This window comes from Luteibacter yeojuensis, assembly GCF_000964085.1.
GTDB classification, from domain to species: Bacteria; Pseudomonadota; Gammaproteobacteria; order Xanthomonadales; family Rhodanobacteraceae; genus Luteibacter; species Luteibacter yeojuensis_A.
This window is the reverse complement of sequence record NZ_JZRB01000030.1, coordinates 55730-112436: the sequence shown is the minus strand read 5'-3', so window position 1 is coordinate 112436 and position 56707 is coordinate 55730. Positions and strand designations below refer to the sequence as shown.

The window sequence follows — 56707 nt, the reverse complement described above, 5'->3', positions numbered from 1 at the left end:
GCCGATTGGAGGTCATGCCCATGCTTTCGTTCGTATCCATCAACTCATCCTCGTTACGGGGGTGAGTTTACGGGATACCGGCGCACAGGGCTAACCGACCGGGCTGAAGTCGAAATCCGGCCGCATGTTGCGCTCCTCGGCCGTCAGGCTGCGGGCAAAGCCCTGGCTGTGGAACAGCCGCTCACCGTAGTCGACGATAGGCTTGCCGGCCGCGCCCAGGTCGACCCCCAGCGACGGCAGCCGCCACACGATGGGGGCGACGAGGCAGTCGATGAGGCTCATCTCAGGGTTCAGGAAGAACCGCGAGGCCTTGAACAGCTCCACCGAGACCAGCAGGTGCTCGCGCAGGCGCTTGCGCGCGCCGGCCGCCTCGCGGCCACCGGCCTGGATGGTTTCAATCTCGGGCAGCCAGTCGTTCTCGATGCGCCAGGTGGCGAGCCGCAGGCGGGCCCGCGAGAGCGGATCGATGGGCATCAGCGGGGGGTGCGGGTAACGCTCGTCGAGGTACTCGACCACCGTGAGGGTGTCGTAGACCGTGAGGTCACGGTCCACCAGGGTGGGCAGCGTGCCGTAGGGGTTGAGCTCGAGCAGATCCGGGGTGGGCTCGTCGGGTTTGAGCAGGAGCCTGTCGTACGCCACGCCCTTGGCCGCCAGCACCAGGCGGGTACGGTGGCAGTGGATGTCGTCGGCGCTCGTGTAGAGCGTCAATGCCGTGCGCGAACGTGCGTTCTGGACCATGCTTTCGATCTCCCTCCCTGCAGCGCCGAAACGGAACGGGGCGGCCGCCAGGCCGCCCCGTGGGACATCAATCAGTGATGCTCGTGGACGTCCTTCCAGTACTCATGCTTCAGAAGGTACAGCAGGAAGGTAAGGCCGGCCAAGAACAGCAGCACCCACACGCCGATGGACTGGCGCTCGAGGGCCGCCGGCTCGGCGGTGTATTCCAGGAAGGCCGTGAGGTCGCGGGTGGCGGCCTGGAACTCTTCCGGGCTCATGCTGCCCTTGGTGTGCAACTCGAGCTTCTCGACCGGGGCATCGGCCCCCGCCTTGCCCTCGGGGTGCACCGCCACCTGCAGGCCCTGCAGCTCCCACAGGGGGTTGGGCATGGAGGCATTGGGGAACACCGTGTTGTTCCAGCCCACCGGGCGGCTGGGGTCGAGGTAGAACGAGTTGAGGTAGTTGTAGATGAAGTCGGAGCCCTTGGCGCGGGCCTCGAGGGTGAGATCCGGCGGCTCCTTGCCGAACCAGCCCTTGGCGTCTTCGGCCGGCATGTGCGAGACGACCGTCTCGCCGAACTTGGCGCCCGTGAAGTTGAGGTTCTTCATCACCTCGTCTTCGCTGAGCCCCAGGTCTGCCGCCAGGCGCGAGTAGCGCACGTACTTCAGCGAGTGGCAGCCCACGCAGTAGTTGAAGAACAGCCTGGCGCCACGCTGCAACGAGGCCTGGTCGTAGACGTTGGCACCCGACGGCGGCAGGTCCTCGCCATCCTCGGCGGCGAGTGCCGGGGCGGCGGCGACGGCAAGGCCCAGCGCGAGGGCGAGGGAAGAGAGATAGCGCTTAATCATGCATCGTCACCCGTTCCGGAACCGGCTTGGTCTTCTCGAAACCAAAGCGCGTGTAGATCCATACGAACACGAAGAAGCCGAAGTAGCCCAGCACCATGAGGCGCCCGAACGCGTTCTCCACCGTGGTGACATCCGCGCCGGGGAACCACGCGGGGATAAGCTCGGCGGTGACGCCCGCACCCACGAGGCCAAGGGCCAGGAACGAGACGACCAGCACGCCCAGGGCGATGCGGTAACCCATGCCACGGTAGCGCACCGAGCGCACCGCCCCCTGGTCGAGCCAGGGCAGCAGCGCCAGCAGCAGGATGGCGCCGAACATGCCGATGACGCCCCAGATGGCCGTGCCGAAGAAGGACGGGATCATGCGCAGGATGGCGTAGAACGGCGTGAAGTACCACGACGGCTTGATGTGGCTCGGCGTCACCAGGTTGTTGGCCGGGGTGAAGTTATCGTGCTCGAGGAACCAGCCGCCGAAGGTGGGCGCGAAGAAGATGATGAACGCCGCGATCATCAGGAAGAACCCAACGCCGAAGGAATCCTTCACCGTGTAGTACGGGTGGAACGGGATGGCGTCCTTGGGCTTGTCGGGCGACCAGCGGTTGCCCTTGGGGCCGTGCTTGACGTCGACGCCATCGGGGTTGTTCGAGCCCACCTCGTGCAGCGCGGCCAGGTGCAGCACCACCAGCAGCAACAGCACCAGCGGCAGCGCGATGACATGCAGCGCGAAGAAGCGGTTGAGGGTGGAATCGGCCGGCAGGTAATCGCCCATGATCCACTGCACCAGCGTATCGCCGATGAAGGGGATGGTGCCGAACAGCGAGATGATCACCTTCGCGCCCCAGAACGACATGTTGCCCCACGGCAGCACGTAGCCCATGAACGCCTCGGCCATGAGCACGAGGAAGATGAGCATGCCCAGGATCCACACCAGCTCGCGCGGCTTCTTGAACGAGCCGTACATGATGCCGCGGAACATGTGCAGGAACACCACCACGAAGAATAGCGAGGCGCCCGTGGAATGCATGTAGCGGATGAGCCAGCCCCACTCCACGTCGCGCATGATGTACTCGACCGAGTTGAAGGCTTCCGCCGCACTCGTCTTGTAGTTCATGGTGAGGAAGATGCCGGTGACGATCTGGTTGACCAGCACCAGCAGGGCGAGCGAACCGAAGTAGTACCAGAGGTTGAAGTTCTTCGGCGCGTAGTACTCGGTCATGTGCTTCCGGTACATCGGCATGAAGCCCGGGGCACGCTCGTTGAACCAGTTACCAAGGCGCGACAGTGTGCTGGCCATCAGCTCTTCCCCTCCGGATCCACGCCGATCTGGATGTGCGTGTCGTCAATGAAGTGGTACTTCGGCACCGCCAGGTTCTTGGGGGCCGGCACGCCACTGAACACGCGCCCGGAGAGGTCGTAGCGCGACTTGTGGCAGGGGCAGTAGAAGCCGCCCTTCCAGTTCGCGTCGAAGGGCTCGGGCTTGATATCGGGGACGAAATCGGGGACGCAGCCGAGGTGGGTGCACAGGCCGATGATGACCAGCCACTCGGGCTTGATCGAGCGGGTTTCGTTCTTGGCGAAATCCGGCTGCTGCGCGGTATCGGACGAATCCGGGTCGAGCAGGCGGGGCGCGAGGCCCTTCAGCTGCGCCAGCTGGGCCGGCGTGCGGTTGACCACGAAAACAGGAAGGCTACGCCAGGCGAAGGTGACCTTCTGCCCCGCGTCGATGGCGCTGATATCGACCGTGACCGGCGCGCCGGCCGCCTTGGCCCTCGCCGATGGCTCCCACGATTTGATGAAGGGCACGATCGCCGCGACCACTCCCACGCCACCGACAACAGCCGTCGTCGTGGTAAGGAAGCGACGGCGCCCGTGATCGACGACTTCTTCGTTCGCCATCAGGCTCTCCGGAACTTATGCCATTGAGGTTTGCGGGCCCCATCGCCGGTTCGTTCGGAAATCGGCTTCCGCAAAATTACGTCAGTGTAACGTCAGCACTTGCCACGTACAATAAAGTGAACAAACCCCTGCCCGATGTAAAGACACGGCAGCTAACTCCCCGCCAGGACGCGGAAAAATCGGCCACCCATGAACCAAGCCGCCCGCACGTTCGCCTTCATTGCCCGCTTCGTCGTGCTCGGCCTCGCGCTCGCCTTCGTCATCGGCCTGGCCTGGCCGGGCAGTGGCGCGTTCCTCCGCCAGCGCTTCACGGGCACCCCGCAGGCACCTGCCGCAGGTGCACAAGAGGGCCCCGTTTCCTATGCCGATGCCGTGGCCCGGGCGGCCCCCTCGGTGGTCAACATCTACGCGAACAAACTGGTCACCGAGCAGCCGCGGCAGCTTTATTCCGACCCCGTGCTGCAGCGCATCTTCAGCGTGCCCACGGGCCCGGTGCGCACGCGCCGCCAGCAGAACCTCGGCTCGGGCGTCATTGTCAGCGACGATGGCTACGTTTTGACCAACAACCACGTCATCGCCAACGCCGACGACATCCAGCTGCTGCTCTACGACGGCCGCGTGGCCAGCGCCAGGGTGGTGGGCTCGGATGACGAGACCGACCTGGCCGTGCTCAAGGTCGATGCCGGCAACCTGCCCGCCATCGAGATGACCGATGCCGAGAGCCGGCCCCGCGTGGGCGACGTGGTGCTCGCCATCGGCAACCCCTTCGGCATCGGGCAGACCGTGACCATGGGCATCGTCAGTGCCATCGGCCGCCAGCTCAACCTGTCCAGCCTCGAGAGCCTCATCCAGACCGATGCGGCCATCAACTTCGGCAACTCGGGCGGCGCCCTGGTCAATGCCCATGGCCAGCTCGTGGGCATCAATACCTCGCTCATCGGCCAGGCCGTGGGCGCCGAGGGCATCGGCTTCGCCATCCCGGTGCAGAGCGCGAAGGATGTGCTGGAACAGATCATCAAGACCGGCCACGTGGTGCGCGGCTGGATCGGCGCCGACTACGGCCCCGTGCCCGTGTCGGCCGAGAGCGGCCTGCCCTCCGCGGCCCGCGGCGTGGTGGTGAACGAGGTCTCGCCAGGTGGCCCCGCCGCCCTTGCGGGTGTCGAACAGCGTGACGTACTGCTCAAGATCGGCGACGAGGACATCCTCGATGCCTCCGACCTGCGCCGCCACGAGGCCTCCCTGAAACCCGGGGTGGCAGTCAACCTGTCGGGCTTGCGAAACGGCCAGCCGTTCTCGCTCTCGGTGGTACCCACCCAGCGCCCGCCCACCTCGCCGGTGCAGACCCAACAGCCCCAGTCGTAGGAGCCCACGCGGTGGGCGACATCTTTCCCCTCAAGGCAGCAGGCCCCGTTGCGTTGTCGCGAGAGGCGTCGCCCACGGGGTGGGCTCCTACAGGGCGACGTTTCGTTCGGCCAGCGGCACGGCCGCGCGCCGCAGGCCTTCGGTATAGCGCTTGCGCAGCACCCCTACCCGCTCGACGTACACCTGGGTCTCATCGTACGGCGGCACGCCGTTGTAGCGCTGCACGGCGCCGGGGCCGGCGTTGTACGCGGCGGCCGCGAGGCGCTCGTTGCCGTTGAATGTCTGTAGCAGCAGCGCCAGGTAACGCGCGCCGCCGCGGATGTTCTGCTCGGGGTTGAACACGTCCTGCACGCCCATGTCGCGGGCGGTGCCCGGGATGAGCTGCATGAGGCCTTGCGCGCCCGCCACGGAAAGCGCCCGCGGGTTGAAGGCGCTCTCGGCATGGATGACCGCCCGCAGCAGGGCTTCGTCCACGTGGTACTCGAGGCTGGCCGAGCGGATCGCGTCGCCGAAGGCCGTGAAATTCAGCGCGACGCTGTTGAAGTCGATCTTCGAATGGACGTCGCACGCCACGCAGGTGGCGATGTAGGTGAAGAGCATCTGCACGCTCTTGCCCTTCGCCCCGGCCTGGGGGATGTTCGTGTATTCCACGCCGCCGTCGGCCCGGGTAATGCGGTAAACCGCCCCGCGCAGCACGCGTGAGCCCGAGGGCGCCGCCGGCGCGGGCGCCGCGGCGAGGTCGGTGGATGCGGATTCCTTGTAGTCCCAGCTGCCCTTCGGCGCGGTGACCGCCGGCAGGGCCGCCTTCGCCGCCTCGGCCCGGGCCTCGGCATCGGTGACCACGCCGCCAGTGACACCCACCAGCGAGCTCACGGGCTCGTCCGGGCCCACCACGCCGCCCGATACGCCCGCGAACGATGGTGCCGCGGGCGGCGGCACGACCACCCCCGTCGCCACGGCCTGCGCGGGCAGCGACGGCGGCGCGGACGCGAGGGGAAGCTCCGGATGCTGCGGCAGGCCAGACGACCGGGGCGTGCCCGCGGCCCTGGCGGCCGGCCGCGAGGCCGGCGTGCTGCCGATGCGCTTGCAGTCCTTGTAGCCCGCCGTGCTGCCGGAGAAGACGGTTTCACCCGTGCTGCCGATGCAGCGGTAGAGGTTGCCCGCGGCGGCCGGGGTGGCCACGAAGGCCGACCACAGGACGCACGCGGCCGCGGCCCTTCGCAGGGCCGGCCCAAAGGTAAGGAAACGGCGGGCGGGATGGCCGGCGCTTTCCCCTGGCGTCGCGACGTCAACCATGGGCGCGATTGTCCACCAGCGCACCCCCGCCAGCAAGGGCGCGAGCGGCCCGCGACCTTCACGCAAGTCATTGATTGGCGTAAACTGCGGGGTTCGGTAATCGGCCAGGCAACACGGTACCCAGCCCCATGAGCGGCAAGCTTTTCATCAAGACCCACGGCTGCCAGATGAACGAGTACGACTCGGCCAAGATGGCCGACGTGCTGCGCGCGTCGCATGGGCTCGAACTCACCCACGACGAGGCCGAAGCCGACGTCATCCTGGTCAACACCTGCTCCATCCGCGAGAAGGCCCAGGAAAAGGTCTTCAGCCAGCTCGGCAAGTGGAAGGAGCACAAGAAGAACGGCAAGCCGGTGCTCATCGGCGTGGGCGGCTGCGTCGCCTCGCAGGAGGGCGATGCCATCCTCAAGCGCGCCCCGTACGTCGACCTGGTGTTCGGCCCGCAGACCCTGCACCGCCTGCCTGAGATGATCGAGGCCCAGCGCCACACCGGCAAATCGCAGGTGGACATCAGCTTCCCGGAGATCGAGAAGTTCGACCGCCTGCCCGAGCCGCGCGCCGAGGGCCCCACCGCCTTCGTCTCCATCATGGAAGGCTGCTCGAAGTACTGCTCGTATTGCGTGGTGCCCTATACCCGCGGCGAGGAGATCAGCCGCCCGTTCGACGATGTCATCGTCGAGGTGGCGCAGCTCGCCGAGCAGGGCGTGCGCGAAGTGAACCTGCTGGGCCAGAACGTCAACGCCTACCGTGGCCCCATGCACGACGGCGGCATCGCCGACCTGGCCGTGCTCATCCACGCCATCGCGCAGATCGAGGGCATCGGCCGCATCCGCTTCACCACCTCGCACCCGCTGGAGTTCTCCGATTCGCTGATCGAGGCCTACGCCAACGTGCCGCAGCTGTGCAACTTCCTGCACCTGCCCGTCCAGGCCGGCTCCGATCGCATCCTGGCGGCCATGAAGCGTGGCTACACGGCGCTGGAATTCAAGCAGAAGATCCGCAAGCTGCGTGCCGTGCGGCCGGATATCTGCATCTCGTCCGATTTCATCGTGGGCTTCCCCGGCGAGACCGAAGACGATTTTCTGAAGACCATGAAGCTCATCGACGACGTGGGCTTCGACCAGAGCTTCAGCTTCATCTTCTCCTCGCGCCCGGGTACCCCGGCGGCCAACCTCGCCGACGATACCCCCAGCGACGAAAAGCATGCCCGCCTCACCCGCCTGCAGGCCGCCATCAACGAGAACGCCCGCAAGATCAACGAGGCCATGGTGGGCACGGTGCAACGCGTGCTGGTCGAAAAGCCCAGCCGCAAGAACGCCAGCGAGATGACGGGCCGCACCGAAAACATGCGCTACGTGAACTTCCCCGGCCATGCGCGCATGATCGGCCAGTTCGTCGACGTGGTGATCACCGAGGCCATGAGCAACTCGTTGCGCGGGCGCGTGCGGCTCGACGATGAGGTCGCGCTCGCCTCGTGAGCCTCGTCCCTGTGGGAGCGCGCTTGCGCGCGATCGCGCGCAAGCGCGCTCCCACAAAACCACCCAGACCAGAGTCCCATGAACCAAGGCCTTAGCCAGCACGATTTCGCCCTCGATCCCGAGGACAACGCCCGCCTTGCCAACCTGTGCGGCCCGCTCGACGAGCACATCCGGCAGATCGAGCTGCGCCTTGGCATCGAGATCGACCACCGCGGCAACATCTTCCGTGTCATCGGCGACGAAGCCTCGGCCAAGGCCGGCGAGCAGGTGCTGCGCTCGCTGTACGACGCCACGGCCACCGAGACGCTCAACGGCCAGGTCATCAACCTGCGCCTGGCGGAATCCGGCATCGACGCCCTGAATGCGCAGGCCGCCGAGTCGGCGCAGGAAGTGGTCATCAAGGTGAAGCGTGGCGTCATCAAGGGCCGCGGCCCCAACCAAGCCCGCTACCTGCACGCCATCAACACGCACGACATCAACTTCGGCGTGGGCCCCGCGGGCACGGGCAAGACCTACCTCGCCGTGGCCAGCGCGGTCGAAGCGCTCGAGGCCAGCCGCGTGCAGCGCATCCTGCTGGTGCGCCCGGCCGTGGAGGCCGGCGAAAAGCTCGGCTTCCTGCCCGGCGACCTCAGCCAGAAGATCGACCCGTACCTGCGCCCGCTGTACGACGCCCTGTACGAGATGGTCGGCTTCGAAAAGGTGGCCAAGCTCATCGAGCGCAACGTGATCGAGATCGCGCCGCTCGCCTATATGCGCGGGCGCACCCTCAACGATTCGTACGTCATCCTCGACGAAGCGCAGAACACCACCGTCGAGCAGATGAAAATGTTCCTCACCCGCATCGGCTTCGGGTCGGTGGCGGTCATCACCGGTGACGTCTCGCAGGTCGACCTGCCCCGCAATGTCCGCTCGGGCTTGCGCCACGCCATCGAGGTGCTGCGCGGCGTCGACGGCATCAGCTTCACCTTCTTCACCAGCCGCGACGTGGTGCGCCACCCGCTGGTGGCGAAGATCGTCCGCGCGTACGAGGCGTTCGAGCAAAAGCAGGACGAAGGCCCGTGAGCCAGCTCGATGTCGCGGTGGGTTACGCCACCGCCTCGCGCAAGGGCATACCGGCCCCGGCAAGCTTCCGCCACTGGGTCGAGGCCGCGCTGAAGGGCGCCCGCCGGCGCAAGGCTACCGAGGTGGCCATCCGCATCGTCGACGCGGCCGAGGGCCAGGCCCTGAACCTGCAATACCGCGGGCGCGACTACGCCACCAACGTGCTCAGCTTCGAGGCCGACCTGCCCCCGGGCATCGCCCTGCCGCTCATCGGCGACCTGGTCATCTGCGCGCCTGTCGTGGCCCGCGAGGCCGCCGAGCAGGGCAAGAAGCCCAACGACCACTGGGCCCATCTCACCATCCACGGCACGCTGCATCTGCTCGGGTTCGACCACATCGAGGATGCGGAAGCGGAGGCCATGGAGGCGCTGGAGACGCGGATCCTGGCTGGCCTGGGCATCGCAGACCCCTACTGAACCCCTGCCTGTGGGAGCGCGCTTGCGCGCGATGGGGTTACGGCAAGTACATCGCGCGCAAGCGCGCTCCCACAAGATGGCGGCCGTGGCTCCCTGAATCGTCACGGTTTTTCCGCTAGACTGCCGGTTCCGCCCCTTGGGGCCGATCACCAAAGAGTAATGAACGAGGACCCTGGTAGTACCAACGGCCCGGCTCACCGATCGTGGTGGGACCGACTGGGCCATCTGTTTTCCGGCGAGCCGCGCAACCGCAGTGAACTGATCGAGGAACTGCGCACCGCCCAGGCCAACGGCCTGCTCTCCAACGACACCCTGACCATGGTCGAGGGTGCCATCAAGGTCACCGAGCTCAGCGTCGACGATGTCATGGTGCCGCGCGCCCAGATCGTCAGCCTCCCCATCGATGCGCCCCTGCCCGATATCCTCGCCGCCGTGGTCGAATCCGGCCACTCGCGCTTCCCCGTGCATGGCGAAGACAAGGACGAGGTACTGGGCATCCTGCTCGCGAAGGATCTGCTCAAATACTTCGGCCGCGCCGAATGCAGTGACATCCGTGGCCTGCTACGCCCCGCGGTGCTCATCCCCGAGTCCATGCGCCTCAACGTGCTGCTGGCGGAGTTCCGCCTCACGCGCAACCACATGGCGCTGGTGGTGGACGAATACGGCGGCGTCGCCGGCCTCATCACCATCGAGGACGTGCTCGAGCAGATCGTCGGCGAGATCGACGACGAGCACGATGACGAGGAAGAACCGGTGCTGGTGCAGCCGCTCGACAACGGCGCCCTCACGGTCAGCGCGCTCACGCCCATCGCCGATTTCAACGAAGAAACCGGTGCGCACTTCTCCGACGAGGAGTTCGACACCATCGGCGGCATGGTCACGTCCGAGTTCGGCCACCTGCCCGCCGTGGGCGAGGAGATCGCCGTGGGCGGCTTCCTGTTCCGCGTCACGGAAGCCGACGACCGCCGCGTGCAACAGTTCCACGTCAGCCGCACGGGCGGCTAACCGACGATGCCGCCCCTGTAGGAGCGCACCCCGTGCGCGACAGCTTCTCGCGACACCCTCGCAAAAAGCCATCGCCCACAGAGTGGGCTCCTACATGATCCACTGCAATCTGGAAGCACCATGCGCCACGCCCTGCTCCTCCTGCTCGCCCTGAGCCTCGCACCCTCGCTGGCCCGTGCCGGCATCGTCGACGCGCCGGCGGCGGATATCCAGGTGTCGCTGCTCACCTATGGCCCGGGCGATATCTACTGGGAGCGCTTCGGCCATGACGCACTGGAAGTGCGCGACCCGGCCAGCGGCGAAGCCATCGCCTTCAACTACGGCGTATTCGATTTCGACCAGAAGGGCTTCATCCTCAATTTCGCGCGCGGCATCATGGCCTACCGCATGGATGCCGAGACCACGGCATCGGATGTGCAGTTCTACAAGGGCGAGGGCCGCTACGTGCACCGCCAGGTGCTCGCCCTCGACGCGACGCAGAAAGAAACGCTGCGCCAGTTCCTGCTTTGGAACATCCGCCCCGAGAACGCGGGGTACAACTACGACTATTACCTCGACAACTGCACCACCCGCGTGCGCGATGCGCTCGACAGCGCGCTCGGTGGCGCACTGAGCGCGCAGTGGCGGGAGCAGCCGGGTGGCATGACCTACCGCGAGCAGACCGCTCGCCTGATGAGCAACCAGGCCTGGCTCATGCTGGCCATGGATCTCGGCCTCGGGCCCTTCGCCGACCAGCCCATGACGGCATGGCGCGATGCCTTCCTGCCCATGGAACTGGAGGCGCTGGTGCGCAAGACCAGCGTGGATGGCAAGCCGCTGGTGCTGCAGGAAGACAACCTGGCCGACGCCACGTTGCAGCCGCCGCCGGACAAGGCGCCCGACCTGCGCTGGCCGCTGCTCATCGCGGGCCTGGTGCTGGCCGTACCGCTGGCCTTGCCCGCCCTCACGCGCCACCGCGGTGCCCGCGGCGTGTTCGTCGCCGCGGGCACCCTGTTCACCGTGTTCGCCGGCGTGGCGGGCCTGTTCATGCTCGGCCTCTGGACGCTGACGCTGCACCGCTCCGCGTGGGGCAACTTCAACCTGCTGGCCTACCAGCCGTTCGCGCTGCTCATCATCCCGGGCATCTGGCGCCTGCGCCGCGCGGGGCGGCCGCTGAGCCGCCTGGCCTCGCGCGTCACTGGCATCAGCCTTGCCGCATGCGCCATCGGGCTGCTGCTGCACCTGTGGCCGGATTTCCCGCAGCGGAACCTGCCCTGGCTGCTGTTCGCCCTGCCCTGCTGGGCCGCGCTGTTCGCCAGCTTGTGCCGCCGGCACGATTGATCACACCTTCACGGGCGCCAGCGACGCCGCCACAAGCGGGTCCTTGCTGCTGAAGGCGTAGCCGCACTCGGCGAGGTAAGTGGCGCCCCACCCCTTGATGCGGTCGATGTAGGCCACGCCGTCGTCGAACGCTTTTTGCGTGATCACCTCGCCTTCGTTGGCGAACATGCACAGCATGCGCATCTTGTCGCCGCACAGCCCGCTGTTCAGTGCCAGCACGGGCACGGCCGGCACGCGCATGGCCGTGCGCCGGTACCATCGGTTGAATGCGTACGGCTGGCGGTGCAGCGATGTCGGCTTGTCGCGCTGCAACCACAGGGCCCGCGCTTCGCCGAGGAAGATGCGCATGCGATAGAAGTCGTGCACCTTCTTCACGAAGGCAACCAACGCCTCGACCGCCGAGAACGCCACGTCGGCAACGATGCCCGCGATGCCCGCCGTCAGGCCCTCGAGGGCAAGCGACGCACCCCCTTTCAGCACGTGGTAGCCATCACTGGCCAGCGCGATATCCATGCCGCGCTTGATGCCGTCGATGGTCGTGGTGGGCACGCCGGGCAGCAGTGCCACGCGCTTGCCCTTCGCATGCACCACGTAGCGTTCGCAGCCATGGCGGATCGCCGTAGCCAGGCCCTTGGTGACGGCGACGCCGTTGGCGAGGAACGGCGATATCTCGTCCATCACACGCTCGGCGATATGGTCGCACACCGTCCTGAGGCCACCCGGGATCGCCTCCCAGATGGCCTCGGCCTTCGTCGGCTCGCCGTCGTCCTCGCCGTTGGCGGCCTGGGTGAACACGGCCTGGGCGATGGACGCTGCCATGCCCTGCAGCGCGGTGGAGACGCTGTGGCGCGACGCTTGCCGCTCCGCGCTGCCCGCGGGGAACGGCATGAGGCAGGCAGCGGCCTCGGCCGTGCGCTTCACCGCCGTGCCGATGCTGCCGTTGCCCTTGCCTTTGAGATCGAGCAGCCCATGGGTGACGATGCGGTACTTGCCTTCATCGCATGCGAGGTTGCCGAACAGGTAAAGCACACCCAGCCGGGCATTCAGCATGCCCTCGCCCATGAAGTCGGGCATGCCCATGCCGGTGTCGGTATCGCCGTGACCCTCGAGCGCGGCGAACAGCGCCGTGATGGACAGCTTCTTGTTGCGCTCGCTCTTCTTCCATGCGCCGGCACCGCCGCTCTTGTCCTTATAGCTCGTCCAGTCGATGAGCGCGGCGTGCAAGGCTTTCAACGTGGCCTGCGACGGCGTCTTCGTGTAGGCCTCGACGGCCTTGTCGAGCACGCCGAACTTGGCGCGTCCGGTCGGGTCGGTGAGGGAGACGGCAATATAGGTGTCCTTCTTCCATGTGGCGTAGTCGAACGGCAGGCTCGGCAGGGCGGGGGTAGTGGCCATGGGTTTCGCTCCTTGAATGGGTTCCTTGGTGCGGTGGCCGGGCGGCCGTAAGTTCTTGCCCGTCACAAAACCACCGCGCCCCCAAGGTATAAAAAGAAGCTACTCGCCCACATCGGGCTGTCCCCCAGCCACTTCGTGGGGCTTCGCTCACTTCGCCTCAGGCACGGCCTGAGGCGGCGTTGCCCCGCGGACCCCGCCCACGGCATCATCCCGACCCATGGCTACCGTCCCGCTCATCCCCGAACCCGCCGCCGTTGGTGCCGCCAGCGGCATGGTCGTCAACTGCGTCGCGTACAAGACCGATGGCAAGCGCATCGGCGACATCACCATCGACGCCATCAGCGACATCCTGAAGGAGCCCGATACGTTCGTATGGGTGGGCCTGCACGAGCCCGACGAGGCGCTGCTGCTGAAACTGCAGGAAGAATTCGACCTGCACGACCTGGCCATCGAGGATGCCCAGCTCGCACACCAGCGCACCAAGATCGAAACCTACGGCGATTCGCTGTTCATCGTGGCGCAGACGGCACAACTGGTGGGCGGCAACATCGCCTTCGGCGAAACGCAGATCTTCCTCGGCCGCCGCTATTTCATGACCGTGCGCCACGGCGCCTCGCTGTCGTACGCGCCGGCGCGGCGCAGCTGCGAGCAGACGCCCGACCTGCTGGCCATGGGCCCCAGCTACGCCCTCTACGCCGTGCTCGACTTCATCGTCGACAACTTCCTGCCCATCGTGCGCGACTTCCGGCAGGAGCTGCACGAGCTGGAAAACGACATCTTCGCCGAGACCTACAACCGCCAGACCATCAAGCGCCTGTACGACATGCAGCGCGAGCTGATGACCCTGCGGCTTGCGGTCGCGCCGCTGCAGGATATCGTCGCCCAGCTGGTGCGCCTGCATCCGCACCTCATCCACGACGAGCTGCGCGCGTACTTCCGCGACATCTACGACCACGTGTTCCGCGTCAACGAGAGCATCTCGGCCATGCGCGAAATGCTGGGCGCGGCCATCGGCGTGAACCTGGCGCTGGTGACGTTCGGCCAGAACGAGGTGATGAAGAAGCTGGCAGGCTGGGCGGCCATGCTCGCCGCGCCGACGCTCATCACCAGCTGGTATGGCATGAACTTCGCGCACATGCCCGAGCTGGACAAGCCCTGGGCCTACCCCACCATCACCTGTGTCGTCGCCTGCATCGTCGGCGGCATCTTCATCATGCTGAAGAAGAATCGTTGGTTCTGATCCCATGAAGAAAATCATCAACGATCCGCGCCATGTCGTCCGCGAGATGCTGGAAGGCGCGGTGGCGCGTTCGCCCGGCCAGGCGCTTCTCTCGAACGAGAATGTGGTGGTACGCAAGCAGCATGACGGGAATACCACCGTGGCCATCCTTTCCGGCGGCGGTAGCGGCCACGAGCCGGCGCATGCCGGTTACGTCGGGGAAGGCCTGCTCGCGGCCGCCATCGCGGGTGATGTGTTCACCTCGCCCAGCGTGGATGCGGTGCTTGCCGCCATCCGCACCGTGGGTGGCAGCGCGGGCGCCGTGCTGGTGGTGAAGAACTACACGGGCGACCGGCTCAACTTCGGCCTCGCCGCCGAGATGGCGCGTAGCGAAGGGATTCCCGTTGAGATCGTGACCGTGGCCGACGACGTGGCCCTGCGCGACACGGTGGCCGCCGATCGGCGCCGCGGCATCGCCGGTACGGTGCTTATCCACAAAGTGGTGGGTGCCGCCGCTGCCGCAGGCAAGACGGTGGTCGAGGTCGCCGACATGGGGCGCCGGGCGGCCGGTGGGCTTGGCTCCATGGGCGTGGCGCTCGGTTCGTGCACCGTGCCGGCTGCGGGCCATCCCGGGTTCACGCTTGGCGACGACGAGATCGAATACGGCCTTGGCATCCATGGCGAACCCGGCGTGCGCAAAGGCCCCATCGCGCCCGCTGACAGCCTCGCCGAGACCGTGCTCTCCACCATCATCGACGACCTTGCGCTCGCTCGTGGTGCGCGGGTCGCCTTGCTCGTGAATGGGCTGGGCGCCACGCCGCCGATGGAACTCGACATCCTGTTGCGCGGTGCGCTCAACCATCTCCATGGCAAGGGCATCGACGTGGTACGCGCGTGGTGTGGCAACTACCTCACCGCGCTCGACATGCCCGGCGCGTCGCTCTCGCTGCTGAAGGTGGACGACGAGCTGCTAGGCCTGCTCGATGCGCCCACCCATGCGCCCGCATGGCATGGCGGTGGAAAGCTCAACGAGGCGCCCATCCGCGAGGTGCCCGCCGCGGCAAGCGATGCCCTTGCGGCCACCTCACCCACGCCTGGGGGCGATGCCGTGCGCCGCGCGGCGCATGCCGCCGCACACGCGTTGCTCGCTGCCGAAGATGAACTTACCGACCTCGACGCGAAGGCCGGCGATGGCGACCTTGGCGCGAGCATGCGCCGCGGTGCCGAAGCCGTGCTCGCCCTGCCCGACCACGCGTGGCACACGCCGGAGGGCGCATTGCGCTACATGGCCGATGCCATGCGCAAGGCCATTGGCGGCAGTTCGGGGCCTTTCTATGCCACCGGCTTGATGCGTGCCGCGCGCGAACTCACTGACGTCGCCGAGCCGACGCCGCTGCAATGGCACGCCGCCCTCGCCGCCGCCGCGGACGCCATCGCGGAGCTCGGCGGCGCGAAGGCCGGCGACCGCACGATGCTGGATGCACTCTACCCCGCCGCCGATGCGTACAAGGCCGCGCTGGATGCGGGCATGGCGCCGTTCGAGGCGCTCGAGGCACTGCACCTCGCCGCACGCCGTGGCGCCGAGGAAACCGCCACGCTGAAGGCGCGCGCCGGGCGCGCTGCCTACCTGGGTGACCGGGCCCTGGGCATTCCGGATGGTGGTGCGGTGGCGGTAGCCGTATGGATGGGCGCGTTGCGCTAGGTGCTCAATATTCCCGAGCGGCCATCAACCACGCGCCTTCGGGTCGTGGACGATACACACATAGAGACCGACGAGGCTCACCGTGAAGGTTACGCCCGCAGCAGCAAAGAAGAACCAACCGAACGCGAGGAGATCCGCGAGCGACGTACCAAACCGGATACCCCGGTAATCGCTGCCGTCCCAGAATGCCAGGCCGGCGACCGCCGCCGAGCCGAAGAAAAGTAACGCAACGACACCCTTGGCTCGCTTACCGAGCGTGAAGTCCGCTCCAAACTTGATCACGACGGGGAAGCAGAGGGCGGCGGTCGTGGCGCCAGCCGTGGTGAGGGCAATCGGCCAGACACACAAGAAGTACACCCCGGCAAGGACCGGATAGCTGGAGTGTCTTGCCCAGTGGCGCGTCGGGATCCACGTCGCCTGCGTGGCCCAGCCGGCGAGCGTGGTGCCGACCTCGGGATGGTCCCTGGCGACGAGGGTCACGGTCGCGGCGATGGCGGCAATCGCGCCAGATGCAACCAGCCATGGTGTCGGCGAATAGCGCTTCGCATTCATGAGTGTCCCTGCCTATCGCGGCCCCTGTGCCGCCTTGGTGCATCTTGCTGGCGAGCGGCAATCTACTGACCGTTCATCGCCGTTGCAAGCCTGGCTATAGTGCGGCGATGCACTCCCAGCCCCTCGCCTACCGCCCCGCCATCGATGGCATACGCGCCATCGCCGTGCTCGGCGTGGTGCTTTACCACGCTGGTTTCGGGCCGCCGGGGAGCTTCGTCGGCGTCGACGTCTTCTTCGTGATTTCCGGTTTCCTCATTATTACGTCCATGCGCAAGGCCATTGGCGGCAGTTCGGGGCCGTTCTATGCCACCGGCCTGATGCGCGCCGCGCGCGAACTCACCGACGTCGCCGAGCCGACGCCGCTGCAATGGTGCGCCGCCCTCGCCGGCGCCGCGGACGCCATCGCGGAGCTCGGCGGTGCGAAGACCGGCGACCGCACAATGCTGGATGCGCTCTCCCCCCCCCGCCGCCGATGCGTAAAAGGCGGTGCTGGATGCGGGATTGGCGCCGTTCGAGGCGCTCGAGGCGCTGCACCTCGCCGCACGCCGCGGTGCCGAGGAAACCGCCACGCTGAAGGCGCGCGCCGGGCGCGCTGCCTACATGGATGACCGGGCCATGGGGATTCCGGATGGAGGTGCGGTCGCGGTAACCGTGTGGATGACTGCACTGGAGCACTGATCACGGGCACGACACCGTGTCGGCCGCTATAGTGATGCCTTTCGCGGCCTGACGTGGGCGTGCGTTCACCGTGGAGTTGGACCAATGCGGGACCCGGGCACCCATTTGAAGGCCACTACGTCTCACTGGGAAACGATGGCTATCGTCCTGCTGGCGGCTTTAGCCCTTGCCATTCGCCTTTCCTACGTGCACACGACGATCGTCGATCACCCGCTGCGTGGCGACGTGCGACAATACTTCGCGTATGCCCTCAATCTGGCCAACAACCACGTCTTCTCACTAGCTACTCCTGGGCAGCCACCTATCCCAGACAGTTTTCGTGACCCCGGCTACCCCATTTTCCTTGCCCTCGTTATCGCGATCTTTGGATCGGAGCAGGCGTTTTACCTTGCCACGCTCGATATCCAAGCGGTTATGGCTGCCGCCACGGTATTGATATACGTCCTGCTAGCGCGGCGATGGATGGGGATCGGAGCGGCCCTCTTCGTAGGGATAGGATTAACGCTGTGGCCGCACACCATCACGTTACCCGGCTACATTCTCAGCGAGACTCTCATGGGACTGCTGCTTGCGCTTGGCCTTTTTTTCACAGATGAGGCGGCTAGGCGAGAACGGTATACATGGTTCGCCATTGCAGGTTTCACGCTCGCACTCGCAGCCCTCACGAACTCTATTTTCACACCCGTCACGCCGTTGTTCGCCTTGATCGCAATGTGGCGTAATAAGCCATCGCGCAGATTGTGGACGGTTTTCCTAGTTGCGACGCTAGTGCCCCTTATTGGCTGGGCGCTACGGAACCACTTCCTACCGGAAGGGCAGAAGTCTGAGGACCGTGTAGCAATTAATTTCGTGCAGGGTTCATGGCCGCAGTACCACAACGCATGGAAGTCCTCGATCCTCAACAAGGACGAGGCATCCACCAGCGTCATGCAGCAGATGGAGGCCGAGTACTCATTATTCCAAGAAGCGCCCATGCGTGGTATGGGCGCCGTGGCCAGTCGAATCGGTGCAAGTCCCGTTCCCTACGTGATGTGGTATGCGTCGAAACCCGTTGAACTTTGGGGCTGGAACATTGGCATCGGCGACGGCGACATCTATGTGTTCCCCGTTTACAACTCGCCACTTTCAACGCCTGGCGTGATGAAAACAGCCACCGACATCATGTTCCTCATCGCCCCGCTCATCCTGCTTCTCGCGGTCGTGGGGCTGGTTGTGATTGCGATCGACTGGCGTAGCATGCCAGCCGCCCTGTGCCTGGGCGCACTTGCTGCACTGGTTCTTACGGTTGTCTGCGCGCTACTCCAGTCCGATGCCCGCTATGCGGCTCCTTACCGTGGCGTCGAATGGCTGCTCGCTGGGCTGTCACTGCATACCATTGCGCGATGGCGCGCGAGACTGGCACGGGTCGCGAGCTGAGGCTTGCGACCCGCGTCAGGCAGCGCTACTTCGACGACGCCTCGGGTGCAGTCCATTCCTTCAACCACGCATTAACCGTCTCATGCCACTGCACGCTGTTCTGCGGCTTGAGCACCCAGTGGTTTTCGTCCGGGAAGTGCAGCAGCTTGCTCGGGATGCCCCGGCGCTGTAGCGCCGTGAACGCGCCCATGCCCTGGGTATCGGGGATGCGGAAGTCCTTGCCGCTGTGCACGATGAGCATCGGTACGCGCCAGTCCTTCACATGGTTGACCGGGTTGAACTTCTCGTAGTTCTCCGGGTGGTCGAACTGCGTGCCGCCGTTCTCGCGCTCCTCGAACCACAGTTCCTCGGTTTCGTAGTACATGGAACGCGCATCGAAGACGCCGTCGTGGTCGACGAAGCATTTCCACGGCTGGTTCCAGTTGCCGGCCATCCAATAGACCATGTAGCCGCCGTAGCTGGCGCCAAGCGCGCAGGCGCGGTTGCCGTCGAGGAAGCTGTATTTCTGTAGCGCGGCGCCCCAGCCGGCCTTGAGGTCTTCCAGCGGCTTGCCGCCCCAGTCACCCGAAATGGCATCGGTGAAGGCCTGGCCGTAGCCCGTGGAACCGTGGAAGTTGACGGTGACCACGGCGAAACCCTGGCTGGCATACGTCTGCGCGTTCCAGCGGTAGCTCCAGCTGTTGGTCATGGCGCCCTGCGGGCCGCCGTGGATGATGAAGGCAACCGGGTAAGTCTTGCCCTTCTTGAAGCCCACGGGCTTCACGACGTAGCCCTGCACCGTTTCATTGTTCCAGCCCTTGAAGGTGTAGAACTCGGGCTCGCCCACCTGGGCGGCCTTGAGGCGCTTGGCATTGAAGTGCGTCACCTGCTTCAGGCTCTTGCCCTTCAGGTCGGCGGTGTAGATGTCGTCCGGGCGCTTGAGGTCGTTGCGGGTAAGCAGGATCTTCTTCGCACCGAGGGAGTAGGAGCTGATGGCACCGTCGGTGACCAGCATGGTGGCCTTGCCCGTGGCGACGTCGATGGCGAACAACGGGTGCTGGCCGTTGTCGTCCGTGGTGGTGTAGAGCGTCTTGCCGTCGGCCGACACCTGCAGGGCACCGGACGAGCGATCCCACGAGGGGTCGATCTCCCGCTTCTGGCCGCTGGCCAGGTCCATGGCCCAGATGCCAAAGCGGTCGGCTTCGGAGCCCGGCACCTTCATGGCGGTGTAGAACAGTGTCTTGCCATCGGGCGACACCAGCGGGTTCGCGTCCCACGCGAGGTTATCGGCCGTGAGGTTGGTCGGGCTGGCCGAGCCATCGGCCGGGACGCTGTAGATATCGAAGTTGGTGGACCAGGGCTCGGTCTTGCCGGCGATGCGCACGTCGAAGTACACCGTCTTGCCATCAGGCGAGAAGCTGAATTCGTCCTCGCTGCCTTCCGGCTTGCCCGGCACGTCGCCGTCGATGCCCTTGCTCAGCAGCACCGGCTGCGACGGCGCGCTCGCGTCGGCAATGAACAGCTGGTTGCGGCGGCCATCGGCCCAGGTATCCCAGTGGCGCACGAACAGCTTGTCGTACACGGTGCCCGTGGACTTGTCCTTCTCGCGGCCGTCGAGGCGTTCCTTGGTGCAGGCCAGGTCGGCGCAGTCGGTGAATACCTCGTAGCTCAGCAGCAGCTTCGCGCCGTCAGGCGAGACCTTGAACGCGTTGACGTCGAGCGGCGCGTCGGTGACGGCCTGGCCGGCATCGACGGTGAGCGCGAGGCCCTTGCCACCCTGCCCCGCCTCGAACGGCCGGTGGTAGACCTGCGCGGTGCCATCCTTCGGTGCCACGTAGTAGATGGACTTGCCATCGGGCGCCCAGCGCGCCGACGAGCCCTTCTCGACCACCTTCACCGGCTGCGGCGGCTTGTCGAGGTCGAGCACATAGATGGACGTGGTGCCCTTGTTTGCCGCGTAATCGGTGGAGCGCACTGCGAACAGGGCATAGCGGCCGTCGGGCGACAGCTGCGGGTCGCCCACGCGGTCCATCATGACCAGGTCACGGATGGAGAAGGGGTGCGGCGAGGTGCTGTCGGCGTCGGCGGCCAGGGCGGGGCCGGCCGCCAGCGCGAGCGCCAGCGCGGCGAAGAGGGGTTTCATGGGGTTACTCCCTTAGGGTTGTGCCGTGCGGGCGACGGTAAGGGGAGTGCCCTGCCAACGCAAGCGATGCCGTATGCTAGGTGCCTGGGCGATAGGGCGCGACAAGCGGGCGATTATGCGAGAAATCCACGGCGCGCCACCGGTGCACACGTCCATGGTGCGCAATGAAAGGGCGAGGCTTCCCATGCTCACCATCGTGGCGGCCGCCCTCCTCGCCGTGGCGCTGCGCTGGTACGTCGTCGTCCATGCGCAGGTGCTGCAACCGCTCGACGACCCTGAGGTGCGTGGGGATGCGGTCGACTACTTCCGCTACGCCTGGAACCTCGTGCACCACGGCACATTCGCCATCACGCTACCGGGCGCCGGCGCCCCCCTCCCCGATAGCTACCGTGATCCCGGATACCCGCTGTTCCTCGCCGCATGGATGGTGGTATTTCCCGCCTTCAGCACCTGGTATGCCGCTGTGTTACTTAGCCAGGGCGTGCTCTGGGGCATCACGGTGGCATGCCTTGGACTCGCCCTGCGGCGTGCCGTGCCATCGTGGGCGCTGGCTATCGCCCTATTCCTGGCGGCGGCATGGCCGCATACCGTGGCCATGTCGGCCTATGTCCTCTCCGAGAACCTCACCGCCGCCACATGGGCCGCCGCCTTGCTGGCTACGCAGCTCGCCGCCCGACAGCCCTCTGCGTTGCGCTGCATCCTCGCGGGCCTGCTTTTCGCTTGCGCCGGGCTGACCAACGCCGTCCTCGCTCCACTCATCGTGCCGGTCGCCGCCCTCCTTCGCTGGCGGCATGCGATGGCCTGGCAGCCGCTTGCGATCATGCTTGCCGCGGCACTGGCCCCCATCGCCGCATGGGGTGCCAGGCAGGCCGACCTCGCCGCGGACGGCACCTCCGCCTACAGGGCCACGCAGAACTTCGTCCAGGGCAGCTGGCCGCTTTACCACGAGGCCTACCGGCGCCATGCCTACGGCGATGCCGACGCCGACCGCGTGCTCGCCGCGATCGACTCGGAAATCGAGGCGGTGCACGCCGCCGCGCGGGATGGGTTGCGAATCATCGGCGACCGCATGGGCGCACACCCGTGGATGTACGCAGGGTGGTACGTGTCGAAGCCCGGCCTGCTATGGGGTTGGGATATCCGCATCGGCCAGGGCGGCATCTACGTTTATCCGACGCGGGGTTCGCCCTATGAAAAGCAGCCTGTCTTCAGGGCCACCGAAGCCATCGCGTTCGTGTTGAATCCCGTACTGGCCGTGCTTGCCCTGGGTGGGCTTGGCTTCGTGCTTGCACGCCGCGACGCACCGGCGCCACTCATTGTCGTGGCCACGACCGTGGCATGGGTTACGCTTGTTTACGGCGTCCTCCAATCCGAGCCGCGGTATGCCATTCCGTTCCGCGGCGCGGAATTCGTCCTTGCCGCCGTCGCGCTGGACGGGTTGCGCCGCCTCATCTCCCGACCGGAAACCCAGTATGCGTGACGCAGAAGCCATCTACACGCCGAGTCGCCGCGTGCGCATCGAGGTGGCGATCACCTGCCTGGCCACGGCACTCGCGCTGGCGTTGCGCTGGTACTACGTCGTCCACGCACAGGTGTACCAGCCGCTTCGCGACCACAGCGAATTCGGCGGTGCCGCCGAGTACTACCGGTACGCATGGAATCTTTTCCAACACCATGTCTTTTCGTCGTCGTACATGGACGATCCGCGCGCCGTGCCCGATACGTTCCGCGACCCTGGCTACCCAGCCTACATCGCGGCTTTCATGGCGCTGACGAGCTCATACGATGAATGGTATGCGGCGGTGCTGCTGAGCCAGGCCGTGCTCGGCGCCCTCTCAGTGGCCTGCATCGTGCTCGCGTTACGCGGCAAGGTGCCGAACTGGCTGCTAGCGGGCATCGCGTTGCTAGCGGCATGCTGGCCGCACTCGGTGGCCATGCCGTCCTATGTCCTATCGGAGAACGTGACGACATTTACCTGGGCGCTAAGCGCGCTGTTGCTGCGCGAAGCGGCCGACAGGCGGTCGCTTCCGTTCAGCATCGGCGCCGGCGTGGCCCTGGCCGCCGCCAGCCTGACCAACGCGGTGCTGGCACCGCTGGTCATTTTTCTCGTGCTTGTCCTCGCGCTGAAGAAGGCCATGCCCCGGCATCTGCTGGCAGGCCTGGTGATTGCCACCCTGTTGCCATTGGCAGCCTGGGGTGTTCGCAACAGCCAGGTGCCGGCCGTGATGACGTCGTCGTACCGTGCCGAGGTGAATCTCGTGCAGGGGTCATGGCCGAGCTATCACATCGTTACCCAGCTTTACACGCGGCACGACCCCAGGGGCGTGCAGGCGGCCAGCGTCATCAATGCCGAGATCGACCTGCTGCACGATGACCCCGTGGCGGGCCTGCGCCAACTGGCCGCCCGCATGGGCCGGGCGCCTGGCACGTACGCCGCCTGGTACCTCAGTAAGCCCGCACTACTCTGGGGCTGGCAGATCGGGCTCGGTGCGGGCGGCATGTATATCTATCCCACCCGCTTTTCCCCCTTCATCACCCAGCCCGCGTGGCGTGCCGTCGACGCCATCGCCTTTATCACCAACGGCCTGCTGGCAGCGCTCGCCCTCTTGGGCGTGGGGCTTTGCCTGTGGAAAAAGACAACATCAGTCCCGATGCTGGTTTTCGCCGTCACGGCGGCCTGGGTCACGCTGGTCTACAGCGTGCTACAGGCCGATCCCCGCTACTCGATACCGTTTCGCGGTGCCGAATTCGCCCTGGCCGGCTTTGCGGCGTGGATGGCCGCACGGGCGATACGTCGGCGCTCAACGGCGTCGCCGGAGTGAAGCCAATCACATTATCGGCGGGCCCCTGCCGGGCCCCTTAGCGATGGCACGAACCGTGCCTTCACAAGAGCGCAACCCACGAGGAAATCAGCTTATGCGCTCGTCCCACCGGTACCGCGAGGCCGGCTTCACCCTGGTCGAACTCATGATCGTCGTCGCGATCATCGCCATCCTTGCGGCCATCGCGATCCCGCAGTACCAGGATTACGTAGTGCGCACGCAGGCGAGCGAGGGCCTCATGGTGGCCGAAGGCGCTAAGGCGGCGATCTGGGAGTTTCGCCATAACACCGGTTACTTTCCCAAGTCGAACCAGTCTGCCGGCCTGCCATCGACCACGTCGATCGCGGGAAAATACGTTTCGTCCGTGAAGATCGAAACCACCGGCAAGGTGACGGTCGCCTACCAGACTCCGCAGGCGAGCGCGGTGATTCGCCCTACGACAATGACCCTCTCACCCGTCGACAACACGGGCAGCATCGGCTGGTCTTGTTCATCGACGCTCGCCAATCGCTACCTTCCGACCGTCTGCCGGAAGTGACGCAAAACGTCAGGTAATGACCCTAAGCGTCACTTCAAAAGTTGCCGCAATTGACTGAATCCGCGAATTTTTCTTGTTGATCGTCTAGCGTGATCCCGTGCACAATTCCCTTGCCGGTAAATATGAGCAAATACGCCGGTCGCGAGAGCATGGCACGCTAGATGCAAGCTTTACGACGAGCTTCCTGGTCGTTCCTGACCAAAGCAAGTGAGGGAGTGTATTCCTGCCCTTGCAAGTCAAGGGGAGGTGCTAGGGCTCAGGGGGCATCACTTTTTCGGTTAGCTACACCCAATAACGAGGAATACCCATGAAGAACGTCCAGAAGGGCTTCACGCTCATCGAACTGATGATCGTCGTCGCCATCATCGCGATCCTGGCTGCCATCGCCATCCCGCAGTACCAGAACTACATCATCCGTACGCAGGTTTCGGAAGGCATGAACCTCGCTGACGGCTTCAAGACCGCCGTGGCCGAGTACTACACGAACAAGGGCATCTGGCCGGGCGACAACAAGTCGGCGGGCCTGCCGAACACGGCGGCCTCGACCGGCGGCAAGTACGTGTCGGGCGTTGCCACGACCGCTGGCAAGATCACTGCCACTTACGGCAACCAGGCCAATACGAAGATCGCCAACGACACCGTTGCTCTTTCGGCCGTAGACAATGGTGGTTCGATCTCCTGGACCTGCAAGGGCACCGGCACGAACGTTCCGCCCGCTTACCTGCCGACCGCTTGCCGCTAATCAGCGTCTCGCACGCGTAGCATCGAAAAGGGCCGGCTTCGGCCCTTTTCTTTTGCGGAAAAACCATGGCACCACCGCTCCCCACCGCGGCTCGCCGCCTCATGGCGCGCGCGCTCCTGGCGCTCATCGTGTTGGCCACGTGGCTCGCCTACGCGCCAGGCCTGGACGGTACGTTCGTATTCGATGACTTCGGCAACCTCCCCGCCCTGGGTGCGGGTGGCCCGGTCCACGACATGGCCTCCGCACTGCGTTATGCCACCTCGGGCAAGGCCGACCCCACCGGGCGCCCCCTAGCCACGCTTAGCTTCCTGCTCGATGCCACCGACTGGCCGGCATCGCCCTATCCGTTCAAGCGCACCAACCTTCTGCTCCACCTGCTCAATGGGGTCCTCCTTGCGGGGTTCCTCGCGGCGCTTGGCCGAGCGATGGGCTTCGCTGGGCGCCACGCCACGAACGCTGCCTTGCTGGCCGCCGCCACGTGGCTGCTGAGCCCCCTAATGGTTTCCACCGTGCTGTACGTCGTGCAGCGCGAAGCCATGCTGCCAGCCACGTTCATGCTGCTGGCGGGGCTCTGTTGGCTCCGCGCACGATCGGCCTTGCAACCCACCGCAGCGGTGGCATGGATCGTGGTCGGCACTGGCGGCTGCACCTTGCTCGCCGTGCTTTGCAAAGCGAATGGCGCGGTCATCCCGTTGCTGGTGCTGGCCTGCGAGTGGGCGCTTCCGCCACCACATGATGGCCGATTCCGCCGCCGCCTCGCGGCCATCCTTGGCGGCCCGGCGGTCGCTCTCGTCGGCGGGCTTGCGTGGCTCGCCCTCGACGCGCTTGGGCAAGGCGTGCTGCCGTTTCGCGGCTGGAGCATAAGCCAGCGCCTCATCACTGAGCCCGCCATCCTCTGGCGATACCTGGGGCAGCTGTGGCTCGTGGTGCCGACCGACACCAGCGTGCTGCATGACGGCGTCCCCGCCGCGCGAAACCTCTTCTCCCCCTGGTACACGCTTCCCGCGATCGCCGGTTGCGTGGGCCTGCTGGCGCTCGCGGCCACAGTGCGACGACGCTTTCCCGCTCTCGCATTGGCCATCGTGTTCTTTTTCGCGGGGCACGCGATGGAGTCGACGTCGATTCCACTTGAGTTGTACTTCGACCACCGCAACTACCTTCCGGCGATGCTGATGTTCTGGCCACTTGCGCTGGCGGTCGCAGGCATCCAGCGCCGCGGCGGGGCGATCGTCGCCGCGCTCGCCATCGTCGCCGTCAGCGGCCTACTCACCCGCCAGAATACGCAACTTTGGGGTGATCCTTATCGACAAGCCATGGCCTGGGCCGCTACGAACCCGGCATCGCCGCGATCACAGGTGTATGCGGCACAGATGGCCGAAGCCGAAGGCCACCACGTCGTAGCCATGTCGGTGATGGCCGCCGCCACTGCGCGATTCGCCGAAGAACCCCAGGTCGCGCTGGTGATGATCGATGTGCAGTGCAAGAACGGCAGGCTGCCCGCCAGCGAACTTGGCCACGCGCGCAGCGCCCTCGCCAACGCACGGAGCGACCCCGGCAGCATGCTGTTGAACTGGTTCGAGGGCGCGATCACTACGGCTCGCGCGGGCCATTGCACGGGCTTTGCGCCTGCCGATGTCGCCATGCTGCTCGATGCGGCGTCTGGCAACCCCGTGCTGCACGGCGTGGATGGCCGACGCCAGGACATCGACCACCTGCGCGGCCAGCTCGCGCTAAGCGGTGGCGATGCAGCCACCGCGGCACGGTGGTTCGACGACGCATTGGCCGCCCAGCCGAACCCGGCGACCGCGTTGAGTCAGGCAGCGAACCTGGGCGCCGCCGGCCGGCCCGACCTTGCCCTTGCCCACCTTGACCTGCTCGCGCAACTACCCGGGCCCGACGAGCCCCGCTGGACCGATGGCATGGCATGGATCCATGCGAAAGTGCTCGCGCACCAGGCCTACTGGGCGAGCGAGGTTCGCCACCTCCGAACGACCCTCGAAAACGACCGGGCGCACGCACCCCGCCAGGGCACGCTTCGCCAATAAGGCGGCATCTGGGATACTCCCTGTTAGCTCCGCCTCCTTACCAGGTTCGATACCCCATGACGCCAGCGCGGTTCCAAAACATCAAGGCATGGCTGCTTTTCGCCTGCCTGGCGGTGCTGGCGATGGCCATCTATGGCACGGGACTACGTGGTGGTTTCATTTTCGACGACTACCCAAACATCGTCGACAACGCTGGCTTGAAACCCGCCGACGCCACCCTACCCAGCCTCGTGCGTAGCGCGCTGTCATCGCCATCGAGCGAATTCAAGCGGCCACTCGCTTCGCTCACGTTTGCGGTGAACTTCCTCGCCACGGGTGACGACCCCGGCCCGATGAAGGCCACGAATGTGGTGATTCATGTCCTGAATGGCTTAGTGGTTTTCCTGCTGGCGCGCCGCCTCCTGCGATTCGCGACGCAAGGCGACCCTAACGACCGTCAGTGGTGGGTCGCCGCCCTGCTGGCGGGCACGTGGCTGCTCCTGCCCATCAACCTCACCAGCGTCCTGTACGTGGTACAGCGCATGGAGAGCATCGCGAACCTGCTGGTGCTGCTGGGTCTGCTCGCCTACGTCCACGCGCGCGAGCGCATGCAGGTATCGCCGTCGCCAAGGTGGCCGCTATATGCGGCGGCCGGCGTCATCGCATGCACATGCATCGGCCTGCTCGCGAAGGAGATGGCCGCCATGCTTCCGGTGTACGCCCTGGCTACCGAAGCCACCCTCTTCCATTTCCGTTCGCTGCGGAAGAACGCGGCGGCACCGACACGCGACCACAGGCTCTTCGCCGCGTATGCCATTTTCCTCCTCCTACCTGCGGTGGCCGGGCTTTGCTGGTTGCTGCCTGGCTTGCTGGCACCCGCTGGGTGGGCCACGCGTAACTTCACCATGGGTACGCGACTGCTCACCGAGTTGCGCGTGGTGCCTGCGTACGCGGCATGGACCCTCCTGCCGTTGCAAGACGCGCTGTCGTTCTACCACGACAACTGGACGGTCTCCACCGGGCTGCTTTCCCCGTGGACCACGCTGGCAGGCGCACTCGCCATCGTTGCGGGCGCGTACGCGGCATGGGTAGCGAGGCATCGCTTCCCCCTGGTGACGCTCGGGCTGCTCTTCTTCGGCAGCGCGCAGTTACTCACTGGGACGATTCTCCCGCTGGAGCTGGTGTACGAGCACAGAAACTACTTCGCCAGCATGGGTCTCTTGCTGGCGGTGATCCCCGTCCTCGCTGCATCCCGGGGAACCCTGCCGGGCCCACTCGTGCGGTACGTGCTGCTGGCCCTGCTCGTCGCGCAGTCGACGATACTGCTCTACACCACGGCCCGCGCGTGGGACAACCCGCTTTCCCTCGCGCAGGAACTGGCCGCGCGCGCTCCGGATTCGCCACGCGCTCAGTACGAACTCGGCCGCACCTACATCATTCTTTCAAAGTACGACCCGGCATCACCCTTCACTTCGCGGGCGTATGCACCGCTCGAACTGGCGATGCGCCTCAACGGCTCCTCGATCCTGCCCGAGCAGGCGCTGGTCTTCCTGAACGCCCGGCTGCACCGGCCGGTCGAGGACGCGTGGTGGGCCTCGATGACGCACAAGCTCTCGGCGAACAGTGTCACGGTACAGGATGAAAGCTCGCTGGGCGCCCTGAACGATTGCATGCAGCGCGGGCTGTGCGACCTCCCCCCTGACCGCATGACGGCCGCGTACCTTGCCGCCCTCTCGCACCCCGCGCCCAGCGCCCGCCTGCTATCGATGTACGGCGATTTTGCCTGGAGCACGCTACACGATCGCGACCTGGGCTTGCGGATGAGCATCGCAGCCATGCAGGGTGCGCCGCGCGAGCCGGTCTATCGAATAACAGTCATCCGCATGCTCGTGGCGCAGGGGCGCATGGATGACGCGCGGACCGAGCTCACGACACTAGCCCGCATGAACGTTGGTGGGTCGCTTGATGATTCGCTAGACGAGCTGCGTCGCCAGATCACGCCCTGATGCCCGGCCCCCTCGCCCGCAGTAGCATGCAGACCACGGCGATGCTTGTTGTGCGGCTAGTCACCCAAGCTGCGAATCTGGTGCTGCTCACGCGCTGGATGGGGCCCGCGATCTACGGCCAGTACACCGCGGTGGCATCACTGGCGGTCGTCGCGTCGCTCATTCCCAGCCTCGGTGCTGGTTTCGTCCTAATGGCGCGCGAAGCCCGTGAGCCCGGGACGGGAGCGGACGTGGTCCGCTATGCCTGGCCACTGGCCTTGCTCCTGGGTTTCTTGCTATGCATCCTCTTCCCGCTTGTTGCGACCCACATCGGCGGCAACGCGCTTTCAGCCGCAGCGATCTTCACCATTGGCGCCACCGAGCTCTTGGTCGCGCCCCTATTGATGATTTGCAACGCGGCGCTGCAAGCCCAGCACCGCGCGGCAAGGGGCCAGGTGGTGCAATGGCTGCCGTTGGGTGTGCGCCTCATCGTGACCCTAGGTTGTTACATGGGGATCGTCGATGCCTCGCTCGGCGTCTTTGTGCTGCTACAGGCGGTCGGCGGCGCCGTGGGCCTGGCGACAGGCATCGCCGTGACCTGGGGCACGACGCACACGCCCTGGCGCCCCCGCCTGCCGACGCGAGGGGAATTGACCAGTGGCGCGACGTATGCCGCGATGAACGTCGTGGCGGCGAACCCTTCCGAGCTCGATAAAGTCCTGGCGATACGGTTGCTCGGTGACCATGCCGCAGGCATCTACTCGGCCACGGCGCGTGTCTTGAACGCTGTCATCACGCCGGTTATGGGGATGCTGCTTGCTGCGCAGCAGTCGCTGTTTCGTCACGGCGCCAATCCGGCGGTGCGTGGCACCCGTCTCATCCGTACCATCGCCCTGGCCAGTGCGGCGTGGGGTGTGGTTAGCGCCGTAGCCCTGGCCGTGTGTGCGCCCTTGCTACCTCATTTTTTGGGCCCTCGCTTCGACGAAGCCGCGTCGGTCATGCCCTGGGTATGCGCAGCGGCCCCGTTCATGGCATTGCGCCTGGCCGCCGGCACAGTCCTCGTCGCCCTTGGCAAACCCATGCATCGCATGGCGTTTGAGCTCGCCGGCATCGCCGTGCTGGTCATGCTGCTAGGCATCGGCGCACATGTTGCGGCTGCCCGTGGCATGGCACTCGGGCTCGCGGGCGCCGAAGCAGTAATGGCGGCGACGGGGTGGGCGATTGTCATGCAGGCGCATCGCCGGCTTACGGCGCTTACGGGCGGCGACCAGCGGCCTGCGATGCCATCGCACGATCCTGCCTGACGGCGAGCCGGTACCCCGCCCACAGTCCTTGCCAGGGCGCCACACTTCGATAGCGCAATGATCGCCAAGCGGCGCGCGCCAACAGGTAGAGGGCACGGCACGCTTTGATACCCATGCGCTCCAGCGGGCTCGTCGCCAGCCGCTTAGCGAGGAGCCAGTGCGACGCCGCCAAATGCGTTTCGTAGAATAGCGTGCGCGCACCGCTGCTTGCGGCGACCTCGTGGTCAACGAGTACACTGCCCGTCGGCTGGACGCGCCAATCCGGCGAACGCAGCAGACGCCAGCCGAGGTCGACATCCTCGCCGTACATGAAGAAGGCTTCGTCGAAGAGGGGCGCTACGGAAAGCGCAGGGGGAAGCAAGAGGCACGCACCACTGGGGAACGCAAAGGTGCCCGGGCCGGGCCGATCCGACTGCGAACCGAACCATCGATGCATGTGGCGCATGTGGACGACATGCCCCGCATGGTCAATGCCCGGCACGACCACGGTGTCGCCGCGGTGCCGCGCTAGCATGCAATCGAGGGCACCCGGGCGCAGGACTGCGTCATTGTTCAAAAGCAAAGCCGCCGCGCCGGGCCAGCGTGACTGCATGGTGGCAAGGGCCGCGTTGACACCCGCGCCGAAACCGAGATTTGCTTCACTTACCACCAGTTCAACGCGAGGGCCCAAGCCTGGGCGCAGCCGCGCCGCGGAAACGGCACCGTCGGCCGAGTTATCCCAGACCACCGCGCCTACCACGCCTTCGCGCAGGGCGGATGCGATGCAGCGCTGCGTGCGCTCCGCATCGCGAAAGTTGAGCACGATCGCGACGACCGCCACGACCTCAGTGCCGGCCACGGGACGTGCCTCGCATGACGTCGCGATACACGCTGACATAAGCCTGTATGTTTCGCGGTTCGCTAAACAGCGCCACCGCGCGCGCGCGCGCCGAATGGCCCATGGCCTGCCGCAATCCGGAATCGCCGAGCCGGCGGATCGCATCGGCCAGGGCCGGCACGTCGTTCCGGGGGACCAGCAAACCCGTTTCGCCGTCCGCGCAAACTTCAGCCGTGCCGGTGGTATTGAAACCTGCCACCGGTATACCGCACGCCATGGCCTCAAGTGCGACATAGCCAAACGCCTCGTAGCGCGTGGGCACTAGCGCAACATCGTACTGTCGGTAGAGGCCCGGCATCGCGGCCATGGGGAGACTTGGCAACACCTTGACGCCCGGTATCGTGGCGAATGCGGAGGGGAACGGCTTGCGAAGGCCACCCATGCAATGGATTTCGAATCCAGGTCCCAACCGCTTCGCCAGCTCGGGGATGATGTCAACGCCCTTCCACCTTGAAGGGTTGCCCACGAAAAGCAGGCGCAAGGGACCGGCGCGCCGAGAGTCCCCCGCTGGCGATGGCGAGAAGATATCCGTGTCGACCCAATTGTGGATGACCGCCGCGCGCCGCCCGGTGGCCACAAAGATTGCGGCGGCCGCATGCTCGCTCACGGTGGTGAGTGCGTCGGCCCGACGAATGGATGCATCGCCCGCGGGGCCCGTCACGCAGGTCTGGTAGATCGCCTGGGCACGGCTCCGCCACGGGATGAATTCAGGATGGCGCAGGTACTGGTGCTCGGTCGCGACAAGCGGCACGCCACGGAGCGCGAAGGCATGGCCGAGCGACGTGGATGCGTGGATGACATCGATGCCGTCCGGCAGCCGTACCCCCCGCAACATCCAGCTGGCGAACTCCCAGTGATGCGGGAACCACCGGATGGTCGCCTGGTGCCCCGCCCGGCCGAGCCCGTCCGCCAACCGCTGGGTAAAGACGTCCGCGCCACTGCCAGCGCGGATGGCGGGCAGCCAGATATTGAGTCGCGCCGCGGGCGTGCCCGTCATCGCGCAACTTCCTTTCGGCGATGCATCGGTGCAAACGCGACCATCACCAATTCCTCGCCGCCGCCCGGCACGATCGTCGCCAGGAAATTCGACCAGCGGCGGATCCAGCCGGCACGACGGGCGCGCTTTCGGTTGATCGCGTCACCGTGCGCAACGGCGATCGACGCGCTTTCTCGCACGATCTCGCGTGCATGGCGCCCGCGGCGGCGCAGCGCGGCACGCTCGAAACCTGCGTCGCTCAACATGCGCGCCATGGCCATACCGCTGGGGATGCAAAGGTGCCGCGGCACTTCCAGACCGCGCCACGATTCGCGGAAATACCGCGCACCTGGTCCGGTCGGGTTTGGCCACGCAAGCCAGACCATGCCGCCGGGCCTGAGGCGCCGCAGTGCGCAACAAAGGTTGGCATGGATGTTCGTCACATGCTCGATGCTGTGACGGAAGATGATCACATCGAACAAAGGAGCGATCGGTACCGCATCGCTATCCACGAATCCCTGATGAACATCCAGGCCTTGTGACCGCGCCGCCTGGACAGCGGATGGATCGGGATCCAGGCCGGTCGCTTGCCAGCCCAGTGATTCGGCCCGGCGGAGGAAGAGGCCATTTCCGCAACCCACGTCGAGCACACGGCGGTTATTGCCCTCGCCTTTCAGGAAAAGATGGGCGCCGAAATAGTCCAGCTGCAGGCGCCACGGCTCGATGAGCGTCAACAGGGCATGGCCCGGCCACGCGGCGGGCGCGCGATGGCCGCCGAAGCGACGGTTCAGATAGTCGTTCACGTAAGGGGCTGCACGGTCCGTGGATACGCTCCGCCCAGTCGATTCCGGGTGCGCTAGGTGCGTGTAGTAGCGCGCGTAAGCGGCCGCGAGTGACTCGTCGGACGGCCTTGGATCTGGATAGAGGCTTTTGCAGCCCGCGCACCGCCACACCTGCCATCGATCAGCGTCGGCCGGGTCGAGATGATCGAATACTCCCGAGGCGTGAAGCACGCGAGCCCGCGCGCCGCACGCAGGGCATGCGTCGACACGCGCGAGCGCGCCGCCGCGCCAAAGCGTCGCCTCGCTCATGGCTCTGCCGCCGCTCGCGAGGTGGAAGCCGCCAATGCCTGTGTCATTTGCGCGCCGAAACGTGGCCAGCCAAAACCGGACGCGAAGCGCAGACAACCTTCGGCATAGCCGGCGCGCCCGCGCCGGATGACATCGTCCAGGGCCGCGGCGAACAGCGATGCGTTGCCCGCCGCCACCAGGATCCCCGACTCGCCCTGAGCGACTGCGTCAGGCACGCCGCCCACGGCATACGCGACAGTCGGCAAGCCATGGGCGGCGGCTTCAATGGCGACCATGCCGAAACCCTCCACGTCGCCTGGCACCGCCACGACAGGGAACACATGCACATCGGCGTCGCGATAGGCCGCCGCCAAGCTGGCTTCATCCACCGGGCCAACTATGGCGACGTGCGCACCGAGGCCGGCCGTCGACACCGCGGCGCGCAGCGCTTCTACGTGGCCCGTGCCGCCCACTAGGGCATCGACAGCATCACCACCGACCACCGCAAGGCGCATACCGGGATGCCTCGCCACCAAGGCGGGAAGCACATCCTGAACGAACGCAGTCAAGCCCTTGCGACGTGTCAGACGCCCTACAGAGAGCAACAGCGGGCCGTCGCCCAAGCCATGTGCCCGACGGAATGACCCATCGCCTTTGGCATGTGCCGGTAGGCTCGTGCCGGGATTGATAATGCGGATGCGGCTCCGTGCGATGCCTGCGTCCTGGGCGAGCGACGCCGTGTTCCGGCTGTTTGAAAGGACCAGCGTTACCCGGCGAATGCAGGGCAACCACACGCGCCGGTACAGCGCGTGGTCTACGATGATGTCTAGCCCGTGTAGGTAAAGTGCGGTCGCCGATGCCCACAGGCCGGCCATGCACACGATCGGCGCAACCAGCCCGCTACCGCCGACGACCCATCGCGGCCTACGCCGGAAAGCACACCAGGTGGCCGCGAAAAAGGCCCAGGCCAGGAACCCGCCAACACCGCCCAGCGGGCTTGTGAGCAGGCGGGTCGACGGGTGCCAGCCGGAACCGGGATCCGTACCCTTGGGCGCGATCACCGTGACATCGAACGTGGATGACAGCGTAGCAACCATCTCATCGTTGAGGCGCTCCATCCCGCCACGCAACGGAGGCAGGTTCCGCGTCACCATGAGCAACGACGACCGGTTCATCGGCCGCGCGTCGCTTGATCCATGCTTTGCCGACGGGTCGCATAGTGATAGACCTGGTACTGCCACTTGATAGGCCAACATGCAAGAAGCAGGGCCTGCATCGCCCTCGCAGGCCATGTGTACCAGCGCGCATGGGTGATCCAGCCGATACCCAGCGGGTGCAGGTCGCGTCGCCGATGAGTTACATCGAGGCCGACGGAGCTAAACAGCTCGGCCCAGGCATTGAGCGACAGTACATCCTCTTTCACCTTGACCTGGTGCGTTCCCCCATACAACCGCAACCGCCGCGTGAGGAAACCCGCGTTCGGCACGAGCAAAAGGAATTCCGCGCCTGGCTTCGCCACGCGCATCATCTCCCTCAGGGCCGCCGGCTTGTCGAGAAAGTGCTCCAGCGAACCCATGCAGGTCACGACATCGAAAGTGGCGTCATCGAAGGGGAGTATCTCCGCTGCACCTACCCGCAGATTGCCTAGCGGATACGTACGCTGCGCGGCTTCAATGGCTTTAGCCGAGAGGTCGATGCCACTGATGCTCTTGGCACCCATGCGCAGGAAGTGGCCCAGCCACGCGCCCGTTCCGCACGCCACGTCCAGGACGTCACCGCCACGTACGTTTGCGAGGTCGGAGGCGGCCACCCGGCAGTGCCAGGGCAGCGACCCAATGCCCTGCTCCTTGCCGTAGTACTCCCTGTCGTAAAATGACCGAATCGTCTCAAGTTCGCGTTCTTCCTGCGGCGTGAAATGGGTCATGGTTGCTCACGCCCGTCGACGGGCCGGTAGGTCAGCGCCGTGATCTGCTCGGATACCAGGCCAATCAGGAAGACGATGACGGCGGCACTCCACATCAGCGCGCTGCCATTCGTGAGCCGCCCTTCAAGGAAGAACGTGCGCGCGTAGTTCGCGCAGCCAAGCATGAAGAATAATGCGCTGGCTGGGAAAAACAGCTTGAGCGGCGAATACAGCGTGGCGATCTTGAAGATGATGAGCAGGAAGCGCACCCCATCCTTGACCGGCTTGATGTGGCTCTTCCCTACCCGCTCGGCGGCCTTGATGGGTTCATAGGCTACGCCATAGGCGCTACGGAAAAACGCCATGGTGCTGGTCGTGGGGTACGAGAACCCATTGGGCAGCAGGTGCAGGAACTCGCGGAAGCGGCTGGCCCGAGCCACGCGGAAGCCTGAAGTGAGGTCGGCCACCTTCTGGCCTGTCATCTTGCTGGCCAGCCAGTTGTAGACCGTATTGGCGACCCCGCGGCCCACGCCCGCCTGGCTTTCCCAGTCGCGGGCGCCGACCACCATGTCGAACCCCTGGTCGAGGCGCGCGAGGAGGCGCGCGATGTCGGCCGGGTCGTGCTGGCCATCGCCATCCATGAAAACGAGGATCTCGCCCGTGGCGGCGCGGGCACCGCGCTTGATCGCCGCGCCATTGCCCATGGAATACGGGGACGACAGGCACTGGACACCCGCCGCATCGCAGGTGGCCCGGGTATCGTCGGTCGACCCATCGTCGACCACGATGATCTCGGCCCCCGGCTGGGCGGCGGTGAGGCGTGGCAGAAGGTCTTTTAGGGCGGCCGCCTCGTTCTTGGCGGGCAGGATGATGCTGATACGACTCAAGGTTTGTCCCCGTTGGCCGACGCATCATAAGACATTGGCCACATCCGGGGCATGCCAGCCCGGCCGAATCGCAGTTTTCACGATTCCGACGTGACCGATACCACATTCTGGAGTAGATTCAGCACCATATACCGGGGATCAGACTGACCATGGCAACTCAGATGCACCAGCCCACGCTAGCGGGCCTGACCGGCATGGCCAGGCGGCTCGTCACCGAGGGTGTCCTGGGCGAGGCAGAGGTCCGCAAGGCCGTCCAGGATGCCGCCGACAAGCGCAGCTCGCTCTCCGCGTGGCTGGTTGACCACCACCTGGTCGACAGCAGCAAGCTGTCGCAGGTGGCCTCGGCGGAATTTGGCATGCCGCTGATGGATATCGGCAGCATGGTGCCGGGCAACATGCCGCTCGAGCTGGTCACCGAGGCCCTCATCACCAAGCACCAGGCGCTGCCGCTGTTCAAGCGCGGCAAGCGCCTGTTCGTCGGCATCGCCGACCCGATGCAGTCGCACGCGCTGGACGAGATCAAGTTCCATTCCAACCACATGGTGGAGCCTGTGCTGGTCGAGCGCGGCCAGCTGCGCCGCATCATCGATTCGGCGCTGTCGGCGCTCAATGCCACCGTGCCGGCCTTCGATGATTCGTCGCTGGATGAGCTGGCCCTGGACGTGGGTGGTGACGACGGCGATGTCGCCACGGGCATCGACGCCAATGCGAACGACGATGCCCCCATCGTCAAGTTCGTTAACAAAATCCTCGTGGACGCGATCAAGCGCGGCGCCTCGGATATCCACTTCGAGCCGTTCGAAACCGTCTATCGCGTCCGCTTGCGCATGGATGGCATCCTGCGCATCGTGGCCAGCGCGCCGATAAAGCTGGGCACCCGCATCGCCTCGCGCCTGAAGGTCATGAGCGGCCTGGATATCGCCGAGCGCCGCGTGCCGCAGGACGGCCGCATCAAGCTCAACCTCACCAAGACCCGCGCCATCGACTTCCGCGTCAGCACGCTGCCCACCCTGTTTGGCGAGAAGATCGTGCTGCGCATCCTCGATGGCTCGTCCGCCAAGCTCGGCATCGACAAGCTGGGTTACGAGGATGTCCAGAAACAGCTTTACCTCGATGCCATCGAGAAGCCCTACGGAATGGTGCTGGTCACCGGCCCCACGGGCTCGGGCAAGACAGTGTCGCTGTACACGGCCCTCAACATCCTGAACGTGGAGGGGCGCAATATCTCCACGGTGGAAGACCCGGTCGAAATCCGCGTCGAGGGCATCAACCAGGTGCAGCAGAACACCAAGCGCGGCATGACCTTCGCCGCCGCGCTGCGCTCGTTCCTGCGCCAGGATCCGGACGTCATCATGGTCGGCGAAATCCGCGACCTGGAAACCGCCGAGATCGCCGTCAAGGCGGCCCAGACGGGCCACATGGTGCTCTCCACGCTGCACACCAACGACGCGCCGCAGACCATCTCGCGCCTGATGAACATGGGCATCGCGCCCTACAACATCACGTCGTCGGTGACGCTCATCATCGCCCAGCGCCTGGCCCGCCGCCTGCACGACTGCAAGCGCCAGATCAGCCTTCCCGCCGCTGCCCTCCTCGCCGAGGGCTATACCCAGGATGAAATCGACGCGGGCATGACCATTTACGAGGCGGTCGGCTGCGATGGCTGCAACGAGGGTTACAAGGGCCGCGTGGGCATCTACCAGGTCATGCCGATGGTCGAGGACATCCAGAAGATCGTGCTCGAGGGCGGCAACGCCCTGCAGATCGCCGAGGTGGCCCGCAAGGCCGGCATCAACGACCTGCGTGCCTCGGCCCTGCTCAAGGTCAAAAATGGCGTCACCAGCCTGGCGGAGATCAACCGCGTCACCAAGGACTGATACCGTTCCTGTGCGCCAGGCGGCAGAAAGCCGCTCACCAAAGCTTCACACTAGAATAAAAGCGTAAAACCATCCGGGGGGAAACACGCGTCATGGCCATTGCCAACGCCACCAAGAACGCGCGCGCCGTGGGCACCGCGCGCGCCGATGTCAACAAGCTCACCACCTACGACTGGACCGCCCTCGACAAGCGTGGCAAGCGCATGAAGGGCGACATGCAGGCGAAGAACGCTTCGCTGGTCAAGGCCGAGCTGCGCCGCCAGGGCATGAACCCCCAGCAGGTGCGCGAGCGGGCGAAGCCGCTGTTTGGCTCGTCCGGCAAAACGGTGAAACCCAAGGACGTTGCCATCTTCAGCCGCCAGATCGCCACCATGATGGCGTCCGGCGTTCCCATGGTGCAGGCCTTCGATATCATCGCCAACGGCCAGAAGAACCCCAAGTTCAAGGACATGCTGGTCAACGTGAAGACCAGCATCGAAGGCGGTTCGGCACTCCACGAGGCCCTGGCGCTGTATCCCGTGCAATTCGACGAGCTGTACCGCAACCTGGTGCACGCCGGTGAATCCGCGGGCGTGCTCGATACCGTGCTCGATACCGTGGCCACCTACAAAGAGCGCATGGAGAGCATCAAGGCCAAGATCAAGAAGGCCTTGTTCTACCCCATCATGGTGCTCGTGGTGGCGCTCCTGGTCTCGATGATCCTGCTGCTCTTCGTGGTGCCGGTGTTCGAGCAGACCTTTGCCGAGGCCAAGGCGGAGCTGCCTGCGCCCACGCAGTTCGTCGTGGCCGCCTCCAAGTTCATGCAGTCATATTGGTGGGTCGTCATCGGCATCATCATCGGCTCGGTGTTCGCGCTCATCTTCGCCAAGAAACGCTCGCAGAAATTCGCCCATTTCCTCGACCGCTTCTCGCTGCGCATCCCGGTCATCGGCGACCTGCTCCACAAATCGGCCATCGCCCGCTTCGCCCGCACCCTGGGCGTCACGTTCCACGCCGGTGTACCGCTCGTGGAAGCCCTGGACGCGGTCTCCGGCGCCACCGGCAGCGTGGTGTATGGCGAGGCCGTGATGCAGATGCGCGATGACATCTCGGTGGGCCACCAGCTCCAGCTGTCGATGCGCCAGGTGAACCTGTTCCCCAACATGGTGGTGCAGATGGTGGCCATCGGCGAGGAATCCGGCTCGCTCGACCACATGCTGTTCAAGGTGGCGGAGTTCTACGAGGAAGAGGTGAATACCGCGGTGGATACGCTCAGCAGCCTGCTCGAGCCGTTCATCATGGTGATCCTCGGTGTCCTCGTCGGCGGCATGGTCATCTCGCTCTACCTGCCCATCTTCAAGCTCGCTGGCACGGTCTAAGCAACCGTCCGCCACGCAAGGCACAATGAGAGCCCCCTGCCCCGCGGCAGGGGGCTTTTTTTCTGGACCACGGACACGCCATGCCCGACCTGCCCCTCGCTGCCTGGACCGCCCTCGCCGCCGCCCTCGGCCTCCTGGTCGGCAGCTTCCTCAACGTGGTGATCCTGCGCGTGCCCGCGCGCATGCAGGCCGACTGGCGCCGGCAGGCGCGCGAGGTGCTCGAGCTGCCGGAGGCCGACGAGCCGCGCCCGCCGGGCATCGTGGTCGAGGGCTCGCACTGCCCCAGGTGCAAGCACAGGCTTGCCGCGCGCGACAACATCCCGGTGCTGGGCTGGCTGATGCTGCGCGGCCGCTGCCGCTATTGCGGCGAGCCCATCTCGATCCAGTACCCCTTGGTGGAATTGCTCACCGGGCTCGCCAGCGCGGCCATCGTGTGGCGGTTCGGGCCCACGCCTGGCGCCCTGGCGGCGCTGGTACTCACGTGGTTCCTCGTTGCCCTGTCGGGCATCGACGCGCGCACCCAGCTGCTGCCCGATGAACTGAACTACCCGCTGCTGTGGATCGGCCTGGGGCTGTCGCTGCTCCCCGCGTGGCAGCCGCTGCCCGTGTCGCCCGCGGCCGCCATCCTCGCCGCGCTTATCGGCTACCTCAGCCTGTGGAGCGTCTACCAGGCGTTTCGCCTGCTCACGGGCAAGGAGGGCATGGGCTACGGCGATTTCAAACTGCTGGCCGCGCTGGGTGCGTGGATGGGCCCGGTGGCCCTCCTCCCCATCATCATGTTGTCGTCGCTCATCGGCGCCATCGTCGGTGGCTCGCTCATGCTGTTCTTCAAGCACCAGCGCGACGTGCCCATCCCGTTTGGCCCCTACATCGCGGCGGCCGGCTGGGTCTGGCTGGTGGCCGGCAACGATATCCTTGGCGCCTACCTGCGTCTCACGGGCGTGCAGTGACCCACTACGTCGTCGCCCTCACCGGGGGCATCGCCTCGGGCAAGAGCGCCGTCGAGCGGCGCTTCGAGGCCCTCGGCGTGCGGGCGTACGATGCCGATGCCGCCGCGCGCGCCGTGGTCGAACCGGGGTCGGAGGCCCTGGCCGAGGTGGTGCGGGTGTTCGGCGCCACCGCGCTGGATGGCGAAGGGCGCCTCGACCGCGCGGCGATGCGCCAGCGCGTGTTCGACGACCCGGGGGCGCGCACCACGCTCGAAGGCATCCTCCATCCGCGCATCCGCACCTGGCTGCGCGACGCGGCCGCCGCGGACACGGGGCCTTACTGCATCCTTTCCATTCCATTGCTGGTGGAAAACCGTGCGCACTACGCGTGGGTCGATCGCATCCTTGTCGTCGATGCGGCCGAAGACGTGCGCGTCGCGCGGCTGGTCCGGCGTGATGGCATCGATGAGGCGCTGGCGCAGAAGATGATCGCCGCGCAGGCATCGCGGGAGGCCCGGTTGGCTATTGCGGATGATGTGGTCGTGAATGAGGGGGACGAGGCAAGCCTCGATGGGCAGGTGCGGGCATTGCACCTGCGTTATGTTGGGTTATCGCGCTAGGAGCTATCGCGCGCAAGCGTGCTCCCACAGGGCACTCCCACAGGGCGCGCCTGCATGGCTCACACCATCGCGGCGGCGGCGAGGCGTTCGGCGACGAACGTTTCGGCGTGCATGGGGCGGCCGATGTGGTAGCCCTGCACGATGTCGCAGTCCATCGCCACCAGGCGCAGCAGGGTCTCTTCGTTCTCCACGCCTTCGGCCACGCATTCCAGGTCGAGGCGGTGCGCCACTTCGACCATGGCGCGCACCACCTGCTCGGTGCGCGGATCGGTGAGCATCGCATCGACGAAACTCTTGTCGATCTTCAGCTCGGTGGCCGGGAAGTGGCGCAGGTACGCGAACGAGGCGTAACCCGTGCCGAAGTCATCGATGGCCACGCGCACGCCCCGGTCGCGCAGGCGGCGCAGCACGCGCACGCTCATGTCGAGGTCGGTAAGCAACGCGGTTTCGGTGATCTCGACGATGGTGGCCTCGGCGGGCACGCCCCAGATTTCAAGCGCACCCAGCAACTGTTCGGCGAAGCCCTGTTCGGCGAACACGCGCGGCGAGAGGTTGATGGCCACGTCGAGGGGGCAACCACCCCGGTGTAGCGCCGCCGCGTGGCGCAGCGATGCGTTGAGGCTCCAGCGCGTCAGCGGCACGATGAGGTCGCTGCGCTCGGCGAAGGGCACGAAATCGGACGGCGGCACGTTGCCGTAGGCGGCGGTATGCCAGCGCGCCAGCGATTCCACGCTGACGATCTCGCCCTTGCGCAGGTCGTAGAGCGGCTGGAACATCACGTCGAGCTTGTTCGCGGCGATATCCTCGCGCAGCTCGGTGTAGAGGATCTCCACCGGCGTGATTTCCGGCTGGTAGATGGCGAACGGCTCGCCGATGCGCACGGCCTCGTCGTGGGCCAGCTCGGCGCGGCGGTACAGCAGCTCGGCGTCCGTGCCATGTTCGGGGCACAGCGCCACGCCGACGACCACGCGGCCATGCCAGTTGCGGTCGCCGTGCGCCAGCGGGGCGTCATCGAACGCGCCCACGATGCGCGTGGCGGCCAGCAGCGCATGGGTGCGGTTGCGGATGGTGGGCAGCACGACGACGAAGCTATCGTCGCCCGAAAGGTAAACCGTATCGACGTGGCGAAGCACCGAGACGATGCGTTCGCGCGCGGCGAGCATCACCTCATCGCCGAACTCGTAGCCAAAGCGCAGCTGGGCCTCGCGCATGCCGCGCAGGCGCACCACCAGCAGCGCGCACAGGCCCGCGTCGGGGCGTGCGCGGTCCAGCCGCCCCTGGACGGCGGGAAGCAGGTGGGCGCGGTCGCTCATGACAGGAAGAACTCGGCGGGGTCGATGCCATGGCTGCCGGCCGCCAGCGTGCGCTGGATCTCGCGGTGCACGCCCTCGGACTGGCGCATGAGGTCGACGATGCGGAAGTCGTCGAGCTGTTCTTTTTCGGCGTTGGTGAGGATCGCCACGCGCGGCTGCAGGCGCCGCGACTGGTTCTGCACCATCACGACGGCCACTTCACCCGTGTTGAGCTCCACCAGCGAGCCGGTGGGGTAAACGCCGAGGCACGCCTGGAACTGCTCCACCAGCTCGCCCTGGTATTCACGGTCGCGGCCCTGGTAGAGCTGGCGCAAGGCGAAGTGCTGCGACACCGCCGGGCGGTAGGGGCGCGGCGTGCACATGGCGTGGTAGGTATCGATGATGGCGGCCATGCGGCCCGCGAGCGGGATGGCGGTGCCCGCCAGCCCCTCGGGGTAACCGGTGCCATCGAACCGTTCGTGGTGGGTCAGGACCATGTCCCGCACCTCCGGGTCCTCGACCTGCGAGGCATCGAGGATGGCCATGCCCTCCTCCACGTGGTGCTTCGCCAGGGCCCACTCGCCATCTTCCAGTGGGCCCTGGCGCTCGAGCATCTCGGCGGGAAGTTGGGCCTTGCCGATGTCCATCAGCAGGCCGCCGGCCGCGAGGCTGACGATGGCATCGCCATTGAAGCCCATGTGCCGGCCGAACGCGGCGGCCAGGGTGCTGCAACCCACCGCATGCTGGAACGTATAGCTGTCGTGGCGGCGCAGGCTTTCGATCCAGAAGAAGGCATCGCCGCTGCGCAGCACGCTGGCCACCATGGGCTTCACGGCGTCCTCGACGGCGCCCGGGTCGATGGCCCGCCCGGCGTGGATATCGGCCACCAGCTGCTCGGCGAAGCGCGAGACGGTATCGAAGGCCTCGCGGGCCCGCGGCATCTCGTCGTCGAAGGTCGCCGTGTCGGTGTAGGCATGCTGGGTGACGAGTCGGTTGTTCGCCGCCGGGCGTGCGGGGCGCGCGCCACCGCCGGGTGGCGGCGGGGCCGCCACGCGCTGCACGGTGACGTGGCGCTGGGTGTCGACGAACACGTACTTGCAGAAGCGCGCAAGGCTTTCGATATCCTCGCGGGAGGTGATGGGCACCCCCTGCAATGGAAAGGGCGTGTCCGACCAATCGCAATCGAGGCGACTCACGAACATGCCGATTTCAAGGTCGGACACGAAGACGCGTCGCTCTACCAGGTCGTACGCCACCTTTCCCTGCCTCCTGTCGCTGGGAAACCCATTCTCGTCCGGTACCTATCGGCCGGTTGGCGGCGTACTGTAGGGCGGCGGCCGTAAGAAAACCACGCCGCCCCCGGTCTAATGGCATGTCCCCCGACGGAGAACCCGCCATGCGCCGCCCTGTCTTGTCCGTATTGCTGCTCGCCGCCCTCACCGCCTGCTCGGCCGCCTCGGCCCGCGGCGACGGGGTGAAACTGCCCGCCCCCGCCATGGATGCCGCCCGGGCACCGGGCGAGGCCACGGCGGTGTTCGCGGGGGGCTGCTTCTGGGGTGTAGAGGGCGTCTTCCAGCATGTAAAGGGCGTGAAGAGCGTCCGCGCTGGCTATGCGGGCGGGGACGCAGCCCACGCCAACTACGACGACGTGAGCGAGGGCGATACCGGCCATGCCGAATCCGTGCGGGTGGTGTACGACCCGGCCCAGGTCACCTACGGCCAGCTGCTGCAGGTGTTCTTCTCCGTGGCCATGGACCCCACCCTGCTCAACCGCCAGGGCCCCGACGTGGGCACCCAGTACCGCTCGGCCGTGTTCTACGCCACGCCGGAGCAGGAGAAACTGGCCAGGGCCTACGTGGCCCAGCTGGCCGCGGCCCATGCCTTCACCGGCCCCATCGTCACCCAGGTGGTGCCGCTGAAGGGCTTCTGGCAGGCCGAGGATGAGCACCAGGACTACATGCGGCTCAACCCCGACACCATGTACATCGCCATCAATGACCGGCCCAAGGTGCTGGCCCTGGCGCGCATCTACCCCGAGATCTACACGCCCGGCTGGGCCAACGGCCGCTAAAGGACGCAACCTGTGGTGTGGGAGCGCGCATGCGCGCGATGGCTCTTGCGAAAGAGCATCGCGCGCAAGCGCGCTCCCACAGGTTGGGCTTTCAGGCCATGGGCAGGTTGAGGCCCTGCTCCTTCGCGCAGGCGATGGCCTCGTCGTAGCCGGCGTCGGCGTGGCGCATGACGCCCGTGCCGGGGTCGTTCCACAGCACCCGCGCGATGCGCTTGTCGGCCGCCTCGCTGCCGTCGCAGACGATGACCACGCCGCTGTGCTGGCTGTAACCCATGCCCACGCCGCCGCCGTGGTGCAGGCTCACCCAGGTGGCGCCGCCTGCGACGTTGAGCATGGCGTTGAGCAGCGGCCAGTCGCTCACGGCGTCGCTGCCATCACGCATCGCCTCGGTCTCGCGGTTGGGGCTGGCCACCGAGCCGGAATCGAGGTGGTCGCGGCCGATGACCACCGGGGCTTTCAGCTCGCCGTTGCGGACCATCTCGTTGAACGCGAGGCCCAGGCGGTGGCGCTGGCCGAGGCCCACCCAGCAGATGCGGGCCGGCAGGCCCTGGAAGCTGATGCGCTCGCGGGCCATGTCGAGCCAGCGGTGCAGGTGCGGGTCGTCGGGGATGAGTTCCTTCACCTTGGCATCGGTTTTGTAGATGTCCTCCGGGTCGCCCGAGAGCGCCACCCAGCGGAACGGGCCCACGCCGCGACAGAACAGCGGGCGGACGAACGCCGGCACGAAGCCCGGGAACGCGAACGCCTCGGCGAGGCCCTCGTCCTTCGCCACCTGGCGGATGTTGTTGCCGTAGTCGAAGGTGGGCACGCCCTGCGCATGGAACGCCAGCATGGCTTCGACATGGCGGCGCATGGAGGCCTTGGCGGCCTTGGCGGTGCCGGCCGGGTCGCTCTTGCGGCGCTCGAACCATTCCTCCACCGACCAGCCCGACGGCAGGTAACCGTTCACCGGGTCGTGGGCGCTGGTCTGGTCGGTGACGGCATCGGGGCGCACGCCGCGGCGCACCAGCTCCGGCAGTACGTCGGCCGCATTGCCCAGCAGGGCGACCGAGACGGCCCGGCCTTCCTTCGCGTAGCGCGCCATGCGCGCCAGCGCGTCGTCGAGGTCGGTGGCCTGCTCATCCACGTAACGGGTTTTCAGGCGGAAATCGATGCGGCTCTGCTGGCACTCGATGGTGAGCGACGAAGCGCCCGCCAGGCTGGCCGCGAGCGGCTGCGCGCCACCCATGCCGCCCAGGCCGGCGGTGAGCACCCAGCGGCCGGCAAGCTTGCCACCGTAGTGCTGGCGGCCCATCTCGACGAAGGTTTCGTACGTGCCCTGCACGATGCCCTGCGACCCGATGTAGATCCACGAACCGGCCGTCATCTGGCCGTACATCATGAGGCCCTTGCGGTCGAGTTCGTTGAAGTGCTCCCAGTTGGCCCACGCGGGCACCAGGTTGGAGTTGGCGATGAGCACGCGCGGGGCGTCGGGGTGCGACGGGAACACACCCACCGGCTTGCCCGACTGCACCAGCAGGGTTTCGTCGTCGTTGAGCTCGCGCAGGCTGCGCAGGATGGCGTCGAAGGCTTCCCAGTTACGTGCAGCGCGGCCGATGCCGCCGTACACCACGAGCTCGGCCGGGTTCTCGGCCACCTCGGGGTCGAGGTTGTTCTGCAGCATGCGGAACGGGGCCTCGGTGAGCCAGCTCTTGCAGGTGAGGTCGGTACCACGCGGGGCGCGGACGGTGCGGGTGGTGTCGATGCGCGTGAAGGCCGTCATCGGGGGCTCCATGGGGGTGTGGAAGCGAATCCCCGATTATGGGCCGCGCACCCAAGGCTGGGCCATGTGCATCGCAACAGAAACCCGCCCGGGTCATGTGGGAGAACCCTGCCACAGAAAAGCGATTAGCGGGTTGAGCCCGTCGCAGGGCGGGCGTTCTGCTGGTTCTGCTGGTCCTGGTAGCGCTGTGCGGCTGCGTCCTGGCGCGCGCGGTACTGCTGTTGTTGCGCCCGGTCGGCGTTATCCAGCTGGTTCTGCAGGTTGGGGTCGGTGGCGGCGTTGCGTTGCTGGTTCATGGTGTTCTGGCGGTTCTGCTCCTGCACCGCGTTCTGGTTCTGCCGGTTGATCAGCCGCTGCTGGTCGGCCTGGCGCTGCCACTGCTGGCTGGCGTTGGGCACGGGCGTATAGACCTTGGGCTTGGGCGGCGGCGTGGCGGCCGCGGGCCGGGACGGCTGGGTCTGCGCCATGGCGGCGGCGGGCAGGGCCGCGAGGAGGAAGAGCATGAACTTGCGTGATGCTTTGGTCATCTGACTCGTCCATCATGTCGGGATTGTCTTTCGATCCGAGCCTACGCTTAACCCCATGAATGCCATGTTGCCCCGCCTCCAGCATCTCTTCACGGTGCTGTGCCTGGTGGCGCTGGCGGGCTGCGCGACGCGCCCCGCCGTGCCCGTGAAGCCCCCCGCCCACCCTGTCCTGCTGGTTTCCATCGACGCCTTCCGCGCCGATTACCTCGACCGCCACATCACCCCCAACCTGCAAGCGCTCGCGGATGACGGCGCGCGTGCGGCCTACATGCTGCCTTCGTTCCCGTCGCTGACGTTCCCCAACCACTACACCCTGGTGACGGGCCGCGTCCCCGACCGCAACGGCATCGTCAACAACACGATGCGCGACCCGGCATTGGGCAAGTTCAGCCTCGGCAACCGTGCGGCCACGGCCGATGGCCGCTGGTGGGCCGAAGCCGAGCCCATCTGGGTCACGGCGCAAAAGCACGGGCTGCGCACGGCCACCATGTTCTGGCCCGGCACCGAGGCGGCGATCCACGGCGTGCGCCCCGACCACTGGATACCGTTTGATGATTCGCTCTCGTCGCGCGCCCGCGTCGACAAGCTGATGTCGTGGATCGACGAGCCCGGCCCGAAGCCCGCGTTCGAAACGCTGTACTTCGATGCGGTGGACCATGCCGGGCACAGCTATGGCCCCGATTCACCGGAAGTGGATGCCGCGCTGCGCGAGGTCGATGATGCGCTGGGCTACCTCGTGGCCCAACTCCGCCAGCGGGGCATGTACGAGGGCACCAACCTCGTGGTGGTCTCCGACCACGGCATGGCCGACGTGCCCAAGGGCAACATCGTCTTCTCCGACGACGAGACGAATCTCGACGACCTCGACACCGTGTCGTACGGCGTCATGGCCAGCTTCGCGCCGCGCGAGGGCCGCGACGCCACGCAGGCCATCGCCCGCCTGCTCGGCCCCCATGCGCACATGCACTGCTACCGCAAGGAGGCCCTGCCGGCACGCCTGGATTACGGCAAGAACCCGCGCGTGCCGCCGTTCCTGTGCATGGCCGACATCGGCTGGTCGATCATCAGCCACGCGGACCTCGCAAAGCGAAAGGATCCGATGTCGCGCGGCGAGCATGGCTACGACAACCTCGACCCGAGCATGCGCGCGCTGTTCGTGGCCCACGGCCCTGCCTTCGCCCGCGGCGCGTTGCTGCCCCCGTTCCAGAACGTGGACGTCTATCCGCTGCTGGCCCACCTGCTCGGCCTCGCGCCGTTGCCGAACGATGGGCACCTGGAGGACGTGAAGGCGGCCCTGCGCTGAGCCCCGTCGCTGGCGGGGCGGATGCCGTAGAATCGGGCCATGCGCCAGATCTATACCACCCCCCGCCAGGACAACATCGACCGCGTCGTCGCGCTGCTGGGCGAGCACGGCATCGAGACCACGGTCACCAACCGGACCAGCTTCAACCGCCCCACCTACCAGCGTTTCAGCTATTCCGAGCGCAACACCGACCGCTCGGCGTGGCCGCAGGTGTGGGTGAAGCATGCCGACGACTTCACGAAGGCCCGCGAGCTGCTGAAGGGCATCGGCATCGAGCCGGTGGTGCGTTTCCAGGAAGAACTGCGCGTGCACCGCGCGCCTAGCTTCCACCCGCCCCAGCAACGCACGGCGGCGCGGTTCCGCCTCATGGCCCTGGCCATCGTCGCCGGCGTCATGCTGGTGGTGGTGCTGAAGGCCACCCAGGTCCTCTGAATGGACGGGGCCGCCGACGTCCTCCCCGCCCACCGCCTGCTCCGCGAGCAAACCCGCGCCGCGCACGATGCCGCCGAGGCCTCGGCGGGCATGCGGGCGCTCCTTGGCGGCGCCCTGGACGAGGCCGGCTACCGCGGGCTGCTGGCGGCGCAGCTGCGGCTGTTCCGCGCGTGGGAAGCCGAGCGGGCGGGCGAGATCGCCGCGGTGGCCGGCGCGTGGACGTACGCATCCCGCATACCCAGCCTGGCGGCAGATCTCTCTGTAGGAGCGCACCCCGTGCGCGAAGCCGTTGGCGAAAACGCCACGGGCCCTGTTGCGCCTCGCGAAAAGATGTCGCGCGCGAGCGCGCTCCTACAAGGGCATGAGGCAGCCCGCTCTGTCGACCCGACCTTCTGGGGCGAGCTCTACGTCATCGAAGGCTCCACGCTTGGTGGCCAGGTCATCGTGCGCTATCTGCGCGAACGTTTCCCCGCGTTGCCGCACGCGTTTTACGCCATGGGCGAGCGCGCAACGGGCCAGTGGCGGCATTTCCAGCAGGCGCTCGATGCCGCGCTACCGGGCCCCGCCACGCAACACCCCGCCATCGCCGGCGCGCAACGCATGTTCGCGCGCTACCAAAGGACGCTCGAGGATCCCGGCCACCATGTCTGACCTGCCCGACCTTACCGCCTGCGACCGCGAACCCATCCATATCCCTGGCTCCGTGCAACCGCACGGCGTGCTCATCGTGGCCGACGCCGCGACGAAACAGGTGCTGCAGGTGAGCGAGAACGCCGTCGACCTGCTCGGCCTCGACCTCGACACGCTGCTCGGCGCACCGTTGAACCAGGTGATCACGCTGCCGGCGGTGCTGTTCGACGACGACGAGCGGCCTGCGCACAGCCCGTGGGGCCCGGTGTCGTTCCCGCTCGGCCAGCGGGGCGGCACGTGGCATGCCACCGTGCATGCCTACGACACGCGCTGGATGATCGAGGTGGAGCCCCGCGAGGCCTACTTCGAGGACGACCCCATCCGCGTCGCCTACGACCTGACGCACAAGCTCGAGAACGACGTCACCGTGGAGCGCGCCGCGCAGCGCGTCGCCCGCGCCGTGCGCAACCTGCTCGGCTACGACCGCGTCATGGTCTACCGCTTCGACAACGACTGGCACGGTGAGGTGGTGGCCGAGGCACGCGCCGACGAACTCGAGGCCTACCTCGGCCTGCACTACCCCGCCACCGACATCCCCGTGCAGGCGCGCGCGCTGTACCTGCGCAACCGCGTCCGCCAGATCAGCGATTGCAAATACGTGCCGGCGCGGATCCTGCCCGGCCTCGATCCGCAGACCGGCGAATCGACCGATCTCTCAGATGTCTCGTTGCGCAGCGTCTCGCCCGTGCACCTGGAATACCTGGGCTACATGGGCGTCACCGGCACGCTCGTCGCCTCCATCGTCACCAGCGGCCGCCTGTGGGGCCTCATCGCCTGCCACCACTACAGCCCGTTCTTCGCCGACCACCAGATGCGCGAAGTCACCGACGCCATGGCGCGCGCGTTCGCGTCGCGCGTCTCGGCCATCGAGGAGCTGGCCAAGATCGAGGTGGAATCCACGCTGCTCACGGTGCGCGAGAAACTCATCACCGCGTTCAACGAGAGCGAGCGCATCGATGCCGACCTGCTCGCCTCGCTGGCGCCCGAGCTGCTCGAGGTGGTCGATGCCGACGGCGTGGCGGTGTTCTCGGGCGACCGCGTCATGCGCCACGGCAACCTGCCCGAGGCGGAGGCGCTACTGCGTATCCGCGATGTCGTCGCCGCGCACGAGAACAAGGCGTCGGCCGATGGCATCGCCGGCGTGGAGCACACCGACGAAATCGCCCGTTCGTTCGAGGCGTTGGGCGACCCCGCGATCACCATGCTGGCCGCCGGTGTCATCTTCATGCCACTGCAGGCCGATGCGCACAACGCCGTGGTGTGGACGCGCGCGGAGCAGGTGCGCAACGTGCGCTGGGCCGGTAACCCGGCACTGGCCAAGCTCGAGAACATCCCCGGTGCGCGCCTGTCGCCGCGGCAGAGTTTCGCCGCGTGGCAGGAGACGGTGCGTGGCCGGTCGCGGCCATGGTCGCGCCAGCACCTGGATTCCGCCCGCGGGCTGCGCGTGCTGATCGAGATGATGGAGCGCAAGCACTACCAGCAGCAGCTGGAGCAGCTGCGCGCCTCGCTCGACCTGCCCCCTGGCGGCTAACGCCACGGGGACGGCAACCGGGCTATAACATGGGGCCATGACCGACCGCGTCCGCCTGTTCCAGACCTTGCCGCACACGTGCGGCTATTTCGCCGAGCGGACGGCGCAGAACCTCGTGGTCGACCCGGGCGCGCCCAACCTCGACAAGCTCTACGGCCCGGCCCTGGCCAAGGGCTTCCGCCGCGCCGGCGGCCACCTCTACCTGCCGCAGTGCGCGGCCTGCCAGGCCTGCGTGCCCTGCCGCATCGACGTCGAACGCTTCGCGCCCGACCGCAGCCAGCGCCGTTGCATGGCACGCAACGCCGACCTCACCGTCGCCGAGGCGGCGCCCGGCTTCACGCACGAGCGCCACGCGCTGTATGGGCGCTACCTCCAGGCCCGCCACAGCGGCGGCGGCATGGACGCGGCGGACGCGGACGATTTCCAGCGATTCCTCGCCGCGCCGTGGAGCCCCACCCTGTTCCTCGAGTTCCGCAAGGAGGGCCGCCTGCTTGGGGTGGCCGTCACCGACGTGGCGCTGGCCGGCGTTTCAGCCGTCTATACGTTTTTCGACCCCGACGAGGGTGCCCGCAGCCTCGGGACGTGGGGCATCCTGCAGCAAGTGGCGCTGGCCGACCGCCGCGGCATCCCCTACGTGTACCTGGGGTTCTGGATCGCCGGGCACCCCAAGATGGACTACAAGCGCCGCTTCCATCCGCTGGAAGTACGCCGCCACGGGCGTTGGATCGAAATGCCCTGAGCGGCGACAATCGGGGTTTGAAGCCGTCCAGGACGCCTGATGGGCCCCCGCCGCATCGTTTGCCTCACCGAAGAACCCACCGAAACGCTTTACCTGCTCGGCGAGCAGGCACGCATCGTCGGCATCAGCGGGTTCACCGTCCGGCCGCCCGCCGCGCGCAAGGAGAAGCCCAAGGTCAGCGCCTTCACCAGCGCCAAGGTCGATCGCATCCTCGAGCTCAAGCCCGATATCGCCATCGGGTTCTCCGATATCCAGGCCGATATCGCGCAGGCCCTCATCAAGGCCGGCGTGGAGGTGTGGATAGCCAACCACCGCGGCGTGGATGAGATCCTCGCGTACATCCGCCGCCTGGGCGCGCTGGTGGGCGTGGCGGCGAAGGCCGATGCGCTGGCCGATACGCTCGCGCGCGGCCTCGACGAGGTGCGCGAAGCCTCCTCACGCCTGCCACGCCACCCCACGGTGTATTTCGAGGAATGGGACGAACCGCTGATCTCGGGCATCCGCTGGGTATCGGAGCTCATCGGCATCGCCGGCGGTCGCGAGGCCCTGCCCCACCGCGCCAGCCAGCCGCTGGCGAAGGACCGCATCATCGCCGATCCGGCCGAGGTCATCGCCACGGCACCGGACATCATCATCGGCTCGTGGTGCGGCAAGCGGTTCCGCCCCGAGCAGGTGGCGACGCGGCCCAGTTGGGAAAACGTGCCGGCCGTCCGCGACGGCGAAGTGCATGAAGTGAAGTCGCCGCTCATCCTGCAGCCCGGCCCGGCCGCGCTCACCGATGGCCTCGCCGAACTGCGCCGCATCATCCACGGCTGGGCGCTGCGTTAACGCCGTCAAAATCGTAATTTCCTGCCTCCCGCACGCATGACACCTGTCCCTTGAACGCGCGGCGCGGCCGCCCCAGAGTGGGGGTGCCAGGGCGGTCCCCACCGCCCGCGAACGGAAACGACCCATGCCCAAGCTGCTGCTCACCCTTGCCCTGCTCGTCGCCACGTCGGTGGCGGCGGCCGCCGAATCGCCGAAGGATGTCCAGGCGATGATCGCGCGCGGCGACTACCCGGCTGCCGAAGCCGCGCTGCGCCAGGCCATCAGCGACCACCCGCAGAGCGCCAAGGCGCACTACATCCTGGCCGAGGTGCTGGCGCACGAGGGCAACATCGGCGAGGCGAAGGCGGAGGCCGACAAGGCCGCGACGCTCGACCCGGCCACGCACTTCACCGACCCGGCGAAGTTCGAGGCCTTCCGACAGAAGCTTGGCCAGGCGCTCGCCCCCGCGACGGCCAACCGCACGGCCGCCGCGCCACCCGTGCGCTATAGCGAGCCCCGGCCTGCCGAGCGTGAACGCGGCGGCGGCGGCATCGGCCTCGGCACCATCGTCTTCGTCGGGCTGATCATCGTGGTGGTGGCCTTCCTGTGGTCGCGCCGCCGCCGTACCACGAACCCGTACCAGGGCCAGGGCTACGGGCAGATGCCGCCGCCCCCGCCCGGTGGCCCTTACAACGGCGGCCCGGGTTACCCCGGCTACGCCCCGCCACCCTCTTCGGGCATGGGCTCGACCATCGCCGCGGGCCTCGGCGGCCTCGCGGCCGGCGCCCTGCTCGACGAGGCGCTGCGCTCGCACGAGAACCGCGGAACGGGTGAGACATTGCGCGACCCGGGTGCCTTCGGGGTGGATGCGCCGCGCGAGGACACCTCGACCAGCGCCTACGACGACCTGCGCGACGACCCGATCGACATGGGCAACGACGATAGCTCGTGGGATAGCGGCGATAGCGGCGGCTCCGACGACAACCAGTGGTGATCACCGCCTTCTGACGCGAAGCCGGGCAGGATCGTCGACGGTCAAGCTATCGCCACGCCGAAACGGCAATACACGGTTTCACTTTTGTGAAACTGTGATAGGCATCACGCTTTCAGGCGAAGGCGGTATCGCGGCGCAACGTATAGTGTCGCGGGACGCCGAGGGGGCCATCCCCGGCCCTGCAAGCCGTCGTGGCAAGCGCGCTCGAAGCGTCGCGGGAGGAACGGTGGCGGACATCCCGGCGTACTCGACACGGAGCCTCACCGTGTGGTGTGGCGGCGTGTTCGCGGGCGTCTGCATCGCGCAGGTGCTATCGGCCGCCCTGTGGAACCACCAGTACGGCACGCACATCGTGTGGTTCCCCGGCGCCGTGCTGCTCGGCGCCCTGCTCGCCAACGCATGGCGGCGCTGGGCCATGCTGGTCGCGAGCGCCTTCACGGGCCTGGTCACCACGGGCGTGGCCTTCGGCCTGCCCCTCGTCGATACCATGCTGGTCATCGCCGCGGCCCTGCTGCTCGTGCCGGTGGCCGCGTGGGTGCTGCGGCACGTGCCCGGCGCCCTGCCCAACCTGGACGATTACGGGCGGCTGGCCACGCTGGCCATCGTCACCGTCGCCGCCTTGCCGGCGCTCGGCGCCGCGCTTGTCGAATACGCCAGCCGCTTTACGGTGTTCCGTGGCACGGTGCTCAGCGACTGGCCCAACATCGGCATGGCACACGCGTTGGGGTATGCGCTCTACCTGCCCGTGTGGATCAGCCTGCGCAACCCCGATGCCGCCGTGCGCCATTCGGGCCCGGTATCGCTGGCCTATGTCGCCTTCATGGCGGCCTGCCTCGCAGCGCTCGGCGCGTTGTGGTTCTTCCTCGGCAACTGGGCCGGGCTCGTGCCGGTGATGTGCCTTGCCCCGGCCCCCGTGGTCATCTTCGCCATCGTCCGCGCGCAGATGACCGGCAGTTCGCTCGTCATCTTCATCATCGCGCTGCTGGCCGCGCACCTCAGCGTGCATGGGCACGGCCCCTTCATCGCCGATACCCCGCCGAACAGCACGCTGGCCGTGCAGTTGTGGAGCCTGCTGGCCGCACTGTGCGCGCTCATCCTGTCGGTGGTGGTCGAACAGCGCTACGCCAGCCGCCGCGCGCTCGGCCACGCGCACGAGGATCTGCGCGAACTGGCCGGTCGGCTCATCGCCACCCAGGAGCAGGAGCGCGCGCGGCTGGCCCGCGACCTGCACGACGACATCAACCAGCGCCTGGCCGCGTCGTCCATCGGCCTCTCCGCCCTGAAGCGGCAGCTCGAGCCGGCCCTGCAGGGCGAGGTGAGCCAGCTGCGCGACGTGCTGGTCACGGTGTCGGAGGATGTCCGCCAGCTCTCGCGCCAGTTGCACCCCAGCGTCATCGAGCATGCCGGCCTGGTCGAGGCGCTCGAGGCCCTCTGCCATGCGCCGCGGCGCCACGGCAACCTGGAGATCGTGCTCATCGCCGATCGCGGCGTCGACCGACTGCCCAACGACATGGCGCTGTGTTTTTACCGCGTGACGCAGGAGGCCATCGCCAACACGCTCCGCCACGCCGCCGCGACGCGGCTTACCGTAAAGGCGTCGCTCGACAGCGATGGCGCGTCGCTGTGGATCTTCGACAACGGCCGGGGCTTCGATCCCGTCCACGGGGCGCACGCACGCCCCGGCCTCGGCTTGATCAGCATGAACGAGCGCGCCAAGCTGCTCGGTGGCCGTTTCGAACTACGCAGTGCGCCCGGCAAGGGCGTCGACCTCTGGATGCACCTGCCGCTGGACCCGCCGTGACCAACGAACCGCTGCCCCGCGTCGTGTACGCCGACGACCATCGCATGGTGGCCGAGGGCATCGAACGCCTGCTGGCCGGCACTGCGGACTTGGTGGGCATCGCCCAGGACGGCCCCGGCCTGCTGCAGCTGGTACGCCGCGAAAAACCCGACCTGGTGTTGTCCGACGTCAACATGCCGGGCGGCAACGGCCTGGACGTGCTGAAGGCACTGCGCGCCGAAGGCGACCGCACGCCGTTCGTGTTCCTCACCATGCACGCCGAGCCGGCCCTCGCCGCCACGGCGATGCGGGCCGGCGCCAATGGCTATGTACTGAAGGAGGCCGCTGGCGAGGAGCTGCTCAGCGCGCTGCGCCAGGTACTGGGCGGGGCCACATACATCACCCCCTCGCTCGGCAACCCCGCCCTGCAGGCCCATGCGCTTGGCATGCAGGAGCTCACCCCCAAGCAGCTGGAGGTGCTGCGCCTCGTGGCGGGCGGCCTGCGCTCGAAACAGATCGCGGAGCGGCTGGGCCTGTCGGTGCGCACGGTGGAGGCGCACAAGTACACCATCATGCAGATCCTGGACGTGCACAGCACGCTCGAGCTGGTGCGTCGCGCCGAGGATCTCGGCCTGCTGTTCTAGCCGGAAAAAAGCCGTAGATGTACGGATGCGCGGCCATGGCCATCGCGCGACCATCGGCGTGGGTGAGTTAACCCCCGCCCGCCGCGTTTATGGAAAACATTGGCCCACCACCACCCCCGGTGGCCTCCGCGGCGGGCGGGTTCCTTCCCTCAGTGGCCCGTCACCGTCACGGTGACCTTGCGCTGGTGCGCCTCGTGCCGGTGTTCGTAGAGGAACACCCCCTGCCACGTCCCCAGCAGCGGCCGGCCGTTATGCACGGGCAGCGATAGCGACACACCGGTGAGCACCGAGCGCACGTGCGCCGGCATGTCGTCCGGGCCCTCGTCCTGGTGGCGGAACAGCGGGTCGCCATCGGGCACCAGGCGGGCGAAGAACCGTTCCATGTCGGCCACCACCGTCGGGTCGGCATTCTCGCCGATGAGCAGCGACGCGCTGGTGTGCTGCACGAACACGTTGGCCAGGCCCGTGCCGACGCCACTGGCCGCCACGGCATCCGCGATGCGCGAGGTCACCTCACTGAGCGAGCGGCCCCGCGTATGGATGGTGAAGGTGGACTGGGCGATGTGCTGCACGGGCTGGGCACGGCTCATGGCGTCCTCACGGATAGAGCAGTTGGCTGCTCCAGCTTGTACCGTGGTCGGTGTGCACGATGCGTTCGTGCAGGCGGAACGTGGCGCCGTACCAGAACTCGATGCGATCGGGCACGACGAGGAACCCGCCCCAGTGCGGTGGGCGCGGCACGTCACGGCCTTCGAACTCCTTCTCGTAGTGCGCCACGCGCTCGTCGAACGTCTGCCGGTCGGGCAGCTCCCGGCTCTGCTTCGACGCCCACGCACCGATCTGGCTGCCGCGCGGGCGGCTGGCGAAATACGCGTCGGAGACCTCGGCCGAGGTTTTCGTGGCGCGGCCCTCGAAGCGCACCTGGATGCCCTCGCGGATGGCCTTCCAGTGGAAGCACAGCGCCACCTGGTCGTGCGCGCCGATCTGGGCGGCCTTGTCGCTCTCGTAGTTGGTGAAGAACTGCAGGCCGTGCTCGTCCACCGCCTTGAGCAGCACGATGCGCGAATGCACGCGGCCGGTGCCGTCCACCGTGGCGAGGTTCATGGCCGTGGGCTCGCGGTCGCCGCTGGCCTTTGCCTCGTCGAGCAGGCCGCGGAAGGTATCGAGGATCTCTGGGGTCAGCATGATGGTGGGGTAAGCTCGTTCACCATGGAAGCCAACGATGCTAGCACGCTCGCCGAGGGGGTCCTCGGGCGTTTCGCCGCGGCCATCGCGCGGGCGCCCGGGCCGTTCGTGCTCGGTGTTTCCGGCCTGCAGGGCAGTGGGAAAAGCACACTGGCCACCGGGCTGGTCGCCGCGGCCGCCGCGCAGGGCCTGGGCGCCGTGGCCCTGTCGCTCGACGACGCCTACCTCACCCATGCCGAGCGCGTGGCACTCAGCGCCACGGTCCACCCGCTGCTGCGCACGCGCGGCGTGCCGGGCACGCACGATCTAGCGCTGCTGGCCAGCACGCTCGATGCGCTGGCGAAGGCGTCGCCCGCGCGGCCCGTGCCCATCCCCCGCTTCAACAAGGGCCAGGACGACCGCTACGAACCGGCCTTGTGGCCCACCGAGCCCGAGGTGCCGGCGCTGGTGGTGCTCGAAGGCTGGTGCCTGGGCCTGGCGCCACAGGACGAGGCGGCGCTGGCGGAACCGGTCAA

54 protein-coding genes (2 of these 54 cut by a window edge) are annotated in these 56707 nt (G+C 66.9%); 33 read left to right on the top strand and 21 right to left on the bottom strand.

What is annotated here, in order from left to right; all coding sequences use genetic code 11:
* The 5 genes from VI08_RS14505 to petA form a co-directional block, all read right to left on the bottom strand.
* Nucleotides 1–16, bottom strand: partial view of a ClpXP protease specificity-enhancing factor gene (locus VI08_RS14505; protein WP_084621537.1) — the 5' portion only. It extends 398 nt beyond the left edge of the window; the window shows 16 of its 414 coding nt (coding positions 1–16); it begins with the start codon at nt 14–16; its stop codon lies off the left edge, out of view.
* A 74-nt stretch (nt 17–90) separates the two neighbouring features.
* Nucleotides 91–738, bottom strand: coding sequence for a glutathione S-transferase N-terminal domain-containing protein (locus VI08_RS14500; protein ID WP_045830313.1), 648 nt, complete (start codon nt 736–738; stop codon nt 91–93).
* A 71-nt stretch (nt 739–809) separates the two neighbouring features.
* Nucleotides 810–1565, bottom strand: coding sequence for a cytochrome c1 (locus VI08_RS14495; RefSeq protein ID WP_045830312.1), 756 nt, complete (start codon nt 1563–1565; stop codon nt 810–812).
* Nucleotides 1558–2859, bottom strand: a complete 1302-nt coding sequence (locus VI08_RS14490) for a cytochrome b (protein ID WP_045830311.1) — start codon at nt 2857–2859, stop codon at nt 1558–1560. Before VI08_RS14490 ends, VI08_RS14495 begins: the two co-directional genes overlap by 8 nt.
* The gene (gene petA / locus VI08_RS14485) at nt 2859–3461 is read right to left on the bottom strand and encodes a ubiquinol-cytochrome c reductase iron-sulfur subunit (RefSeq protein WP_045830310.1); all 603 of its coding nucleotides are present in this window, start codon (nt 3459–3461) and stop codon (nt 2859–2861) included. The genes VI08_RS14490 and petA overlap by 1 nt, the downstream gene beginning before the upstream one ends.
* A gap of 189 nt (nt 3462–3650) precedes the next feature.
* On the opposite strand from petA, the gene VI08_RS14480 reads away from it, so the two are divergent.
* The gene (locus VI08_RS14480) at nt 3651–4823 is read left to right on the top strand and encodes a S1C family serine protease (protein WP_045830309.1); all 1173 of its coding nucleotides are present in this window, start codon (nt 3651–3653) and stop codon (nt 4821–4823) included.
* Between the two features lie 87 nt (nt 4824–4910).
* Here VI08_RS14480 and VI08_RS14475 read toward each other — a convergent pair whose 3' ends face one another.
* Nucleotides 4911–6119, bottom strand: a complete 1209-nt coding sequence (locus tag VI08_RS14475; RefSeq protein WP_084621529.1) for a lytic transglycosylase domain-containing protein — start codon at nt 6117–6119, stop codon at nt 4911–4913.
* 128 nt (nt 6120–6247) lie between these two features.
* On the opposite strand from VI08_RS14475, the gene miaB reads away from it, so the two are divergent.
* The 5 genes from miaB to VI08_RS14450 all read left to right on the top strand — a co-directional run bounded on the left by miaB (nt 6248) and on the right by VI08_RS14450 (nt 11439).
* On the top strand, nt 6248–7597 hold the full coding sequence (gene miaB, locus VI08_RS14470; protein ID WP_045830308.1) for a tRNA (N6-isopentenyl adenosine(37)-C2)-methylthiotransferase MiaB: 1350 nt from the start codon (nt 6248–6250) through the stop codon (nt 7595–7597).
* Between the two features lie 78 nt (nt 7598–7675).
* A complete protein-coding gene (locus VI08_RS14465) occupies nt 7676–8659 on the top strand; it encodes a PhoH family protein (protein WP_045830307.1) in 984 nt (327 codons plus the stop codon).
* A complete protein-coding gene (gene ybeY / locus VI08_RS14460; protein WP_045830306.1) occupies nt 8656–9114 on the top strand; it encodes an rRNA maturation RNase YbeY in 459 nt (152 codons plus the stop codon). The genes VI08_RS14465 and ybeY overlap by 4 nt, the downstream gene beginning before the upstream one ends.
* A 159-nt stretch (nt 9115–9273) precedes the next feature.
* Nucleotides 9274–10119 carry an HlyC/CorC family transporter gene (locus VI08_RS14455; RefSeq protein WP_045830305.1) on the top strand — a complete coding sequence of 282 codons (846 nt, stop codon included), beginning with the start codon at nt 9274–9276 and terminating at the stop codon, nt 10117–10119.
* A 120-nt stretch (nt 10120–10239) separates the two neighbouring features.
* Nucleotides 10240–11439 (top strand): DUF4105 domain-containing protein, encoded by a 1200-nt coding sequence (locus VI08_RS14450; protein WP_045830304.1) that lies wholly within the window; start codon nt 10240–10242, stop codon nt 11437–11439.
* On the opposite strand, the gene VI08_RS14445 is transcribed toward VI08_RS14450, so the two are convergent.
* Entirely contained in the window at nt 11440–12834 is a 1395-nt protein-coding gene (locus tag VI08_RS14445) for a hypothetical protein (RefSeq protein ID WP_045830303.1), read from the bottom strand. It abuts the gene before it with no gap.
* A 217-nt stretch (nt 12835–13051) separates the two neighbouring features.
* Here VI08_RS14445 and VI08_RS14440 point away from each other — a divergent pair, with 217 nt between their 5' ends.
* Nucleotides 13052–14074, top strand: coding sequence for a magnesium and cobalt transport protein CorA (locus VI08_RS14440; protein WP_232309556.1), 1023 nt, complete (start codon nt 13052–13054; stop codon nt 14072–14074).
* Nucleotides 14075–14078: 4 nt separating this feature from the next.
* Nucleotides 14079–15755, top strand: coding sequence for a dihydroxyacetone kinase family protein (locus VI08_RS14435; RefSeq protein ID WP_045830302.1), 1677 nt, complete (start codon nt 14079–14081; stop codon nt 15753–15755).
* 24 nt (nt 15756–15779) lie between these two features.
* Here the strand turns inward: VI08_RS14435 and VI08_RS14430 are convergent, their stop codons facing one another.
* On the bottom strand, nt 15780–16307 hold the full coding sequence (locus VI08_RS14430) for a hypothetical protein (RefSeq protein WP_045830301.1): 528 nt from the start codon (nt 16305–16307) through the stop codon (nt 15780–15782).
* Between the two features lie 107 nt (nt 16308–16414).
* On the opposite strand from VI08_RS14430, the gene VI08_RS14425 reads away from it, so the two are divergent.
* The 3 genes from VI08_RS14425 to VI08_RS14420 all read left to right on the top strand — a co-directional run bounded on the left by VI08_RS14425 (nt 16415) and on the right by VI08_RS14420 (nt 18401).
* A complete protein-coding gene (locus VI08_RS14425; RefSeq protein WP_045830300.1) occupies nt 16415–16915 on the top strand; it encodes an acyltransferase family protein in 501 nt (166 codons plus the stop codon).
* Nucleotides 16878–16985 carry a hypothetical protein gene (locus VI08_RS22595; RefSeq protein WP_428992155.1) on the top strand — a complete coding sequence of 36 codons (108 nt, stop codon included), beginning with the start codon at nt 16878–16880 and terminating at the stop codon, nt 16983–16985. The genes VI08_RS14425 and VI08_RS22595 overlap by 38 nt, the downstream gene beginning before the upstream one ends.
* A gap of 135 nt (nt 16986–17120) precedes the next feature.
* Nucleotides 17121–18401, top strand: coding sequence for a glycosyltransferase family 39 protein (locus tag VI08_RS14420; protein ID WP_198148960.1), 1281 nt, complete (start codon nt 17121–17123; stop codon nt 18399–18401).
* Nucleotides 18402–18426: 25 nt separating this feature from the next.
* Here VI08_RS14420 and VI08_RS14415 read toward each other — a convergent pair whose 3' ends face one another.
* The gene (locus tag VI08_RS14415) at nt 18427–20523 is read right to left on the bottom strand and encodes an alpha/beta hydrolase family protein (RefSeq protein WP_045830298.1); all 2097 of its coding nucleotides are present in this window, start codon (nt 20521–20523) and stop codon (nt 18427–18429) included.
* 184 nt (nt 20524–20707) lie between these two features.
* On the opposite strand from VI08_RS14415, the gene VI08_RS14410 reads away from it, so the two are divergent.
* The 7 genes from VI08_RS14410 (at nt 20708) to VI08_RS14380 (ending at nt 29938) form a co-directional block, all read left to right on the top strand.
* The gene (locus VI08_RS14410) at nt 20708–22003 is read left to right on the top strand and encodes a hypothetical protein (RefSeq protein ID WP_045830297.1); all 1296 of its coding nucleotides are present in this window, start codon (nt 20708–20710) and stop codon (nt 22001–22003) included.
* A gap of 31 nt (nt 22004–22034) precedes the next feature.
* Nucleotides 22035–23345 (top strand): hypothetical protein, encoded by a 1311-nt coding sequence (locus tag VI08_RS14405; RefSeq protein WP_157006799.1) that lies wholly within the window; start codon nt 22035–22037, stop codon nt 23343–23345.
* Nucleotides 23346–23439: 94 nt separating this feature from the next.
* On the top strand, nt 23440–23883 hold the full coding sequence (locus VI08_RS14400) for a pilin (protein WP_045830295.1): 444 nt from the start codon (nt 23440–23442) through the stop codon (nt 23881–23883).
* 307 nt (nt 23884–24190) lie between these two features.
* Nucleotides 24191–24625, top strand: a complete 435-nt coding sequence (locus VI08_RS14395) for a pilin (protein ID WP_045830294.1) — start codon at nt 24191–24193, stop codon at nt 24623–24625.
* A 65-nt stretch (nt 24626–24690) separates the two neighbouring features.
* Entirely contained in the window at nt 24691–26670 is a 1980-nt protein-coding gene (locus VI08_RS14390) for a hypothetical protein (protein ID WP_045830293.1), read from the top strand.
* A gap of 56 nt (nt 26671–26726) precedes the next feature.
* Nucleotides 26727–28655 (top strand): hypothetical protein, encoded by a 1929-nt coding sequence (locus VI08_RS14385; RefSeq protein ID WP_045830292.1) that lies wholly within the window; start codon nt 26727–26729, stop codon nt 28653–28655.
* Nucleotides 28656–28681: 26 nt separating this feature from the next.
* A complete protein-coding gene (locus tag VI08_RS14380; protein WP_198148959.1) occupies nt 28682–29938 on the top strand; it encodes a lipopolysaccharide biosynthesis protein in 1257 nt (418 codons plus the stop codon).
* On the opposite strand, the gene VI08_RS14375 is transcribed toward VI08_RS14380, so the two are convergent.
* From VI08_RS14375 to VI08_RS14350, 6 genes are all read right to left on the bottom strand, one after another.
* Nucleotides 29889–30776, bottom strand: coding sequence for a glycosyltransferase family 2 protein (locus tag VI08_RS14375; RefSeq protein WP_045830290.1), 888 nt, complete (start codon nt 30774–30776; stop codon nt 29889–29891). The two genes, VI08_RS14380 and VI08_RS14375, sit on opposite strands and share 50 nt — an antisense overlap.
* On the bottom strand, nt 30763–31812 hold the full coding sequence (locus VI08_RS14370; RefSeq protein ID WP_045830289.1) for a glycosyltransferase family 4 protein: 1050 nt from the start codon (nt 31810–31812) through the stop codon (nt 30763–30765). The genes VI08_RS14375 and VI08_RS14370 overlap by 14 nt, the downstream gene beginning before the upstream one ends.
* Nucleotides 31809–32594 carry a class I SAM-dependent methyltransferase gene (locus tag VI08_RS14365; RefSeq protein ID WP_045830288.1) on the bottom strand — a complete coding sequence of 262 codons (786 nt, stop codon included), beginning with the start codon at nt 32592–32594 and terminating at the stop codon, nt 31809–31811. Before VI08_RS14365 ends, VI08_RS14370 begins: the two co-directional genes overlap by 4 nt.
* Before the next feature lie 284 nt (nt 32595–32878).
* The gene (locus VI08_RS14360) at nt 32879–34036 is read right to left on the bottom strand and encodes a glycosyltransferase family 4 protein (RefSeq protein WP_045830287.1); all 1158 of its coding nucleotides are present in this window, start codon (nt 34034–34036) and stop codon (nt 32879–32881) included.
* Nucleotides 34033–34785 carry a class I SAM-dependent methyltransferase gene (locus VI08_RS14355; protein ID WP_045830286.1) on the bottom strand — a complete coding sequence of 251 codons (753 nt, stop codon included), beginning with the start codon at nt 34783–34785 and terminating at the stop codon, nt 34033–34035. The genes VI08_RS14360 and VI08_RS14355 overlap by 4 nt, the downstream gene beginning before the upstream one ends.
* Nucleotides 34782–35651 (bottom strand): glycosyltransferase family 2 protein, encoded by an 870-nt coding sequence (locus VI08_RS14350; RefSeq protein ID WP_045830285.1) that lies wholly within the window; start codon nt 35649–35651, stop codon nt 34782–34784. Before VI08_RS14350 ends, VI08_RS14355 begins: the two co-directional genes overlap by 4 nt.
* Nucleotides 35652–35800: 149 nt before the next feature.
* On the opposite strand from VI08_RS14350, the gene pilB reads away from it, so the two are divergent.
* From pilB to coaE, 4 genes are all read left to right on the top strand, one after another.
* Nucleotides 35801–37528 carry a type IV-A pilus assembly ATPase PilB gene (gene pilB, locus VI08_RS14345; protein ID WP_045830284.1) on the top strand — a complete coding sequence of 576 codons (1728 nt, stop codon included), beginning with the start codon at nt 35801–35803 and terminating at the stop codon, nt 37526–37528.
* A gap of 92 nt (nt 37529–37620) precedes the next feature.
* Nucleotides 37621–38886, top strand: coding sequence for a type II secretion system F family protein (locus tag VI08_RS14340; protein WP_045830283.1), 1266 nt, complete (start codon nt 37621–37623; stop codon nt 38884–38886).
* Between the two features lie 80 nt (nt 38887–38966).
* Entirely contained in the window at nt 38967–39836 is an 870-nt protein-coding gene (locus VI08_RS14335; protein ID WP_045830282.1) for a prepilin peptidase, read from the top strand.
* Nucleotides 39833–40435, top strand: coding sequence for a dephospho-CoA kinase (gene coaE, locus VI08_RS14330; protein ID WP_045830281.1), 603 nt, complete (start codon nt 39833–39835; stop codon nt 40433–40435). Before VI08_RS14335 ends, coaE begins: the two co-directional genes overlap by 4 nt.
* A gap of 59 nt (nt 40436–40494) precedes the next feature.
* On the opposite strand, the gene VI08_RS14325 is transcribed toward coaE, so the two are convergent.
* Together VI08_RS14325 and VI08_RS14320 are read right to left on the bottom strand one after the other, a co-directional pair.
* A complete protein-coding gene (locus tag VI08_RS14325; RefSeq protein ID WP_045830280.1) occupies nt 40495–41748 on the bottom strand; it encodes a putative bifunctional diguanylate cyclase/phosphodiesterase in 1254 nt (417 codons plus the stop codon).
* Complete coding sequence (locus VI08_RS14320) at nt 41745–42950, bottom strand: HD-GYP domain-containing protein (protein WP_269745848.1); 1206 nt, start codon at nt 42948–42950, stop codon at nt 41745–41747. Before VI08_RS14320 ends, VI08_RS14325 begins: the two co-directional genes overlap by 4 nt.
* 173 nt (nt 42951–43123) lie before the next feature.
* Between VI08_RS14320 and msrA the strand changes: the two genes are divergently transcribed.
* Nucleotides 43124–43798 carry a peptide-methionine (S)-S-oxide reductase MsrA gene (gene msrA, locus VI08_RS14315; protein ID WP_045830278.1) on the top strand — a complete coding sequence of 225 codons (675 nt, stop codon included), beginning with the start codon at nt 43124–43126 and terminating at the stop codon, nt 43796–43798.
* Nucleotides 43799–43889: 91 nt separating this feature from the next.
* Here msrA and hutU read toward each other — a convergent pair whose 3' ends face one another.
* Together hutU and VI08_RS14305 are read right to left on the bottom strand one after the other, a co-directional pair.
* Nucleotides 43890–45560 (bottom strand): urocanate hydratase, encoded by a 1671-nt coding sequence (gene hutU / locus VI08_RS14310; RefSeq protein ID WP_045830277.1) that lies wholly within the window; start codon nt 45558–45560, stop codon nt 43890–43892.
* A gap of 125 nt (nt 45561–45685) precedes the next feature.
* Nucleotides 45686–46087 (bottom strand): hypothetical protein, encoded by a 402-nt coding sequence (locus VI08_RS14305; RefSeq protein ID WP_045830276.1) that lies wholly within the window; start codon nt 46085–46087, stop codon nt 45686–45688.
* 64 nt (nt 46088–46151) lie between these two features.
* Between VI08_RS14305 and VI08_RS14300 the strand changes: the two genes are divergently transcribed.
* The 9 genes from VI08_RS14300 to VI08_RS14260 all read left to right on the top strand — a co-directional run bounded on the left by VI08_RS14300 (nt 46152) and on the right by VI08_RS14260 (nt 55007).
* The gene (locus VI08_RS14300) at nt 46152–47390 is read left to right on the top strand and encodes an ectonucleotide pyrophosphatase/phosphodiesterase (protein ID WP_045830275.1); all 1239 of its coding nucleotides are present in this window, start codon (nt 46152–46154) and stop codon (nt 47388–47390) included.
* A gap of 39 nt (nt 47391–47429) precedes the next feature.
* Entirely contained in the window at nt 47430–47822 is a 393-nt protein-coding gene (locus VI08_RS14295; protein WP_045830274.1) for a DUF2007 domain-containing protein, read from the top strand.
* Entirely contained in the window at nt 47823–48473 is a 651-nt protein-coding gene (locus VI08_RS14290) for a biliverdin-producing heme oxygenase (RefSeq protein ID WP_045830273.1), read from the top strand.
* A complete protein-coding gene (locus tag VI08_RS14285; protein ID WP_052697971.1) occupies nt 48466–50043 on the top strand; it encodes a GAF domain-containing protein in 1578 nt (525 codons plus the stop codon). Before VI08_RS14290 ends, VI08_RS14285 begins: the two co-directional genes overlap by 8 nt.
* Nucleotides 50044–50080: 37 nt before the next feature.
* Nucleotides 50081–50782: an arginyltransferase gene (locus VI08_RS14280; protein ID WP_045830272.1), complete on the top strand. Its 702-nt coding sequence runs from the start codon at nt 50081–50083 to the stop codon at nt 50780–50782.
* 39 nt (nt 50783–50821) lie between these two features.
* On the top strand, nt 50822–51610 hold the full coding sequence (locus VI08_RS14275) for an ABC transporter substrate-binding protein (RefSeq protein ID WP_045830271.1): 789 nt from the start codon (nt 50822–50824) through the stop codon (nt 51608–51610).
* A 124-nt stretch (nt 51611–51734) separates the two neighbouring features.
* Nucleotides 51735–52583, top strand: coding sequence for a tetratricopeptide repeat protein (locus VI08_RS14270; RefSeq protein WP_045830270.1), 849 nt, complete (start codon nt 51735–51737; stop codon nt 52581–52583).
* A gap of 226 nt (nt 52584–52809) precedes the next feature.
* Entirely contained in the window at nt 52810–54384 is a 1575-nt protein-coding gene (locus VI08_RS20980) for a sensor histidine kinase (RefSeq protein WP_198148958.1), read from the top strand.
* The gene (locus VI08_RS14260; protein ID WP_232309555.1) at nt 54381–55007 is read left to right on the top strand and encodes a response regulator; all 627 of its coding nucleotides are present in this window, start codon (nt 54381–54383) and stop codon (nt 55005–55007) included. The genes VI08_RS20980 and VI08_RS14260 overlap by 4 nt, the downstream gene beginning before the upstream one ends.
* 149 nt (nt 55008–55156) lie before the next feature.
* On the opposite strand, the gene VI08_RS14255 is transcribed toward VI08_RS14260, so the two are convergent.
* Together VI08_RS14255 and pdxH are read right to left on the bottom strand one after the other, a co-directional pair.
* Complete coding sequence (locus VI08_RS14255) at nt 55157–55597, bottom strand: secondary thiamine-phosphate synthase enzyme YjbQ (RefSeq protein WP_045830269.1); 441 nt, start codon at nt 55595–55597, stop codon at nt 55157–55159.
* Nucleotides 55598–55604: 7 nt separating this feature from the next.
* Nucleotides 55605–56192 carry a pyridoxamine 5'-phosphate oxidase gene (gene pdxH, locus VI08_RS14250; RefSeq protein WP_045830268.1) on the bottom strand — a complete coding sequence of 196 codons (588 nt, stop codon included), beginning with the start codon at nt 56190–56192 and terminating at the stop codon, nt 55605–55607.
* Nucleotides 56193–56216: 24 nt separating this feature from the next.
* Between pdxH and VI08_RS14245 the strand changes: the two genes are divergently transcribed.
* Nucleotides 56217–56707, top strand: the 5' portion of a protein-coding gene (locus tag VI08_RS14245; protein WP_045830267.1) for a kinase. The gene runs 325 nt beyond the window's last position; 491 of the gene's 816 nt are visible here — the first part of the coding sequence; the start codon lies at nt 56217–56219; its stop codon lies off the right edge, out of view.

Excerpts from the sequence above, each read along its gene's own strand:
- VI08_RS14500 (WP_045830313.1), bottom strand. The coding sequence starts at position 738 with ATGGTCCAGAACGCACGTTCGCGCACGGCATTGACGCTCTACACGAGC.
- VI08_RS14495 (WP_045830312.1), bottom strand. The coding sequence starts at position 1,565 with ATGATTAAGCGCTATCTCTCTTCCCTCGCCCTCGCGCTGGGCCTTGCC.
- VI08_RS14490 (WP_045830311.1), bottom strand. The coding sequence starts at position 2,859 with ATGGCCAGCACACTGTCGCGCCTTGGTAACTGGTTCAACGAGCGTGCC.
- petA (WP_045830310.1), bottom strand. The coding sequence starts at position 3,461 with ATGGCGAACGAAGAAGTCGTCGATCACGGGCGCCGTCGCTTCCTTACC.
- VI08_RS14480 (WP_045830309.1), top strand. The coding sequence starts at position 3,651 with ATGAACCAAGCCGCCCGCACGTTCGCCTTCATTGCCCGCTTCGTCGTG.
- VI08_RS14475 (WP_084621529.1), bottom strand. The coding sequence starts at position 6,119 with ATGGTTGACGTCGCGACGCCAGGGGAAAGCGCCGGCCATCCCGCCCGC.
- miaB (WP_045830308.1), top strand. The coding sequence starts at position 6,248 with ATGAGCGGCAAGCTTTTCATCAAGACCCACGGCTGCCAGATGAACGAG.
- VI08_RS14465 (WP_045830307.1), top strand. The coding sequence starts at position 7,676 with ATGAACCAAGGCCTTAGCCAGCACGATTTCGCCCTCGATCCCGAGGAC.
- VI08_RS14455 (WP_045830305.1), top strand. The coding sequence starts at position 9,274 with ATGAACGAGGACCCTGGTAGTACCAACGGCCCGGCTCACCGATCGTGG.
- VI08_RS14450 (WP_045830304.1), top strand. The coding sequence starts at position 10,240 with ATGCGCCACGCCCTGCTCCTCCTGCTCGCCCTGAGCCTCGCACCCTCG.
- VI08_RS14445 (WP_045830303.1), bottom strand. The coding sequence starts at position 12,834 with ATGGCCACTACCCCCGCCCTGCCGAGCCTGCCGTTCGACTACGCCACA.
- VI08_RS14440 (WP_232309556.1), top strand. The coding sequence starts at position 13,052 with ATGGCTACCGTCCCGCTCATCCCCGAACCCGCCGCCGTTGGTGCCGCC.
- VI08_RS14435 (WP_045830302.1), top strand. The coding sequence starts at position 14,079 with ATGAAGAAAATCATCAACGATCCGCGCCATGTCGTCCGCGAGATGCTG.
- VI08_RS14430 (WP_045830301.1), bottom strand. The coding sequence starts at position 16,307 with ATGAATGCGAAGCGCTATTCGCCGACACCATGGCTGGTTGCATCTGGC.
- VI08_RS14425 (WP_045830300.1), top strand. The coding sequence starts at position 16,415 with ATGCACTCCCAGCCCCTCGCCTACCGCCCCGCCATCGATGGCATACGC.
- VI08_RS14420 (WP_198148960.1), top strand. The coding sequence starts at position 17,121 with ATGGCTATCGTCCTGCTGGCGGCTTTAGCCCTTGCCATTCGCCTTTCC.
- VI08_RS14415 (WP_045830298.1), bottom strand. The coding sequence starts at position 20,523 with ATGAAACCCCTCTTCGCCGCGCTGGCGCTCGCGCTGGCGGCCGGCCCC.
- VI08_RS14410 (WP_045830297.1), top strand. The coding sequence starts at position 20,708 with ATGCTCACCATCGTGGCGGCCGCCCTCCTCGCCGTGGCGCTGCGCTGG.
- VI08_RS14400 (WP_045830295.1), top strand. The coding sequence starts at position 23,440 with ATGCGCTCGTCCCACCGGTACCGCGAGGCCGGCTTCACCCTGGTCGAA.
- VI08_RS14395 (WP_045830294.1), top strand. The coding sequence starts at position 24,191 with ATGAAGAACGTCCAGAAGGGCTTCACGCTCATCGAACTGATGATCGTC.
- VI08_RS14390 (WP_045830293.1), top strand. The coding sequence starts at position 24,691 with ATGGCACCACCGCTCCCCACCGCGGCTCGCCGCCTCATGGCGCGCGCG.
- VI08_RS14385 (WP_045830292.1), top strand. The coding sequence starts at position 26,727 with ATGACGCCAGCGCGGTTCCAAAACATCAAGGCATGGCTGCTTTTCGCC.
- VI08_RS14380 (WP_198148959.1), top strand. The coding sequence starts at position 28,682 with ATGCAGACCACGGCGATGCTTGTTGTGCGGCTAGTCACCCAAGCTGCG.
- VI08_RS14370 (WP_045830289.1), bottom strand. The coding sequence starts at position 31,812 with ATGACGGGCACGCCCGCGGCGCGACTCAATATCTGGCTGCCCGCCATC.
- VI08_RS14360 (WP_045830287.1), bottom strand. The coding sequence starts at position 34,036 with ATGAACCGGTCGTCGTTGCTCATGGTGACGCGGAACCTGCCTCCGTTG.
- VI08_RS14355 (WP_045830286.1), bottom strand. The coding sequence starts at position 34,785 with ATGACCCATTTCACGCCGCAGGAAGAACGCGAACTTGAGACGATTCGG.
- pilB (WP_045830284.1), top strand. The coding sequence starts at position 35,801 with ATGGCAACTCAGATGCACCAGCCCACGCTAGCGGGCCTGACCGGCATG.
- VI08_RS14340 (WP_045830283.1), top strand. The coding sequence starts at position 37,621 with ATGGCCATTGCCAACGCCACCAAGAACGCGCGCGCCGTGGGCACCGCG.
- VI08_RS14335 (WP_045830282.1), top strand. The coding sequence starts at position 38,967 with ATGCCCGACCTGCCCCTCGCTGCCTGGACCGCCCTCGCCGCCGCCCTC.
- VI08_RS14325 (WP_045830280.1), bottom strand. The coding sequence starts at position 41,748 with ATGAGCGACCGCGCCCACCTGCTTCCCGCCGTCCAGGGGCGGCTGGAC.
- msrA (WP_045830278.1), top strand. The coding sequence starts at position 43,124 with ATGCGCCGCCCTGTCTTGTCCGTATTGCTGCTCGCCGCCCTCACCGCC.
- hutU (WP_045830277.1), bottom strand. The coding sequence starts at position 45,560 with ATGACGGCCTTCACGCGCATCGACACCACCCGCACCGTCCGCGCCCCG.
- VI08_RS14305 (WP_045830276.1), bottom strand. The coding sequence starts at position 46,087 with ATGACCAAAGCATCACGCAAGTTCATGCTCTTCCTCCTCGCGGCCCTG.
- VI08_RS14300 (WP_045830275.1), top strand. The coding sequence starts at position 46,152 with ATGTTGCCCCGCCTCCAGCATCTCTTCACGGTGCTGTGCCTGGTGGCG.
- VI08_RS14295 (WP_045830274.1), top strand. The coding sequence starts at position 47,430 with ATGCGCCAGATCTATACCACCCCCCGCCAGGACAACATCGACCGCGTC.
- VI08_RS14290 (WP_045830273.1), top strand. The coding sequence starts at position 47,823 with ATGGACGGGGCCGCCGACGTCCTCCCCGCCCACCGCCTGCTCCGCGAG.
- VI08_RS14285 (WP_052697971.1), top strand. The coding sequence starts at position 48,466 with ATGTCTGACCTGCCCGACCTTACCGCCTGCGACCGCGAACCCATCCAT.
- VI08_RS14280 (WP_045830272.1), top strand. The coding sequence starts at position 50,081 with ATGACCGACCGCGTCCGCCTGTTCCAGACCTTGCCGCACACGTGCGGC.
- VI08_RS14275 (WP_045830271.1), top strand. The coding sequence starts at position 50,822 with ATGGGCCCCCGCCGCATCGTTTGCCTCACCGAAGAACCCACCGAAACG.
- VI08_RS14270 (WP_045830270.1), top strand. The coding sequence starts at position 51,735 with ATGCCCAAGCTGCTGCTCACCCTTGCCCTGCTCGTCGCCACGTCGGTG.
- VI08_RS14255 (WP_045830269.1), bottom strand. The coding sequence starts at position 55,597 with ATGAGCCGTGCCCAGCCCGTGCAGCACATCGCCCAGTCCACCTTCACC.
- pdxH (WP_045830268.1), bottom strand. The coding sequence starts at position 56,192 with ATGCTGACCCCAGAGATCCTCGATACCTTCCGCGGCCTGCTCGACGAG.